General features: G+C 70.9%; 56 protein-coding genes (2 of these 56 cut by a window edge). 27 read left to right on the forward strand and 29 right to left on the reverse strand.

Features of this window, described 5'->3' with window-relative positions; genetic code table 11:
• Window positions 1-1,573, reverse strand: the 5' portion of a protein-coding gene (gene folC / locus ACFPLC_RS01170) for a bifunctional tetrahydrofolate synthase/dihydrofolate synthase (RefSeq protein WP_378196909.1). It extends 83 nt beyond the left edge of the window; only the first 1,573 of its 1,656 coding nucleotides appear in the window; it begins with the start codon at window positions 1,571-1,573; its stop codon lies off the left edge, out of view.
• A gap of 73 nt (window positions 1,574-1,646) precedes the next feature.
• On the opposite strand from folC, the gene ACFPLC_RS01175 reads away from it, so the two are divergent.
• Complete coding sequence (locus ACFPLC_RS01175; RefSeq protein ID WP_378196911.1) at window positions 1,647-2,282, forward strand: class I SAM-dependent methyltransferase; 636 nt, start codon at window positions 1,647-1,649, stop codon at window positions 2,280-2,282.
• A gap of 72 nt (window positions 2,283-2,354) precedes the next feature.
• Window positions 2,355-3,224, forward strand: a complete 870-nt coding sequence (locus tag ACFPLC_RS01180) for an SGNH/GDSL hydrolase family protein (protein ID WP_378196914.1) — start codon at window positions 2,355-2,357, stop codon at window positions 3,222-3,224.
• On the opposite strand, the gene ACFPLC_RS01185 is transcribed toward ACFPLC_RS01180, so the two are convergent.
• Entirely contained in the window at window positions 3,208-3,984 is a 777-nt protein-coding gene (locus tag ACFPLC_RS01185; RefSeq protein ID WP_378196917.1) for an alpha/beta fold hydrolase, read from the reverse strand. The two genes, ACFPLC_RS01180 and ACFPLC_RS01185, sit on opposite strands and share 17 nt — an antisense overlap.
• A 10-nt stretch (window positions 3,985-3,994) precedes the next feature.
• Window positions 3,995-4,756, reverse strand: coding sequence for an alpha/beta fold hydrolase (locus ACFPLC_RS01190; protein WP_378196920.1), 762 nt, complete (start codon window positions 4,754-4,756; stop codon window positions 3,995-3,997).
• 87 nt (window positions 4,757-4,843) lie between these two features.
• On the opposite strand from ACFPLC_RS01190, the gene ACFPLC_RS01195 reads away from it, so the two are divergent.
• Window positions 4,844-5,758, forward strand: coding sequence for a LysR family transcriptional regulator (locus ACFPLC_RS01195; RefSeq protein ID WP_378235653.1), 915 nt, complete (start codon window positions 4,844-4,846; stop codon window positions 5,756-5,758).
• Here the strand turns inward: ACFPLC_RS01195 and ACFPLC_RS01200 are convergent.
• The 3 genes from ACFPLC_RS01200 to ACFPLC_RS01210 form a co-directional block, all read right to left on the reverse strand.
• The gene (locus tag ACFPLC_RS01200; protein ID WP_378196926.1) at window positions 5,727-6,674 is read right to left on the reverse strand and encodes a helix-turn-helix domain-containing protein; all 948 of its coding nucleotides are present in this window, start codon (window positions 6,672-6,674) and stop codon (window positions 5,727-5,729) included. The two genes, ACFPLC_RS01195 and ACFPLC_RS01200, sit on opposite strands and share 32 nt — an antisense overlap.
• A gap of 10 nt (window positions 6,675-6,684) precedes the next feature.
• On the reverse strand, window positions 6,685-6,966 hold the full coding sequence (locus ACFPLC_RS01205) for a hypothetical protein (RefSeq protein ID WP_378235654.1): 282 nt from the start codon (window positions 6,964-6,966) through the stop codon (window positions 6,685-6,687).
• Window positions 6,967-7,227: 261 nt separating this feature from the next.
• Window positions 7,228-9,849 carry a valine--tRNA ligase gene (locus tag ACFPLC_RS01210; RefSeq protein WP_378196932.1) on the reverse strand — a complete coding sequence of 874 codons (2,622 nt, stop codon included), beginning with the start codon at window positions 9,847-9,849 and terminating at the stop codon, window positions 7,228-7,230.
• A gap of 56 nt (window positions 9,850-9,905) precedes the next feature.
• On the opposite strand from ACFPLC_RS01210, the gene ACFPLC_RS01215 reads away from it, so the two are divergent.
• The 4 genes from ACFPLC_RS01215 (at window position 9,906) to ACFPLC_RS01230 (ending at window position 14,474) form a co-directional block, all read left to right on the forward strand.
• Window positions 9,906-10,199, forward strand: coding sequence for a hypothetical protein (locus ACFPLC_RS01215; protein WP_378196934.1), 294 nt, complete (start codon window positions 9,906-9,908; stop codon window positions 10,197-10,199).
• A 106-nt stretch (window positions 10,200-10,305) separates the two neighbouring features.
• Window positions 10,306-10,743 (forward strand): MarR family winged helix-turn-helix transcriptional regulator, encoded by a 438-nt coding sequence (locus tag ACFPLC_RS01220; RefSeq protein WP_378196937.1) that lies wholly within the window; start codon window positions 10,306-10,308, stop codon window positions 10,741-10,743.
• A gap of 65 nt (window positions 10,744-10,808) precedes the next feature.
• The gene (locus tag ACFPLC_RS01225) at window positions 10,809-12,110 is read left to right on the forward strand and encodes an MFS transporter (protein WP_378196940.1); all 1,302 of its coding nucleotides are present in this window, start codon (window positions 10,809-10,811) and stop codon (window positions 12,108-12,110) included.
• 42 nt (window positions 12,111-12,152) lie between these two features.
• The gene (locus ACFPLC_RS01230) at window positions 12,153-14,474 is read left to right on the forward strand and encodes an FdhF/YdeP family oxidoreductase (RefSeq protein WP_378196943.1); all 2,322 of its coding nucleotides are present in this window, start codon (window positions 12,153-12,155) and stop codon (window positions 14,472-14,474) included.
• Here the strand turns inward: ACFPLC_RS01230 and ACFPLC_RS01235 are convergent.
• The 5 genes from ACFPLC_RS01235 to ACFPLC_RS01255 all read right to left on the reverse strand — a co-directional run bounded on the left by ACFPLC_RS01235 (window position 14,465) and on the right by ACFPLC_RS01255 (window position 19,049).
• Entirely contained in the window at window positions 14,465-15,046 is a 582-nt protein-coding gene (locus ACFPLC_RS01235) for a hypothetical protein (RefSeq protein WP_378235655.1), read from the reverse strand. The genes ACFPLC_RS01230 and ACFPLC_RS01235 overlap by 10 nt on opposite strands.
• 288 nt (window positions 15,047-15,334) lie before the next feature.
• Window positions 15,335-16,774, reverse strand: a complete 1,440-nt coding sequence (locus ACFPLC_RS01240) for an LCP family protein (protein ID WP_378196949.1) — start codon at window positions 16,772-16,774, stop codon at window positions 15,335-15,337.
• A gap of 51 nt (window positions 16,775-16,825) precedes the next feature.
• Entirely contained in the window at window positions 16,826-17,578 is a 753-nt protein-coding gene (locus tag ACFPLC_RS01245) for an SDR family NAD(P)-dependent oxidoreductase (RefSeq protein WP_378196952.1), read from the reverse strand.
• Complete coding sequence (locus ACFPLC_RS01250) at window positions 17,575-17,700, reverse strand: MFS transporter small subunit (RefSeq protein ID WP_268246858.1); 126 nt, start codon at window positions 17,698-17,700, stop codon at window positions 17,575-17,577. The genes ACFPLC_RS01245 and ACFPLC_RS01250 overlap by 4 nt, the downstream gene beginning before the upstream one ends.
• A complete protein-coding gene (locus ACFPLC_RS01255) occupies window positions 17,700-19,049 on the reverse strand; it encodes an L-lactate MFS transporter (protein ID WP_378196955.1) in 1,350 nt (449 codons plus the stop codon). Before ACFPLC_RS01255 ends, ACFPLC_RS01250 begins: the two co-directional genes overlap by 1 nt.
• 102 nt (window positions 19,050-19,151) lie before the next feature.
• Here ACFPLC_RS01255 and fdhD point away from each other — a divergent pair, with 102 nt between their 5' ends.
• Window positions 19,152-19,976 (forward strand): formate dehydrogenase accessory sulfurtransferase FdhD, encoded by an 825-nt coding sequence (gene fdhD / locus ACFPLC_RS01260; RefSeq protein ID WP_378196958.1) that lies wholly within the window; start codon window positions 19,152-19,154, stop codon window positions 19,974-19,976.
• Window positions 19,977-20,028: 52 nt separating this feature from the next.
• Here the strand turns inward: fdhD and ACFPLC_RS01265 are convergent, their stop codons facing one another.
• Window positions 20,029-21,471: a carotenoid oxygenase family protein gene (locus ACFPLC_RS01265; protein ID WP_378196961.1), complete on the reverse strand. Its 1,443-nt coding sequence runs from the start codon at window positions 21,469-21,471 to the stop codon at window positions 20,029-20,031.
• A 62-nt stretch (window positions 21,472-21,533) separates the two neighbouring features.
• Between ACFPLC_RS01265 and ACFPLC_RS01270 the strand changes: the two genes are divergently transcribed.
• Window positions 21,534-22,241, forward strand: a complete 708-nt coding sequence (locus tag ACFPLC_RS01270) for a TetR/AcrR family transcriptional regulator (RefSeq protein WP_378196964.1) — start codon at window positions 21,534-21,536, stop codon at window positions 22,239-22,241.
• A 78-nt stretch (window positions 22,242-22,319) separates the two neighbouring features.
• On the forward strand, window positions 22,320-23,273 hold the full coding sequence (locus tag ACFPLC_RS01275; RefSeq protein ID WP_378196967.1) for an alpha/beta hydrolase: 954 nt from the start codon (window positions 22,320-22,322) through the stop codon (window positions 23,271-23,273).
• 92 nt (window positions 23,274-23,365) lie between these two features.
• Here the strand turns inward: ACFPLC_RS01275 and ACFPLC_RS01280 are convergent, their stop codons facing one another.
• From ACFPLC_RS01280 to ACFPLC_RS01310, 7 genes are all read right to left on the reverse strand, one after another.
• A complete protein-coding gene (locus ACFPLC_RS01280) occupies window positions 23,366-24,286 on the reverse strand; it encodes an anti-sigma factor RsbA family regulatory protein (protein WP_378196970.1) in 921 nt (306 codons plus the stop codon).
• 53 nt (window positions 24,287-24,339) lie between these two features.
• Window positions 24,340-24,765 carry a hypothetical protein gene (locus tag ACFPLC_RS01285; protein WP_378235656.1) on the reverse strand — a complete coding sequence of 142 codons (426 nt, stop codon included), beginning with the start codon at window positions 24,763-24,765 and terminating at the stop codon, window positions 24,340-24,342.
• 50 nt (window positions 24,766-24,815) lie between these two features.
• The gene (gene clpX, locus ACFPLC_RS01290; RefSeq protein ID WP_004562779.1) at window positions 24,816-26,111 is read right to left on the reverse strand and encodes an ATP-dependent Clp protease ATP-binding subunit ClpX; all 1,296 of its coding nucleotides are present in this window, start codon (window positions 26,109-26,111) and stop codon (window positions 24,816-24,818) included.
• A 230-nt stretch (window positions 26,112-26,341) separates the two neighbouring features.
• The gene (locus tag ACFPLC_RS01295; protein WP_091316263.1) at window positions 26,342-26,995 is read right to left on the reverse strand and encodes an ATP-dependent Clp protease proteolytic subunit; all 654 of its coding nucleotides are present in this window, start codon (window positions 26,993-26,995) and stop codon (window positions 26,342-26,344) included.
• A 25-nt stretch (window positions 26,996-27,020) separates the two neighbouring features.
• Entirely contained in the window at window positions 27,021-27,626 is a 606-nt protein-coding gene (locus tag ACFPLC_RS01300; RefSeq protein ID WP_091320319.1) for a ClpP family protease, read from the reverse strand.
• A 140-nt stretch (window positions 27,627-27,766) separates the two neighbouring features.
• Window positions 27,767-29,146, reverse strand: coding sequence for a trigger factor (gene tig / locus ACFPLC_RS01305; RefSeq protein ID WP_378198330.1), 1,380 nt, complete (start codon window positions 29,144-29,146; stop codon window positions 27,767-27,769).
• Between the two features lie 128 nt (window positions 29,147-29,274).
• Window positions 29,275-29,865, reverse strand: coding sequence for a TetR/AcrR family transcriptional regulator (locus ACFPLC_RS01310; protein WP_378198328.1), 591 nt, complete (start codon window positions 29,863-29,865; stop codon window positions 29,275-29,277).
• A gap of 138 nt (window positions 29,866-30,003) precedes the next feature.
• Here ACFPLC_RS01310 and ACFPLC_RS01315 point away from each other — a divergent pair, with 138 nt between their 5' ends.
• Window positions 30,004-32,103 carry a fatty acid desaturase gene (locus tag ACFPLC_RS01315; protein WP_378198326.1) on the forward strand — a complete coding sequence of 700 codons (2,100 nt, stop codon included), beginning with the start codon at window positions 30,004-30,006 and terminating at the stop codon, window positions 32,101-32,103.
• Window positions 32,104-32,176: 73 nt separating this feature from the next.
• On the opposite strand, the gene ACFPLC_RS01320 is transcribed toward ACFPLC_RS01315, so the two are convergent.
• Window positions 32,177-32,701 (reverse strand): hypothetical protein, encoded by a 525-nt coding sequence (locus tag ACFPLC_RS01320; protein ID WP_378198324.1) that lies wholly within the window; start codon window positions 32,699-32,701, stop codon window positions 32,177-32,179.
• A 181-nt stretch (window positions 32,702-32,882) separates the two neighbouring features.
• Between ACFPLC_RS01320 and ACFPLC_RS01325 the strand changes: the two genes are divergently transcribed.
• The 3 genes from ACFPLC_RS01325 to ACFPLC_RS01335 all read left to right on the forward strand — a co-directional run bounded on the left by ACFPLC_RS01325 (window position 32,883) and on the right by ACFPLC_RS01335 (window position 36,965).
• Window positions 32,883-34,418, forward strand: a complete 1,536-nt coding sequence (locus tag ACFPLC_RS01325; RefSeq protein WP_378198323.1) for a sensor histidine kinase — start codon at window positions 32,883-32,885, stop codon at window positions 34,416-34,418.
• A gap of 4 nt (window positions 34,419-34,422) precedes the next feature.
• On the forward strand, window positions 34,423-36,303 hold the full coding sequence (locus ACFPLC_RS01330) for an ArnT family glycosyltransferase (protein WP_378235657.1): 1,881 nt from the start codon (window positions 34,423-34,425) through the stop codon (window positions 36,301-36,303).
• 104 nt (window positions 36,304-36,407) lie between these two features.
• Window positions 36,408-36,965 carry a GNAT family N-acetyltransferase gene (locus ACFPLC_RS01335; protein ID WP_378198319.1) on the forward strand — a complete coding sequence of 186 codons (558 nt, stop codon included), beginning with the start codon at window positions 36,408-36,410 and terminating at the stop codon, window positions 36,963-36,965.
• Here ACFPLC_RS01335 and ACFPLC_RS01340 read toward each other — a convergent pair.
• Together ACFPLC_RS01340 and ACFPLC_RS01345 are read right to left on the reverse strand one after the other, a co-directional pair.
• Entirely contained in the window at window positions 36,910-38,073 is a 1,164-nt protein-coding gene (locus ACFPLC_RS01340) for a hypothetical protein (protein WP_378198317.1), read from the reverse strand. The two genes, ACFPLC_RS01335 and ACFPLC_RS01340, sit on opposite strands and share 56 nt — an antisense overlap.
• Complete coding sequence (locus tag ACFPLC_RS01345) at window positions 38,070-39,122, reverse strand: helix-turn-helix domain-containing protein (protein ID WP_378198315.1); 1,053 nt, start codon at window positions 39,120-39,122, stop codon at window positions 38,070-38,072. The genes ACFPLC_RS01340 and ACFPLC_RS01345 overlap by 4 nt, the downstream gene beginning before the upstream one ends.
• Before the next feature lie 236 nt (window positions 39,123-39,358).
• Here ACFPLC_RS01345 and ACFPLC_RS01350 point away from each other — a divergent pair, with 236 nt between their 5' ends.
• The 6 genes from ACFPLC_RS01350 to ACFPLC_RS01375 all read left to right on the forward strand — a co-directional run bounded on the left by ACFPLC_RS01350 (window position 39,359) and on the right by ACFPLC_RS01375 (window position 44,793).
• Complete coding sequence (locus tag ACFPLC_RS01350; protein ID WP_378198313.1) at window positions 39,359-39,979, forward strand: hypothetical protein; 621 nt, start codon at window positions 39,359-39,361, stop codon at window positions 39,977-39,979.
• A 21-nt stretch (window positions 39,980-40,000) separates the two neighbouring features.
• Window positions 40,001-40,663, forward strand: coding sequence for a Crp/Fnr family transcriptional regulator (locus ACFPLC_RS01355; protein WP_378198311.1), 663 nt, complete (start codon window positions 40,001-40,003; stop codon window positions 40,661-40,663).
• Between the two features lie 79 nt (window positions 40,664-40,742).
• Window positions 40,743-41,009: a hypothetical protein gene (locus ACFPLC_RS01360; protein WP_378198309.1), complete on the forward strand. Its 267-nt coding sequence runs from the start codon at window positions 40,743-40,745 to the stop codon at window positions 41,007-41,009.
• Window positions 41,006-41,629 (forward strand): hypothetical protein, encoded by a 624-nt coding sequence (locus tag ACFPLC_RS01365; protein ID WP_378235658.1) that lies wholly within the window; start codon window positions 41,006-41,008, stop codon window positions 41,627-41,629. Before ACFPLC_RS01360 ends, ACFPLC_RS01365 begins: the two co-directional genes overlap by 4 nt.
• Window positions 41,630-41,698: 69 nt before the next feature.
• The gene (locus ACFPLC_RS01370) at window positions 41,699-42,955 is read left to right on the forward strand and encodes a bifunctional glycosyltransferase family 2/GtrA family protein (RefSeq protein WP_378198306.1); all 1,257 of its coding nucleotides are present in this window, start codon (window positions 41,699-41,701) and stop codon (window positions 42,953-42,955) included.
• Entirely contained in the window at window positions 42,955-44,793 is a 1,839-nt protein-coding gene (locus tag ACFPLC_RS01375; protein WP_378198304.1) for an ArnT family glycosyltransferase, read from the forward strand. Before ACFPLC_RS01370 ends, ACFPLC_RS01375 begins: the two co-directional genes overlap by 1 nt.
• Window positions 44,794-44,819: 26 nt before the next feature.
• Here the strand turns inward: ACFPLC_RS01375 and ACFPLC_RS01380 are convergent, their stop codons facing one another.
• Window positions 44,820-45,248, reverse strand: coding sequence for a nuclear transport factor 2 family protein (locus tag ACFPLC_RS01380; protein ID WP_378198302.1), 429 nt, complete (start codon window positions 45,246-45,248; stop codon window positions 44,820-44,822).
• An 89-nt stretch (window positions 45,249-45,337) separates the two neighbouring features.
• On the opposite strand from ACFPLC_RS01380, the gene ACFPLC_RS01385 reads away from it, so the two are divergent.
• Window positions 45,338-46,081 (forward strand): hypothetical protein, encoded by a 744-nt coding sequence (locus ACFPLC_RS01385; protein ID WP_378198300.1) that lies wholly within the window; start codon window positions 45,338-45,340, stop codon window positions 46,079-46,081.
• On the opposite strand, the gene ACFPLC_RS01390 is transcribed toward ACFPLC_RS01385, so the two are convergent.
• The gene (locus ACFPLC_RS01390) at window positions 46,069-46,803 is read right to left on the reverse strand and encodes an AfsR/SARP family transcriptional regulator (protein ID WP_378198298.1); all 735 of its coding nucleotides are present in this window, start codon (window positions 46,801-46,803) and stop codon (window positions 46,069-46,071) included. The genes ACFPLC_RS01385 and ACFPLC_RS01390 overlap by 13 nt on opposite strands.
• A gap of 90 nt (window positions 46,804-46,893) precedes the next feature.
• On the opposite strand from ACFPLC_RS01390, the gene ACFPLC_RS01395 reads away from it, so the two are divergent.
• Genes ACFPLC_RS01395 through ACFPLC_RS01405 form a run of 3 tightly spaced genes read left to right on the forward strand, consistent with a single transcriptional unit; the run spans window position 46,894 to window position 49,092 of the window.
• A complete protein-coding gene (locus ACFPLC_RS01395) occupies window positions 46,894-47,604 on the forward strand; it encodes a PP2C family protein-serine/threonine phosphatase (RefSeq protein ID WP_378198296.1) in 711 nt (236 codons plus the stop codon).
• A gap of 58 nt (window positions 47,605-47,662) precedes the next feature.
• Entirely contained in the window at window positions 47,663-48,619 is a 957-nt protein-coding gene (locus ACFPLC_RS01400; RefSeq protein ID WP_378198294.1) for a helix-turn-helix domain-containing protein, read from the forward strand.
• An 11-nt stretch (window positions 48,620-48,630) separates the two neighbouring features.
• Complete coding sequence (locus ACFPLC_RS01405; RefSeq protein WP_378198293.1) at window positions 48,631-49,092, forward strand: cupin domain-containing protein; 462 nt, start codon at window positions 48,631-48,633, stop codon at window positions 49,090-49,092.
• A gap of 9 nt (window positions 49,093-49,101) precedes the next feature.
• Here the strand turns inward: ACFPLC_RS01405 and ACFPLC_RS01410 are convergent, their stop codons facing one another.
• From ACFPLC_RS01410 to ACFPLC_RS01420, 3 genes are read right to left on the reverse strand one after another with little or no spacing between them, the layout of a single operon-like run.
• The gene (locus ACFPLC_RS01410; protein WP_378198291.1) at window positions 49,102-49,581 is read right to left on the reverse strand and encodes a DUF2127 domain-containing protein; all 480 of its coding nucleotides are present in this window, start codon (window positions 49,579-49,581) and stop codon (window positions 49,102-49,104) included.
• Window positions 49,582-49,607: 26 nt separating this feature from the next.
• Window positions 49,608-50,036, reverse strand: a complete 429-nt coding sequence (locus ACFPLC_RS01415; RefSeq protein WP_378198289.1) for a hypothetical protein — start codon at window positions 50,034-50,036, stop codon at window positions 49,608-49,610.
• Window positions 50,018-50,212 (reverse strand): HC3 family zinc finger protein, encoded by a 195-nt coding sequence (locus tag ACFPLC_RS01420; RefSeq protein ID WP_191307665.1) that lies wholly within the window; start codon window positions 50,210-50,212, stop codon window positions 50,018-50,020. Before ACFPLC_RS01420 ends, ACFPLC_RS01415 begins: the two co-directional genes overlap by 19 nt.
• A 78-nt stretch (window positions 50,213-50,290) precedes the next feature.
• On the opposite strand from ACFPLC_RS01420, the gene ACFPLC_RS01425 reads away from it, so the two are divergent.
• Window positions 50,291-51,124: a helix-turn-helix domain-containing protein gene (locus ACFPLC_RS01425; RefSeq protein WP_378198287.1), complete on the forward strand. Its 834-nt coding sequence runs from the start codon at window positions 50,291-50,293 to the stop codon at window positions 51,122-51,124.
• Between the two features lie 12 nt (window positions 51,125-51,136).
• Window positions 51,137-51,301, forward strand: coding sequence for a DUF397 domain-containing protein (locus ACFPLC_RS01430; RefSeq protein WP_378198285.1), 165 nt, complete (start codon window positions 51,137-51,139; stop codon window positions 51,299-51,301).
• Here the strand turns inward: ACFPLC_RS01430 and ACFPLC_RS01435 are convergent.
• Complete coding sequence (locus ACFPLC_RS01435; protein WP_378198283.1) at window positions 51,275-51,865, reverse strand: TetR/AcrR family transcriptional regulator; 591 nt, start codon at window positions 51,863-51,865, stop codon at window positions 51,275-51,277. The two genes, ACFPLC_RS01430 and ACFPLC_RS01435, sit on opposite strands and share 27 nt — an antisense overlap.
• Window positions 51,866-51,991: 126 nt before the next feature.
• Here ACFPLC_RS01435 and ACFPLC_RS01440 point away from each other — a divergent pair, with 126 nt between their 5' ends.
• Window positions 51,992-53,359: an MFS transporter gene (locus ACFPLC_RS01440; RefSeq protein ID WP_378198281.1), complete on the forward strand. Its 1,368-nt coding sequence runs from the start codon at window positions 51,992-51,994 to the stop codon at window positions 53,357-53,359.
• A 42-nt stretch (window positions 53,360-53,401) separates the two neighbouring features.
• On the opposite strand, the gene ACFPLC_RS01445 is transcribed toward ACFPLC_RS01440, so the two are convergent.
• On the reverse strand, window positions 53,402-54,989 hold the 3' portion of the coding sequence (locus ACFPLC_RS01445; RefSeq protein WP_378198279.1) for a GH92 family glycosyl hydrolase. 743 nt of this gene lie beyond the right edge of the window; only the last 1,588 of its 2,331 coding nucleotides appear in the window; its start codon lies beyond the right edge, outside the window — the gene reads right to left on this strand; it ends in the stop codon at window positions 53,402-53,404.

Consider the following 54,989-nt stretch of genomic DNA (forward strand, 5'->3'; position numbering starts at 1 on the left):
GCGGCTCCTCGGGGTCGTCGTTGGTCTCCACCAGCGCGATCGCCGTCTCGATCGCCGTCTCCAGGTCCGTCTCGGCGACGACGCGGTCTTCGCCGAACACCGAGATCGCCAGCTCGTTCAGCTCTTCCAGCGGCATCGAGCGCGGCGAGGAGTTGCGCGTCACGACGATGTCGGACACCACCGGCTCGAGGGCGTCGAGGATGCCGTGGGCGTCCTTCTCGGCCATCACGCCGACCACCGCGACCAGGCGGCGGAAGGCGAACTCCTCCGACACCGTCTTCGCGAGCGCGCGGGCGCCGTGCGGGTTGTGCGCCGCGTCGAGCAGGACCGTCGGGGCCGACCGGACGCGCTCGAGCCGTCCCGGGGTCTCGACCTCGGCGAACGCCTCGCGCACCGCCTCCACGACCAGCTGCTTGTCCTTGCCCGCGCCGAAGAACGCCTCGACCGCGGCCAGCGCCAATGCGGCGTTCGCGGCCTGGTGGGCGCCGTGCAGCGGGAGGAAGATCTCGTCGTACACGCCGCCGAGGCCCTGCAGCTTCAGCAGCTGCCCGCCGACGGCGACCTCCTTCTCGAGCACGCCGAACTCGCTGCCCGCGCGGGCCACCGCGGCGTCGACCTCGACCGCGCGCTCCAGTAGCACCTTCAGCACTTCGGGGTCCTGCTCGGCGATGATCGCGACCGAGCCGGGCTTGATGATGCCCGCCTTCTCGCGTGCCGCGCTCACCGCGTCGGGCCCCAGATACTCGACGTGGTCCAGGCCGATCGGCGTGATGACGGCGACGTCGGCGTCGGCGACGTTCGTGGCGTCCCAGGCACCGCCCAGCCCCGCTTCGAGCACCGCGGCCTCCACCGGGGCGTCGGCGAACGCGGCGAACGCCATCCCGGTCAGGATCTCGAACTTGCTCATCTCGACGCCGTCCGCGGACGCACCGTCCACCATGGACACATACGGCGCGATGTCGTTCCACAGCTCCGCGTAGCGCGCGGCGGAGATCGGCCGTCCGTCGAGGGCGATCCGCTCGGTGACCAGCTGCAGGTGCGGGCTCGTGTAGCGGCCGACGCGCAGGCCCATCCGGGTCAGCAGCGCGTCGATCATCCGGGCCGTGGAGCCCTTGCCGTTCGTGCCGGCCACGTGCAGCACCGGGTAGCCGCGGTTCGGCTCGCCCAGCAGCTGCGTCAGCGCCGAGATCCGGGTCAGCGACGGCTCGATCTTCGTCTCCGGCCAGCGCTGGTTCAGCTCGGCCTCGACGACCATCAGCTCGCGCCGCGCCTCGGGCCCGTTCGGGTCGCCGTACTCGACTTGCTCGCCCTGGTCGTCGAGCTCGTGCAGCTCGGTGTCCTCGGGCACGGTCAGATCGGGCACCGGGCCGGTGGCGAGGTTGTCCCCGAGCTGGCCGACCCCGCCGATCCCGCCGCGCGAGCCGCCGCCGGCTTCGAACGCGGTGTCGCGGACGTCCAGTTCCGGGTCGTGGTCGTCGGACGCCTCGTAGCCCGACGTCCCCAGTTCGTCGACGCCCGCGAAGCTGTCCAGATCCGACAGGTCCGGCCTGCGACCTGTCTCATCCTGCGGCACTGAATCTCCTCCGGCCTGGGGTTTCGCACTTGCCTTCCGAGTCTACGTGCGTGACGAGTGGCACTCTCGACGCATGCCGTTCAACCACAACGACCACTACCACCCGCTGCTGCTGGACCTGCTGCCGCCGGGGCCGGGCATCGCGCTGGACGTCGGGTGCGGCACCGGCCGGTTCGCCCGGCGGCTCGCCGCGACGGGCATGGCGGTGGAGGCGGTCGACCTCTCGGCGGCGATGGTCGAGGCGGCGTCCGGGCTGGGTTCGCCGGGGCCCGGCGAGATCGTCTACCGGCAGGCCGACGTCACCACCGACCCCCTGCCCGAAGCGCACTACGACTTCATCTCGTGCCTGGCGTCACTGCACCACATGCCGTTCGAAACGGTCGCCAAGCTGCGCCGCGCGCTGGTGCCGGGCGGCGTATTGGTGGTGCTGACCCCGGCGCGGCCGAGCAGCCCGAAGGACTGGGCGCGCGAGGCGGCCGCCGTGCCGCTGAACGCGCTGGCGCGGCTCGTCGTGCACGTCGCGGAACGGCTCAACGGCGGCAGCGACGGCGGCCCGCCGGTGCCGACGCTGTTCCGGTTCCCGACGATCGCCGAACTGCGCCGCGAGTCGGCCCGGCTGTTGCCCGGCAGCACGGTCCGGCCGTTGCTCTTCTGGCGCACTTTGATCACTTACCGTGAGCACGGTGACGGTGACCCGACTGACGGGTGAAGTCCGCCCCTTCGGCGGCTCCGGCTCGCTAGATCTGGTGTCGGCACTTCCACCAGCGAGAACGGGGCCCTCATGCGCACCACCCGGCTGCTCGTCGCCGTCTCCTCGGCAGCCATCCTGCTCGCGGCCACCGCGGCCGCCGCGTCGGCCGCGGGGATCCACCACTACGTCGCCCTCGGCGACTCCTACACCTCGGGGCCGTTCATCCCGACCCAGCGGTACGACCCGCTGGGCTGCGGGCGGTCGACGGCGAACTACCCGTCGGTCGTGGCGGCCGCGCTCAAGCCCGGCACGTTCACCGACGTCAGCTGCGGCGGCGCCGACACGGGGTCGATGACCCGGGCGCAGCAGGTCCCGTTCAACGGCACCAACCCCCCGCAGTTGGACGCCCTCCGGATCGACACCGACCTCGTCACCCTCGGCCTCGGCGCCAACGACTACGGCCTGTTCGGCAGCGTGACCAAGATGTGCCCCGGGCTGCGGGCCGCCGACCCGACGGGCAACCCGTGCGAGCAGCACTTCACCACCAACGGCGTCGACACGGTGTCGACGGCGATCACCGCGATCCAGCCGCGGATCGGCGCCGTGCTGGCCGCGATCCGCCAGCGTTCGCCCGGTGCCCGGGTGCTGGTCGTCGGCTACCCGCGGATCGCCCCGGAGAGCGGGTACTGCCCGGACGTCCTGCCGTTCGCCGACGGCGACTACGCCTGGCTGAACCGCGTCGAGAGTGACCTCAACGCAGCCCTCGAAGACGCCGCGGCGAGCGGGGACGCGCAGTACGTCGACACGTTCGGCCCGTCGCGCGGCCACGACGCCTGCGCGCGCGGCGGGGCGGCGTGGATCAACGGCAAGGACCAGAACATCTTCGCCGCGGCCGCCTACCACCCGCTGCGGGCGGGGATGGCCGGCGTGGCGGCCGTGGTGCTCAAGGCGTTGCGCTGAGGAAGTCCAGCACGAGCCGGGCGAACTCGTCCGGCAGCTCGGCCGGAGCGCCGTGTCCCGCGTCGATTTCGGCGGCGCGGGCGTCCGGGATCGCGGCGGCCAGCTCGCGCTGCTGGGCCGGCGTCACGATCCGGTCGTGCGCGCTGCCGAGCACCAGCACCGGTGCGGTGATCCGGCCGAGCACGGGCCGCAGGTCGACGGCGCGGTCGGCCCCGATCTGGCGGTCCGCGCCCGGCTGGATCATCGTTTCCAGGGTCTTGACCAGCTGTTCGTTGCTCTCGGTCGTCGCCTGCTCCCAGTAGCGCGGGCCGAAGGCCATCAGCGGGAGCATCCGGGCGAAGGTCCCGGTTTCGAGCAGGTCCAGCCAGTACCGGAACTCGGCGTCCTGCCGCACGTCGGTGGCCGGCCAGGCGGCGTGCAGGACCGCTCTCCGGACGCGGTCCGGGCGGGTGCCGGCCAAGTGGGCCGCCACGACCCCGCCGAGCGAATGCCCGACGACGTGGGCCTTCTCCGCTCCCGCGTGGTCCAGGACGGCTTCGGCCTGGGCGGCGAGGGCTTCGACGGTGAGCGGGCCGCCGCCGTCACGGGTCAGGCCGGAGCCGGGGAAGTCGGGGGCGAGGACGGTGAACCCGCCGGCTTGCGCGGTCAGCGGGCCCCACTGTTCGCGGGACGCGGCCGTGCCGTGCAGCAGGAGCAGCGCGGGGCCGTCGCCGGTGCGGTCGTAGTGGACGACGGTGTCGCCGAGGGTCACTTCGGGCATTTTTGCTCCTTCAGGCGATTTCGCGGAGGGCGGCGGTGAACGCGCGCGGGTTTTCCTGGTGCGGGAGGTGCCCGCACCCGGCGAACACGTGCACCCGGGCACCGGGCGTTTCCGCGGCGCAGCTGCGCGGTACTTCGAGCGGGATTTCGGCGTCGAGCTCGCCGTGCAGGTAGGTGATCGGGGTCTGGAGATCCTTCAGGCGCGGCCGCGGATCGTAGGTGGTGCACTCGGTGAACAGCTCGTCGATGTACGGGCCGGAGTCGAGCAGCTGCCGGATCGTCCAGTCGACGAGCCCGCGCGGGACGCCGGGGGCGAACCAGTTCGGCACCCAGCCCTCGAGGGTGCCGACCCGGTCGTCGACGAGCCGTTTCCGCAGGTCCTGGACCTTGTCGAGCATGCCGGTGGCGGGCCAGTACCCGGGGCTGCCGACGGCGACGACGCGTTCGACGAGGTCGGGCCGGGCCAGCGCCAGTTCGGTGGCGAAGACGCCGCCGATGCTCGACCCGACCACGGTGGGCTTGATCCCCAGCGTTTCGATCACCGTCACGAGGTCGGCCGTGACGCCGTCGATGGTGTTCCCCTCGGCGGGGTGGTCCGAGCGGCCGCACCCCCGCCAGTCGAGGGTGACGACGCGGTGGTCGCGCACGAGATCGGGCAGGCACGACGTCCAGACGCGGCCGCTGGTCCCCCAGCCGTGCAGGAGCAGCAGGACCGGGCCGGCGCCCGCGTCTTCGTAGTGGAGGCGGATTCCGTTGACGTCCAAGGAGGGCATGAACCCGAGCTTGGTGTCCGGGGGCCCGCTTTTCGATGGGCAGCGCGTTCGTACACTGATCACGAATCCTGATGAATGGGGGCGGTCGTGGAGCTGCGCCAGCTGAGGTACTTCGTGACGGTCGCCGAAGAGCTCCACTTCGGACGCGCGGCCGAGCGCCTGCACATCGTCCAGCCCGCGGTGAGCCAGCAGATCCGGCGGCTGGAGCGGGCACTGGGCGTGTCGCTGTTCGAGCGGACGACGCGTTCGGTGGTGTTGACGGAGGCGGGGCAGCGGTTCCTGCCCGCGGCTCGCGCGGTCCTGGCGGCGGCCGAGCGGGCGGTGGACTCGGTGGCGGACTTCCGTGACGTCCGGCTGCTGCGGCTCGGCACGAGCGAAGGCCTGGGCGACCGGCTGGACGTGCTGCTGGCCGAGTTCACCCGGCGGGCGCCGGAGACGCAGCTGGAGCTGGTGCACGCGCCGACGGCCCAGCGCCTGCACCGCGTCCGCGACGGTTCCCTGGACGCGACCATCGTCCGCGGCGACCGGCCCGCGCCGGGGCTCGACTTCAGTCTGTTGTGGACGGACGAGGTGGTGGTGGCCCTGCCGGCCTCGCACCCCCTGGCCGAGTCGGAGGTGGTCCCGTTCGCGGCACTGGCTGCCCTGCCGGCGCGGTTGAGCCCGCCTTCGCGGAACCAGCCGTTGTACGACCTGATCGTTTCGTGTTGCCGGGAGGCGGGCTTCGAGCCGCTGCTCGGCAAGGAGTTCACGACGGCGCAGGACACGTTGGGAACACTGGGTTTCGGGCGTCCGCACTGGACGGTGTTCTACCGGGCGCACGCGAACCTGCTGCCCGTGCCGGGCGTGGTGTTCCGGCCGCTGACCGGGCCGGCGCCCCGGATGCCGACGTACCTGGCCACCCCGGCCGACCGGCGGGTGACACCGGAGGTGGTGGCCTTGATCGAGGCGGCGAGGACGACCGAGGCGCCAGCTACCAGCCACCCACTGCCCAGAGAAGCTTGAAGTCGGGATCGGCGATCACGACGGCGATCTCCCCCGCACCAGGAGGAGTCTCGAACTCGACGACAACCCTCTCCGCGGACGAGCCCGGTGGAACCGAGAACACCTGAACGACTTCCGTGGGGTGCCCGCTTCCGCGGCCGCCGAACGATTCGATGTCGTCCATTGTTCCGGGGCCGCCCGGGATCCGGACGGTGATGGCCGGCGCGCTCACCGACCCGTCGGGCAAGCCGACCCTCACCTTGACTATCCCCAAGACGGGGTGGAGAGACTCGGAGTCCATCGGGTGGTCGACAACACAAGCCACTTTTTGAACGCCCCCGCCGCTTCGCAAGGTGAAGCGATACCCGGTCTCGTAGTGCAGACCGTCCAGGTAACCGGGCGGGACCCGGACCGGCGTGGCGGTGTTCCCCACGCCGACGGACTCGCACGGAACACCGAGCTTCAATTGCGTGGCCGGGGGTGGCGAGGCTTCCCCCGCTGCCAAGACAACGGCGGCGGTGACGGCGGCGCTCACCGTTCCGGCGGTCGCGAGCAGCCGACGACGGCAGCCCTTCTCCTGGTTCACCGCCACCGGAGCTTCGCCACATGACCGCGCGCCGGATTCTCCGCAATCGGCATTCAGTTCAACGAAGTATCGCCGCCACTGGCGTTTCCAATATTTGATCGCGCCCGCGCAGTCCTCGCCTTCGCAGGCGATGACATACGCGCGCACGTGGTCCCACCGAGGAAGCTTCTTGCCGTTTGCCGCCGTGGACAGGACGGATGCCGAGAAGTGCACCCCGGGACGCGCCGCCATTTCTCGATAAGTCGGACTGCCCGCGTTTTCCCGAAGCTGGCGCAGGGCAGCGCCGAACCGGGCCTCGGGGCCGGACCCGGCATCCAGGCTCAACTCCGGACGCCCCGGCTTCGCCATCATCCGGTGCTCCTCAGGCCGGCGGCGGCCGGAGACGACCGAGCTGCTTCGAACACGGGCCGACCGGATTGCCACACCACCGTTGCCCCAGCAGGCTGTTCACGAGTGCCACGGCGACAACGGCTTCACCGTTCGCCACCGGCAACGCCGCCAGGAACGCGACACCCTCGTGCTGGATGATCCAGGTGAACACGACAATACTGGTGAACACGGTCAAGTACAGCCACCGCACGGCTCGTGCGGTGGCCATGTGCGGACGCGATGCCGCGGCCGACACCGCGGAATTGCTATACATCCTCGGCTCTCCTGCTCGGTGCAACTGACAGTTCAGGGCGACCGGCAACCGGTATTCGTCTCGCCCGCGGCAAGTATGTCCGACTGGAAAGACCGGCTTCCACCTATCGCGGCAGTCTCAAATCAATTACGCGGCCGTGAAGCGGACTGAGCAGCCCCCGTTTTCCACGCTACCTGAGGGGTACGACAAAGCCCGGCGCTCCGCAACCGGAGCACCGGGCTTCGTCCACAACTTCAGGAAGCACCGGGCTTCCTCCACACATCAGGAAGCCGGCAGCGCCGCCAAGCGAGCCGTGATGCGGTCGATGTCCGCCGCCGCCGTCTCCTTGCGGGTCTTGATCTTCGCCACGACCTGCTCCGGGGCCTTCGCGATGAAAGCCTCGTTGCCGAGCTTCGCCTCCGTCTGCGACAGCTCCTTCTCCGCCGCCGCGAGGTCCTTCTGGAGGCGCTTGCGCTCGGCCGCCACGTCGACCGTGCCCGACAGGTCCAGCTCCACCGTCACCACGCCGTCCGCCAGGGCCACCTCCAGCGAGGCGCTCGCCGCGAAGCCGTCCGACGCCGGGGTCAGGCGCACCAGGGAGCGGACCGCCTCTTCGTGGCCGCCCGCGTAGCCCGCCAGCCGGGCCGCCACCTTCTGGCCCGGCTTCAGGCCCTGGTCCGCGCGGAACCGGCGGATCTCCGTCACCAGCTTCTGGACGTCCGCGATCCGGGCGTCGGCCGAAGCGTCCGCGTAACCCTCGAACGGCACCGGCCAGGACGCCACCACCAGCGACTCGCCGCCGGTCAGCGCCGTCCAGAGCTTCTCGGTGATGAACGGGATGAACGGGTGCAGCAGCCGCAGCACCGTGTCCAGCACGTGTCCGAGCACGGCACGGGTGGCCGAGACGCGCGCGGAATCCCCTTGGTACAGCTGGACCTTCGCCAGCTCCAGGTACCAGTCGCACAGCTCGTTCCAGGTGAACTGGTAGAGCGCGCCCGCCACCTTCGCGAACTGGAAGTCCTCGAACAGGCCGTCCACTTCGGACACCAGCGCGGCGAGACGCCCCAGGATCCAGCGGTCCGACTCGGTCAGTTCCGCAGACGCAGGCAGCGGAGCGGCGACCGAAGCGCCGTTCATCATCGCGAACTTCGTCGCGTTCCACAGCTTCGTGCAGAAGTTGCGGGAACCCGCCGCCCACTCGTCGGCCAGTGCCATGTCCGCGCCCGGGTTGGCGCCACGGGCCAGCGTGAACCGGGTCGCGTCCGCGCCGTAGGCGTCCATCCACTCCAGCGGGTCGATCACGTTGCCGCGCGACTTCGACATCTTCTTGCCCTGGGCGTCGCGGATGAGCCCGTGCAGGTAGACGTGGTCGAACGGCTGCTTGCCGTCCATCTGGTGCACGCCGAACATCATCATCCGGACGACCCAGAAGAAGAGGATGTCGTAGCCGGTCGAGAGCACGCTCGTCGGGTAGAACTTCGCCAAGTCCTCCGAAGAGGAGGGCCAGCCGAGCGTGGACATCGGCCACAGGCCGGAGGAGAACCACGTGTCCAGCACGTCCGGGTCCTGCGTCCAGCCCTCGCCCGACGGCGGCTGCTCGTCCGGGCCGACGCACACGACTTCGCCGTCCGGGCCGTAGTACACCGGGATGCGGTGGCCCCACCACAGCTGGCGCGAGATCGTCCAGTCGTGCATGTTGTCGACCCAGTCGAAGTAGCGCTTGCCCAGCTCCGGCGGGTGGATCTTGGTGCGGCCGTCGCGGACCGCGTCGCCGGCCAGCTTGGCCAGCTGCTCGACCTTGACCCACCACTGCAGCGACAGCCGCGGCTCGACCACCGTGTCGCAGCGCGAGCAGTGCCCGACCGCGTGCACGTACGGCCGCTTCTCGGCGACGATCCGGCCGAGCTCCCGCAGCGCCGCGACGATCGCCGGGCGCGCCTCGAACCGGTCGAGGCCCTCGAACGGCCCCGGCGCGGTGATCTCCGCGCGCTCGTTCATGATCGTCAGCATCGGCAGGTCGTGGCGGCGGCCGATCTCGAAGTCGTTCGGGTCGTGCGCCGGGGTGACCTTCACCGCACCCGTGCCGAACTCCGGGTCGACGTGCTTGTCGGCCACGATCGGGATGCGGCGGCCGGTCAGCGGCAGCTCGACCTCGGTGCCGACCAGGTGCGCATACCGCTCGTCGTCCGGGTGGACGGCGACCGCGGTGTCGCCCAGCATCGTCTCGGCGCGGGTGGTGGCCACGACGATCGCGTTGTCGCCGTCGCCGTAGCGGATCGAGACGAGTTCGCCGTCGTCGTCGTTGTGGTCGACCTCGATGTCCGACAGCGCCGTCTGGCAGCGCGGGCACCAGTTGATGATCCGCTCGGCGCGGTAGATCAGGCCCTCGTCGTAGAAGTTCTTGAACACCGTCTGGACGGCCTTGGAGAGGTTCTCGTCCATGGTGAAGCGCTCACGCGACCAGTCGACGCCGTCGCCAAGGCGCTTCATCTGGCCGAGGATCTTGCCGCCGTACTCGGCCTTCCACTCCCAGACGCGCTCGACGAACTTCTCGCGGCCCAGGTCGTGGCGCGAAAGCCCCTCGCCGGCCAGCTGGCGCTCGACGACGTTCTGCGTCGCGATGCCCGCGTGGTCCATGCCCGGCAACCACAGCACCTCGTAGCCCTGCATGCGACGGCGGCGGCTCATCGCGTCCATCAGGGTGTGGTTGAGGGCGTGCCCCATGTGCAGCGAACCGGTGACGTTCGGCGGCGGCAGTACGATCGAGAACGGCGGCTTCCCCGACGAGGCGTCGGCCGTGAAGTACCCCGCCGCTACCCAGCGGTCGTACATCGGTGCTTCCTCGGCGGCCGGGTCCCAGGCACCCGGAAGGTCGGTGGTCTGCTGCGGAGCGTTCTCGGTCACAATGGACAAGTCTACGAACCCGTCACGGCGGGTCACCCAGGGGGAAGGCACTCGGGATGACACAGCCTCAGCAGCCGCAGGATCCGGACGACCGGCGCCTCGAGACGCACCCGGACCTGATGAACCCGGATTGGCAGAAGTACGCCGCCCGGGACGCCTGGCTGGGCGCGAAGAAGGACCTCAAGAAGCGCCGCAAGCAGGAACGCCGCACGGGGGGTTACCGGCAGCCGGGGGCGAGCCGCTGGCCGGGCGTGCTCGCCCTGCTCCTCGTGGTCGTGCTGGTCGCCGCGGCGGTCGTCGTGCACCAGCTCCAAGGCGTCGGCGTCAACGAATTCGTGTACTTCGGGTAACGCCGGCCGACCTGAGGCAGGCCCGCGAGCAGCCCTCCCCCGCCGCCCGGCCGGATCTTCGTCACAACCAGATACACAGTTCGAACTGCACAGTTAAACTGTGTACATGGGCGAAATACCTCCGCACGTCGCCGAGAGCGCGGGCTGGATCCGCGGGGTCGTCGCGCAGCTGCACCGGCGGCTGCGTCACGTCGACAACGCCGGGATCCTGACGCCCTCGCAGTCCGCCGTGCTCCACCGGCTCCACCGCGAAGGCCCCGCCACGCAGGGTGAGCTCGCCGCCGCCGAGCACGTGCGGCAGCAGTCGATGGCCGCCACCCTCGGCGTCCTCGACGAGCTCGGCTACCTCGACCGCACGCCCGATCCGGCCGACCGGCGGCGGGTGGTGATCAGCCTGTCCGGCGCCGGGCGCGACACCGTGCGCGGGATCCAGCAGCACCGGGACGAGTGGCTGGCCCAGGCGCTGCTGGACGAGCTGTCCCCCGCCGAACTCGACGCCGTCACGCGCGCGCTGCCGCTGCTGCAGCGCGTCGCCGAACGCTGAAGGAGCTCCTCACGGCCACCGTCACCGCACCCGCGAAATTCGGCGCCCGCCTGGTCACCCCGCTGGTGGCCAGCGCGGTGCTCAACCCGATCAACTCCACGCTCATCGCCGTCGCGCTCGTGCCGATCGGGCAGAGCTTCGGAGCCGGTCCCGGCCAGACCGCCTGGCTGATCTCCGCCCTCTACCTGGCCACCGCCGTCGGGCAGCCGGTGGTCGGCCTGCTGGTCGACCGCCACGGCGCCCGCCGCGTCCTGCTCGGCGGGGCGAGCCTGGTCATCGTCGCCGGGGTCGCGGGCATGATCCCGATCTCCGTCGGGTGGCTGACCGGCGTGCGCGTCGTCCTGGGCCTGGGCACGTGCGCCGGGTTCCCGGCCGCGATGGCCGTGCTGCGCCACCACGCCGAAGCGCACGGCCAGGGCGTGCCCGCCCGGGTGCTGTCGGTGCTGTCGATGTCCGCCCAGACGGTGATGGTGATCGGCCCGACGCTGGGCGGGCTGCTGATCGGGCTCTTCGGCTGGCCGGCGATCTTCGCGGTGAACATCCCGCTCGCCGGGCTCTCGCTGGTCCTGGCCCTGCTGTGGGTACCGAAGGACGACCGCGGCGAGCGCACCGCCACCCGGATCGACGTGCTCGGCATCGCGCTGTTCTCCGCGACGCTGCTCGCGCTGCTGTTCTTCCTGATGGACCCCGGCGCCGAGGTCTGGCTGCTCGCCGTGGTCGCCGCCTTCGGGACCGCCTTCGCCCTCGTCGAACTGCGGCGCGACGCGCCCTTCCTCGACTTGCGGATGCTCGCCGCCAACGGCGCAATCCTGCGGACCTACCTGCGGCAGGCGCTGAGCTTCATGGCCATCTACGCGATCATGTTCGGGTACGTCCAGTGGCTGGAGACCGCGCGGCAGCTGTCCGAGGAGGCCGCCGGGCTGATGCTGCTGCCGATGTCGGGCACCGCCGTCTGCGCCGCGGCGTTCTCCGGGCGGGCGTCCGGCATCAAGGCGCGGCTGGTCACCGTCGCGGTGGCCCTCGCGGGCGGCTCGGCACTGCTGCTGCTCGTCCACGACGGCACCTGGACCGGCGCCCTGCTCGCCCTGGCCGCGCTGTTCGGCCTCGCGCAGGGGCTGACCAGCGTCGCGAACCAGACGACGCTGTACCGCGAAGCCCCGGCCGAGCAGATGGGCACCGCGAGCGGCCTGTTCCGCACCGCCCAGTACCTCGGGGCGATCGTGGCCTCGACGCTCATCGCGCTCTGCTACGGCCCGCACGCGGACTCGGCCGGCCTGCACCGGCTGGCCCTCGCGCTGGTCGTCATCAGCGGGCTGCTGCTGGTGGTCACCGTCGCCGACCGGGGCCTGCGCGCCGCCCGCGCGTGACCCCGGTGGCCGTCGGCGATCATCGAGGCGCACGATGGGCGCATGACCCGTGAAGCGCCGGCGCAGGACGTGGACGAAACCCGCCTCGAGGTGGGCAAGCCGAAGGGCTGGGCGGCCGGGATCCCCGGGGTCGCCGTGTCGCTCGCCCGGAGCGTCGAGCAGATGGGCACCGGCCGGACCGTCAAGGCGCTGCGGCTGCTGAACCAGCGCGAAGGCTTCGACTGCCCGGGCTGCGCGTGGCCGGAACCCCGCGAGGTCGACGGCGAGAAGCGCAAGCTGGCCGAGTTCTGCGAGAACGGCGCCAAGGCCGTCGCCGAGGAAGCCACGAAACGGCGGGTGGACCGCGCCTTCTTCGCGAAGCACCCGATCACCGACCTCGAAACCAAGACCGACTACTGGCTGGGCCAGCAGGGCCGGATCACCGAGCCGTTCGTGCTGCGCGAAGGCGCGACGCACTACGAGCCGATCTCCTGGGACGCCGCGTTCGAGCTGGTCGCGGGTGAGCTCAAGGCGCTGACCGACCCCAACGAGGCGATCTTCTACACCTCCGGCCGCACCAGCAACGAGGCCGCGTTCCTCTACCAGCTGCTGGTGCGCTCCTTCGGCACGAACAACCTGCCCGACTGCTCCAACATGTGCCACGAGTCCTCGGGCGCGGCGCTGTCGGCCACCACCGGCGTCGGCAAGGGCTCGGTGAGCCTGGCCGACATCCACCAGGCCGACCTGATCGTCGTCGTGGGGCAGAACCCGGGCACCAACCACCCGCGGATGCTCTCGGCGCTGGAAGAAGCCAAGGGGAACGGCGCGAAGATCGTCGCCGTCAACCCGCTGCCCGAAGCGGGGCTGATGCGGTTCAAGAACCCGCAGAACGTCCGCGGCGTCGTCGGCAAGGGCACGCCGCTGGCCGACGAGTTCGCCCAGGTCCGCCTCGGCGGCGACCTCGCGCTCTTCCAGGCCGTCGGGCACCTGCTGCTGGCCTGGGACGCCGAAGCGCCCGGCGCGATCGTCGACCGCGAGTTCGTCGACCGGGTCACCGAGGGCTTCGCCGACTACGCCAAGCACCTCCGGGAGATCGACTGGCCGGAGATCGAACGCGCCACCGGACTCCCCCGAGCGCAGATCGAACGCGTCGCGCGGATGATCGCCTCCTCCGAGCGCACCATCTACTGCTGGGCGATGGGCCTCACCCAGCACAAGCACGCGGTGCCGACGATCTCCGAGATCGCGAACCTCGCGCTGATGCGCGGCATGATCGGCAAGCCCGGCGCGGGCCTGTGCCCGGTGCGCGGGCACTCGAACGTCCAGGGCGACCGGACCATGGGCATCTGGGAGAAGATGCCGCAGTCCTTCATGGACGCACTCGCGGCCGAATTCGGCATCGAGGTCCCGCGCGAGCACGGCTTCGACACCGTCGACGCGATCCGGGCCATGCGCGACGGCCGCGGCAAGGTGTTCTTCGCCGTCGGCGGCAACTTCGCCTCGGCGACGCCGGACTCCGAGCTGACCGAGAAGGCGCTGCGCTCCTGCTCGCTGACCGTGCACGTGTCCACCAAGCTGAACCGGTCGCACGTCGTGCACGGCCGCACCGCGCTGGTCCTGCCGACGCTCGGCCGCACCGAACGCGACGTCCAGGCGAGCGGTGAGCAGTTCGTCACGGTCGAGGACTCGATGTCGCAGGTCCACGCCTCGCGCGGGCGCCTGAAGCCGGCGAGCGAGCACCTGCTCTCCGAGGTCGCCATCGTCTGCCGGCTCGCGGAGAAGCTCTTCGGCCCGGGCCACGCCGTGCCGTGGCGAACGTTCGAGGCCGACTACGACCTGATCCGCGACCGCATTTCCCGGGTCGTGCCGGGCTGCCAGGACTACAACCGCCGGGTCCGCGAGCCGGACGGCTTCGTGCTGCCGCACGCCCCGCGCGATTCCCGCGAGTTCACCGGGACCGCCAACGGCAAGGGCAACTTCACGGTCTCGGAGCTGGAGTACCCGCAGGCGCCCGAAGGCCGGCTGCTGCTGCAGACCATGCGCAGCCACGACCAGTACAACACCACGATCTACGGGCTCTCGGACCGCTACCGCGGGATCGAGAACGCCCGGCGCGTGGTCCTGGTCAACCCGGACGACCTCGCGGCGCTCGGCCTGGCCGACGGTGCCCTGGTCGACCTGGTCTCCGAGTGGCGGGACGGCGATCGCCGGGCGCCGGCGTTCCGGATCGTCGCGTACCCGACCGCGCGCGGCTGCGCGGCGACCTACTTCCCGGAGGCGAACGCGCTGGTGCCGCTGGACTCGGTGGCGGACAAGTCGAACACGCCGGTGTCGAAGGCGATCGTCGTGCGGCTCGAACCGGTCGTGGCGGACCCTCAGCCCTGATAGTCCTTCTGCAGGGTGCCGGTCATGTCCGTGACCACCGCCTGCACGTTGTCCAGCGTCGCGGGCTGGATCAGCGCGGCCTCGGTGCCGCCGTCGGTGATGGCCACGCCCAGCACGACGTTCCCGGTCCGCACCGCGGCCCACTGCTCGGAGAAGCCGGCCTCGTCACCGACCCCGGTGGCGAGCCGGACCCCGGAGTGGTCGCCGAGCGCGTCGGTCATCAGCTGGCTGGCCTTGGCGGCGGCCTCGTCCGCGTCGGACTGCGTGAACCGCACGACGGCGATCGTGACGAGCCGGTAGTCCTGCAGGTTCGGCTTGCCGCCGCCGAGGTCGCGCGCGTACAGCTTGCGGCACGTGGTGACCTCGTTGCCCTCGCTGGCGTGGTCTTCCGGGATGACCTTGGCTTCGGCGGCCTTCACCGAGTCAACCGGGATCTCGACGGTTCCCGGCGCGAGCTGCGCCTGCGCGTTCGGCCCGGGCAGCCGGCAGGCGTCGATCGCGCCCGGATAGTGCACCGAAGCGGACGCCGACTGGCACCCGGCACAAAGAACGGCTGAAGCGAGGACGGGCAAGATCCACCCACCCCGGGCGACGCTGCTGCGCATAAATTCCGGACTTCCCGTATTCCCTGAAATCGATTTTCCAAGATCGCCCACCCGATAGGGTGAACTTTCTCCCGCAGCGCGGTCCTGTCCGCGCCGACGGTCATCGCACCCTGCCTCACCAGCGCGTCAGCGTCAAGACCACTGACTCGGGTGGTCCACTGTGGTCCAGTGGGCGGATGCGTGCGGAAATTCCCGCACATTTCAGGGATTCGACGGAAAATCCGGAACTTCGCCGTCGTTCAATTCGCGGCCGGGTCAGTCCACGCAGACGACGCCGTTCGAAGTGATGGGATCGTCCGAAACGCCCCCGGGACCGGTGCCACCGCCGCCCGCCGCGCCGGGGCCGGCGTACACCGTCCCGAGCACCACCTCGATGTGCCCGGCCGGCACCGACGCGGACTGCTGCGTCGTCAGCCCGCCCAGCAGCTTCGCCACCTCGGCGCCGCGTTCGGCCAGTGCGGGGCCGAAGCGGACGAGCGAGGTCCGCCGGGTGTCGGAGTTGCCGGTCGCGCGCGAGGTGAACCCCTTCTCCCGCAGGACACCCGCCACGCGGCCGGCGAGCCCTTCCTTCGGGCCCGCGTTGGAGACGTCGACGGTGACCGCCGCGGCGGGCGCCGAGGCCGGCGGCGCGGTGGGCGCGGCAGGCGGCGCGCCGCCGATCAGGCTCGCCGCGAAGGCCTTCACCGCGGCCGGGTCGACCTGCACCGCCGTCGCGCGGGGGTTGTTCGCCGGGTCGTACCGGTAGTCGATGTTGACGACCGGGATCGTCGCGAACTGGATCCCGCCGCCGCTGACCCCGCGCATCTGCCCGACGAAGTCGAGCAGGTTCCACGAGCCGTCCAGCACCACCGAGCGCTTCACCGCGTCGATCAGGTCCGACAGCTTCCCCGGATCGGCCAGCGTGCCCGCCGAGAGCACCTGCCGGGCCAGTCCGGCGAGGAACACCTGCTGGCGCCGGACGCGGGCGAAGTCGGTGCCCGGGAGCCCGTCGCGCTGCCGGACGAAGGCGAGGGCGTCCGCGCCCGAGACGCGCTGGGGGCCGGCCTGGAAGTTCGCGCCCGAGTTCTCGTCCTTGGTGGCCTTCTTGAGGCAGACGTCGACGCCGCCGACGGCCTTGCTGATCTCGTAGAAGCTGAGCAGGTTGACCTCGGCGAAGTGGTCGATCTTCACCCCGGTGAGGTCCTCGACCGCCTGCCGCGTCGCCCGGCGGCCCGCGGTGAGCGCACCCTGGTTGATCTTCGCCTTGTCGGTCTCGCCCGCGGTGCGCAGCCGCCGCGCTTCCGCCGCCTTCGCGCGCCCGAACGCGCCGTTGATCTTGCCCTTCCCGCCCGCCATCGAGACGTAGCTGTCGCGCGGGATGGAGAACGCTTTCACCTCCTTGGTGCCGTTCGGGATGCGCAGCACGATCAGCGTGTCGGTGAGGTCGTCGCCGTTGGCGCCGGCCCGCAGCTCACGCAGCATCTCCGGCGGGAGCGGGTTGCCCTGGTTGTCGGAACGGGCGTCCCGGCCGACGAGGAGGATGTCGAGCGAGCCGTCGGCAGGCTGCTCCCCCGGCTTCGCCCCGCCGCCCTCCTCGTCGATCACGTTGTCCCGCGTCACGCCGTCGAGGGCGCGAAGGTTGACGTACCCGTACGCCGTGCCGCCGAGCACGACGAGAGCCAGCCCGGCGACGGCGATCTTCCCCAGCACATGCACGCCACCCTGGACGCCCGGGCGCCGGGCACCGCTGCACGAGTGAGAGTTGGGTCACATCCGAAGGTGTGACGCCCCGTTGAGATCGAGGATCGCGCCGGAGGCCCAGGCGGCTTCGGCCGAGGCCAGGTAGACGACGGCCGCGGCGACCTCCTCGGGCGTGCCCACCCGGCCGAACGGGCTCTGCGCGCGCACCGCGTCGTCGATGCGGGCGGCCACGCGCTCGGTGGCGGTGAACCCGGGCGCCACCGACGTCACGGCGATCCCGTGGGGCGCGAGGGAAACGGCCAGCGACTGGCCGAACGCGTGCAGAGCGGCTTTGCTCGCGCCGTATGCGGGGTGGTCCGGCTCGCCCTTGAAGGCACCGCGCGACCCGATGTTGACGATCCGGCCGGGCGCGCCGCGCCCGATGAGGTGCCGGGCGACGCAGTAGCTGAGGTTCGCGGCCGCGACGAGGTTGACGTCGAGGGTGCGCCGCCAGATCCGCTGCCAGTCCGCATAGGACACTTCGGCGATCGCGTGCGCGGTCTCGGCCGACGTCGCGACGGCGGCGTTGTTGACCAGCACGTCGACCCCGCCGAGCCCGGCCTCGGCCGCGTCGGCGATGCGCCGCGCGGCTTCGGGGTCGGCGAGGTCGCCGCCGATCAGCACGTGCCCCTCGCCGGGGAGCGCTTTCAGCGTCTCCTCGGCGTCCGCGGCGCGGTGTCCGTAGTGGACGGCCACCCGGTCACCCCGCGCCGCGAACGCGGTGGCCACCGCGCGCCCGATACCGCGGGACGCGCCGGTGACGAGAACTCCCCTGCTCATCCGAACAGCTGGACCAGCTTCAGGAAGAGCTGGTACACCCCGTACCCGAACGGGAGCACCACCCACGCCCAGGCCAGCACGATCAGCGGTGTCCGGTGGGGTTTCGCCGTCGGTTCGGTCATCACGCCTCACTCCTCGCGGCCGCGGGGACCGGCTCGTGGAACTTCTCCTTGACCGGGCGCACCAGCTCGTTGGCCACGAAGCCGACCACGAGCAGGCCGATCATGATGTAGAACGACGTCGTGTACAGGTCCGGGCCGGACTTGCCCGCCGCCTTTTCGCCGTCGGCGATGCGGTTGACGATCAGCGGGCCGAGCACGCCGGCCACCGACCACGCGGTGAGCAGCCGGCCGTGGATCGCGCCCACCTGGTAGGTGCCGAACAGGTCCTTCAGGTACGCCGGGACCGTCGCGAACCCGCCGCCGTAGAAGGAAAGGATCACCATCGCGCACAGGATGAACACGAGCTTCGACGAGTTCTGCGTCAGCGCGATCACCAGGTACAGCAGCGCGCCGACGCCGAGGTAGGTGCGGTAGATGTTCTTGCGCCCGACCAGGTCCGAAGTGGACGACCAGACGAACCGGCCGAGCATGTTGCACAGCGACAGCAGCGCGACGAACCCGGCCGCCGCGGCCGTGCCGACCGGGGTGGACGTGTTCTTGAAGAAGTCGACGATCATCGGGGACGCCTTCTCCAGGATCCCGATGCCCGCGGTCACGTTGAAGCACAGCACCACCCACAGGCACCAGAACTGCGGCGTCTTGATCGCGTTGGCGGCCGAGACGTTCGCCGTGCTGATCATCGCCTTGCCGTGGTCGGTCTTCGGCTCCCAGCCCGCCGGCTTCCAGTCGTCGGCCGGCACCCGCACGAGCAGCCAGCCCATCGACATGAACACCGCGTAGACGACGCCGTGGATCAGGAACGCCGTCGCGATGGTGCTCGCCGTGGGCGCGGTGCCCAGCATCGACGACGACCACGGCGAGGCGATCAGCGCGCCACCGCCGAAGCCCATGATCGCGATGCCGGTGGCCATGCCCGGGCGGTCCGGGAACCACTTGATCAGCGTCGACACCGGCGAGATGTAGCCGATGCCGAGCCCAATGCCGCCGATTCCGCCGTACCCGAGGACGACCAGCCAGAACTGCCCGGTCGCCACGCCGAGCGCGGAGACGAGGAACCCGCTGGCGAAGCAGCACATCGACACGAACATCGCCCAGCGCGGGCCGTTCTTTTCGACGAGGGTGCCGCCGAACGCGGCGGACAGCCCCAGCATGACGATGCCGAGCTGGAACGGCAGGGAACTCTGGGTGCCGTTGAGGTGCAGGGTCTTCTCGAGCGGGGTCTTGAAGACGCTCCACGCGTAGGCCTGCCCGATCGACAGGTGTACCGACAGGGCCGCCGGCGGCACCAGCCAGCGCGTCCAGCTCGGCGGTGCCACGATCCGGGATCGGTCCAGGAAGCCGAGAGCCATCGGTTCCCTCCGTATTCTGAGGATGATGAAGGGAATGTATTACTAAATCACCGGTGTTGCACCATACGAGTGTCGAACTTTCGGGCAGCGAAGGATGTGCTGATGGGCAGGGTGACCGTGCGCAGGCCGGTGCGGCGGATCTCCGCGACCGGGGACCGGCGCCGCCCCGACGCGCTGGCGGCCGAAGAGCCCCTGGAGCTGCGGGTCGGCGGCCGGGCGCTGGCGGTGACCATGCGCACGCCCGGGCACGACGTCGAACTCGCGCACGGGTTCCTGCTGTCCGAGGGCGTGATCGGCGGGCGCGCGGACGTGGCGGTGGCCCGCTACTGCGACGGCGTCGACGACCAGGGCCGCAACACCTACAACGTGCTGGACATCGCGCTCGCCGACGGCGTCCCGCCACCGGACACCGGCGTCGAGCGCAACTTCTACACGACGTCGTCGTGCGGGGTCTGCGGCAAGGCCGCGCTCGACGCGGTCAAGCTCCGCACGCGGTTCTCCCCCGCCTCGGCGGCGTTCGCGGTGAAGAGTTCGACCCTGGCGGGCCTGCCCGACGCCCTGCGCGCCCGCCAGAAGGTGTTCGCCAGCACCGGCGGCCTCCACGCGGCGGCGCTGTTCAGCCCGGACGGCTCGCTGGACGTCGTCCGAGAAGACGTCGGCCGGCACAACGCGGTGGACAAGGTGCTGGGCTGGGCGGTCCTCGAAGACCGGATCCCGGCGCCGGGCCACGGCCTCCTGGTGTCCGGGCGAGCGTCGTTCGAGCTGGTGCAGAAGGCGGCGATGGCGGGCATCGGGCTGCTGGCCGCGGTGTCGGCGCCGTCGTCGCTGGCGGTGGAGCTGGCCGAGGAGAACGGCATGACCCTGGTCGGCTTCCTGCGCGGCGACTCGATGAACCTCTACACCGGCGACCACCGCATCCTCACCTAGCCCGGCCCCGGTGGTCGTGAGTGGCAAGGAGGGTTCTAACCCGCCTTACCACTCACGAGGCCGAGGCGACCCAGTTGCCGTGGAAACCGTGGGGCACGCGGTCCGGCAGGTGGATCGCCGCGACCGTCTCCAGCGTTTCCGCGTCCAGGATCGTCAGGTCGCTGCGCTGGGTCGCCGGGTCGAAGACGAAGCCCATGAGGACGCCGTCGTCCTCCGCGGCCTCCTCGTGGCGGGGGACGAACACGAACTCGGCCGGCTGGCGGCCCGCGCCGAACACGCGCTCTTCCCGGGTACCCGTGTGGAAGTCGTGCTTGAACAGCGAGCCGCCGGGCTGCGCGCCGGCGTCGGCCGACATCGTGTAGCCGTAGCGGTGGCGGTGGCCGACCAGGCGCTCGTCGACGCGCGGGAACTCCTGGCCGCGGTCGTCGAGGCGCTCCTCCAGCACCTTGCCCGCGGCCAGGTCGACCGTCCAGCGGTCCAGGGTCGGGCCGCCCTCGTCCGGGCCGTGCAGCTCCGTGTCGAACATCCGGGGGTGGCGGACGACCTCGAGCACGACGCTGTCACCGTCGTCGTAGGCGTTGAGCGGGTGGAAGACGTAGCACGGCTCGACCTCGAACCACCGGACGTCCGCGTTGCCGCCCTCGCGCGGCATCACGCCGATCCGCGCCGGGTACTTCGGGTTCCAGCGGTAGGGCAGGCCGCCGTTCGCGCCGATCGTGCGGGCCATCATCGCGGTCACCGGGTCCGGCACGCGGACCTTGCCCACCATGGCCGACACGACCAGCTTCGCCGGGGTGCGCAGCGCGGTCGGCACCCCGGCGGCGACCGCCATCCCGGCGTTGAACGTCACGGGCAGGTCGTAGAACACGACGTGGTTCTCGGTCAGGGAGAAGTCGTGCATCATCGGCGACCCGGTGACCTCGACGTCGACCGTGCGGCGGGCGCGGCCGGCCGTGTCGATCACCGAGTACTGGACCTTGTTGCCTATGCCGAAGAAGTACGAGACGGCGTGCAGCTCGCCGGTGCGCGGGTCGCGCTTGGGGTGGGCGGTGTAGCCGCCGGGAAGCGTGCCGTCGAAGTCGCAGCGGCCGACGGTGTCGAGCTCGTCGGTCAGCTCGTAGATCGGCGCGCCCGCCTCGACCAGGGCAAGGGTCTTGCCCGCGTGGCCGATGACGTTGGTGTTGGCGCCGAGCGCGTCCAGCCCGCAGAACCGGCTCGCGTCCTCGCCGTCGAGCGCCGCCGCGACGGCGGGGTTGCGGACCCACCGGTTGCGGTACCACTCGGCCTTCCCGTCGCGCAGGCGCACGCCGTGGACCATGCCGTCGCCCATGAACCAGTGGTAGGCCGCCGGGTCCACCTCGGACAGCGGGTTCGGGCCGTTGCGCAGGTACCGGCCGTCGAGGAAGTCCGGGATCCGGCCGGTGACGGCGAGCTCGGTGATCGTGTGCTCCCGGCTGACCGGGGCGAAGTTTCCTTCGAGGAACCTGTTGCCCATGGGACCCCTCCATAACTTGGTTATGGAACTAGATATAACAGGGTTATGGGATACTGGCAAGCATGAGCCCCAAACCGCGCGCGACCGACGTCAAGGCCCGGCTCGTCGAGGCCGCCATCCGGCTGCTCGACGAGAACGGACCCGAAGCCCTGCAGGCCCGCAAGCTGGCGGCGGAGGTCGGCGTCTCGACGATGGCGGTCTACACGCACTTCGGCGGCATGGCCGCGCTGGTCGACGAGGTCGCGCGGGCCGGCTTCCTGCGCCTGTCGGAGTGGCTGGCCGGGGTCCCCCTGACCGACGACCCGGTGGCGGACATCTTCAGCCTGGCCCGCACCTACCGGCAGGCGGTCGCCGAGCAGCCGCAGCTGTTCGCGGTGTCCTTCGGCCAGTCCGCTCCCGGCGGCAAGCGGGCGACGCTGTCCGACCTCACCACCGCGGAAGGCCGCGAAGCCGCCCAGGAGGGGCTGGAGGCGTTCGCCCACATCGTCCGGGCGACCGAGCGGGCCATCGCCGCCAGCCGGTTCCGGCCCTCCGACGAGTACCAGGCCGCCGCCCAGCTCTGGAGCGCGCTGCACGGATTCGTCACACTGGAGGCGTCGGGGCACTTCGGCCCCGGTGAACAGGGCATAGACCACATTTTGATCCCCCTCGGGATCACCATGGCGGTGGGTCTCGGGGACACTGTGGACGAAGCCGGGCGCTCGGCCGAGGCCGCGCGGGCGGCTTGGCGGGCGAGGATCGGAAACGCCGGGCAGGGTGTTGACGAATAACCCGGTGAACGCCGGACGCGAGGGAACGCGGAGCGGGTGCGCGGCGTCCTTATCAGGGGGCAGGGGGATGGAGACAGGGTGAACGAGGAAAACGGGGACGCGGAGCCGGCCGGAGCGGTCGCCGGGGCGGTCCAGGGCGCCCGGCGGTGGATCGGCCGCCGGTCGGTGCTGATCGCGGGCGCGTCCGGGCTGGCCGTGACCGGGCTGGCCGTCGGCACCGCGACCGGCAAGCTGCCGTTCAGCCAGGCCCTGCAGCGCACGCTCGGCGTGACGTCGTCGAACCCGACGACCCAGCTGGGCAGCACGCGCGTCGAGCGCGTCTACTCCGCGGCCCGCGGCCGGATGGTCGACCTGGTGTTCATCCTGCCGTCGAAGACCCCGCCGAAGGGGCTGCCGATGTCGCTGATGCTGCACGGCCTGCACGGCAACGCCCGCAGCGCGGCGCCCACCGGCACGCTCAAGCAGCTCGCCAGCGACGTCGCCCGCAAGGCGGTGCCGGCGTTCGGCTTCGTGGCCGTCGACGGCGGCGACAACTACTGGCACCAGGTCCACCCGGGCGACGACCCGATGGCGATGCTGCTGGAGGAGGTCCCGCAGTGGCTGCGGGCCCGCGGCTTCGCCGGCCCGACCGGGCAGCCGTTCGCCTGCACCGGCGTGTCGATGGGCGGGTTCGGCGCGCTGGTGTACACGCGCCGCCGGGTCGAGCGGCGCCAGCCGCCGTCCGCCGTCGCGACGCTGGCCCCGGCGCTGATCACGTCCTGGCCGGAGATGGCCAAGCGGCACATCTTCACGGGCATCCAGGACTGGACGGCCCTCGACCCGCTGCGGCACGTCGACGAGACCAAGGGCGTGGCCAACGGCATCTGGTGCGGCACGGAGGACTCGTTCATCACCGGCGTCCGCCGCTACATCGAGGCGGCGCACCCGGCGGTCGCGCACACCGCCCACGGCAAGCACGGCGACTCGTTCAACCGCACGGTGGTGCCCAGCCTGGTCAGCTTCCTCGGCAAGCACGTCCCCCGCGCCGACTGACCCAGCCCGGTCCCCATGCAGTGAATGACTCATTCCTGGCGTCGGATGCCAGGAATGAGTCATTCACTGCGTTCGGGCGGCGGGGCGGCGGGTCAGCGGGTGAAGTGGATGCGGGTGATGGTGCGGCCCGGGACCCAGTACGTGCGGACCAGGTCGGCCACGCGGTTGACCAGCAGCAGGCCGCGGCCGCCCAGGGTGGTCGCCGACGGCGGGATGCGGCCGGCCAGCGGCTCGGCGATCGTGCCCTCGTCGCTCACCTCGCAGACCACCTGCGAGGCCTCCGCCCACAGCCGCAGGACGCCGGTGCCGCCGCCGTAGAGGACGCTGTTCGTCGTCAGCTCGGCGATCGCCAGCGCGAAGTCGTCGCGGCGGGGCCGGCGCAGGCCGTGCCGGGCGGCCCAGATCTCCGCGAAGCCGCGCAACGACGCCAGTTGCGCCAGGTCGAATTCGCGCTCGACCGCGCCCGGCGGCGGCTCGAGCGGCCGGGTGAAGTCCGCGCGGACGCCGTCCGGGTCGAACCGCTGGCTGGTGAACGGCCCGGCCAGCCCCCACAGCTCGGGGTGGGTGCGCTCGGCGTCGGCCAGCACCGGCGGCGGCAGGGCCCCGACGTCGTACGGGCAGAGCACCGCCAGGTCACGCCCGGCGAAGGCGTTGTTGATGAGGGCTTCGTGCACCACGCACGCCGGGTACTCCGCGTCCGAGCGGCCGGCCCAGATCGGCTCGCCCACGATGCGCACCGGGCCGGCGTGCTCGGCGGAGAAGGCGTGCAGCACCGACGGCAGGATGGCGCCGGGGTTGCGGCCCGCCCGCTGCATGTCGATCAGCCGGACTTCGCCCGCCCGGTCTTCCAGCGCCTTCTCGATCAGCAGGAGGTTGGGGCCGGGGACGGCGACCGCCGCCGGTTCGCCCCGGTCGAGTCCCTCGAGCAGGAACGGGATGACACCGTCCAGGTACTCGGTGTCGCCGCGATAGAAGAGTGCCGGATGCCGGAACGGTCTGAGGGCATCAACCACGAACGTGGCTTACCCCCGCTGGAACGAACCCAAACCCGCCGGATGACGGAATGTCACTCCACCCAACGGCCGACCACCGCGATCAGCCAGAAGCCGACGATGGTCGCCAGCGCGAACAGGAGCACCCAGTTGAACAGCTGACGCCGCTCGGTCGCGCCGCGGGCCTGCCGCAGCCCGTAGGCCGCGACGACGAACAGCGGCACGGGGATCAGCGGCAACGGGGACAGCCGCGAGACGACGGCGACGACACAGGTGCCGGTGAACACGGCCAGCATGCCCATCAGCACCCGGTTCAGCCACGGGTACCGGTCGGCGACGGACGCGATCACGCGCTCGCTCAGCTCGCGGAACCCCAGGACCGGTCCGGCCGGGGTCGTCCCGGCCGGGGTGGTCCCGGCGGGTTCCGGGGCCGGCGGCGCCGGCGCTTGCACGCCGCCGCCCGGAGCAGCCCCGGAACCCGGGAAAGAGTCAGCAGTCATTCAGCTTTCCTGTCGGGTCTCCGGGCCGGGCGGCCCGGAGACGCCCGGCGTCAGGCCGACTTCTCGCCGCGCTCGCTGCGCGCGCGCCGCGTCGGCTGCCGGGCGACGATCGTCGGGTTCACGTTCTCCCGGACGGTCTGCTCGGTGATGACGACCTTCGCCACGTCGTCGCGGCTCGGGATGTCGTACATCACCGGCTGGAGCACTTCTTCCATGATCGCACGCAGCCCGCGGGCACCGGTCCCGCGCAGGACCGCCTGGTCGGCGATGGCCTCGAGCGCGGTCTTGGTGAACTCGAGCTCGACGTTGTCCATCTCGAAGAGCTTCTTGTACTGCTTCACCAGGGCGTTGCGCGGCTGGGTGAGGATGTTGACCAGCGAGTCCTTGTCCAGGTGGTTCACCGTCGCCACGACCGGGAGGCGGCCGATGAACTCCGGGATCAGCCCGAACTTGATCAGGTCCTCCGGCATGGTGTCGGAGAAGACGTCGCTCTCCTCGATCTCGGACTTGGTGCGGATCTCCGCGCCGAAGCCGAGGCCGCGCTTGCCGACCCGCTCGTTGATGATCTTCTCCAGCCCGGCGAACGCGCCGGCCACGATGAACAGCACGTTCGTCGTGTCGATCTGGATGAACTCCTGGTGCGGGTGCTTGCGGCCGCCCTGCGGCGGCACCGAGGCGGTGGTGCCCTCGAGGATCTTCAGCAGCGCCTGCTGGACGCCCTCGCCGGAGACGTCCCGGGTGATCGACGGGTTCTCGCTCTTGCGGGCGATCTTGTCGACCTCGTCGATGTAGATGATCCCGGTCTCGGCCCGCTTGACGTCGTAGTCCGCCGCCTGGATGAGCTTGAGGAGGATGTTCTCGACGTCCTCACCGACGTAGCCAGCCTCGGTCAGCGCCGTGGCGTCCGCGATGGCGAACGGCACGTTCAGCAGCTTCGCGAGCGTCTGCGCCAGGTAGGTCTTGCCGCACCCGGTGGGGCCGAGCATCAGGATGTTCGACTTGGCGAGCTCGACCGACTCCTCCTTGGAGTCCTTCGGCCCGGCCTTGTCGTCCGCCTGGATCCGCTTGTAGTGGTTGTAGACCGCCACTGCCAGCGTCCGCTTGGCGTCTTCCTGGCCGATGATGTACTGCTCGAGGAATTCGTGGATGTCGGCGGGCTTGGGCAGCTCGTCGAGCTTGACGTCGCCGGCTTCGGCCAGCTCCTCCTCGATGATCTCATTGCAGAGGTCGATGCACTCATCGCAGATATAGACCCCGGGGCCGGCAATGAGCTTCTTCACCTGCTTCTGGCTCTTCCCGCAGAAAGAACACTTCAGCAGGTCTCCGCCGTCACCGATCCGTGCCATGGCCGTTGACCTCGTCCCCTCCGGCGCGGGTTCGGCGCGCCTGACGTGTGTTGCGACGGTGCGACCCCCCGGTGCGGTGACCGGGTGCGAGCCTCACACATTGCCACTGACGGTACCCGTCCGATGCCGCGGGCGGGAACACCCACGAGCTCCGGGAGCACGTCAGAGGACGACCCTAAACCAGGATGCCGGTGTGTGTCGTCTTCTCGACACACACCGGCCTGGCGGATCTAAAGAGCCGACGCCTTACGGTACGGCAGCACCTCGTCGATGATGCCGTACGCCTTGGCCTCTTCGGCCGTGAGGATCTTGTCGCGCTCGATGTCGGTCCGGATCTGGTCCGGGTCCTTGTTCGTGTGCTTGGCCAGGATGACCTCCATCTGGCGCCGCACCCGCTGGATCTCGTTGGCCTGGATCTCCAGGTCGGAGACCTGGCCGTAGGTGCCCTCGGTGGCCGGCTGGTGGATCAGCACGCGGGAGTTCGGGAGCGCGTAGCGCTTGCCCGGCGTGCCGGCCGACAGCAGCACCGCGGCGGCCGAGGCGGCCTGGCCGAGGCAGTACGTCTGGATGTCCGGGCGGACGAACTGCATGGTGTCGTAGATCGCCATCAGCGAGGTGAACGAGCCACCCGGCGAGTTGATGTAGACCAGGATGTCGCGGTCCGGGTCCTCGTGCTCGAGGTGCAGCAGCTGGGCCATCACGTCGTTGGCCGACGCGTCGTCCACCTGCACGCCGAGGAAGATGACCCGCTCTTCGTACAGCTTGTTGTACGGGTTCGACTCCTTGACCCCGTAGCTGGTCCGCTCCACGTACGACGGCAGGATGTACCGCGACTGGGGGATGCTCGGGCCCTGGAAGTCACCCGGGAGCCTGAAGTTGCTCATCGAAAGTCTCCTTGGTGCTTCGGGCTCAGCGGGAGCCCGGACGGGCGATGTCGGCGGTGAGGACGTGGTCGACGAACCCGTAGTCCTTCGCCTCCTGCGCGGTGAACCAGCGGTCGCGGTCGCCGTCCTTGATGATCTGCTCGACCGTCTGCCCGGTCTGGTCCGCGGTGATCCGGGCCAGCTCCTGCTTCCACTTGTTGAACAGGTCCGCCTGGATCGCGATGTCCGACGCCGTGCCGCCGACACCGGCCGAGGGCTGGTGCATCAGGATGCGGGCGTGCGGGAGCGCGTAGCGCTTGCCCGGCGTGCCCGAGGAGAGCAGGAACTGCCCCATCGAGGCCGCCATGCCCATCGCGTAGGTCGCGACGTCCGGGCGGATCAGCTGCATGGTGTCGTAGATGGCGAACCCGGCGGTGACCGAGCCACCCGGCGAGTTGATGTAGAAGCGGATGTCGGACTCGGCGTCGTCCGCGTCGAGCAGCAACAGCTGCGCGGTGATCCGGTTGGCGACCTCGTCGTTGACCTCGGAACCGAGGACGACGATGCGCTCCTGGAGCAACCGCTCGAACACCGAGTCGGTGAGGTTGAGCCCTGCGGTGCCGGTCCGCGCCTCGGGCGTGTGCTGCGTCACGTCTGCCTGCCTTTTCGCGCCGGCGGCGGCCCGGTGCTGACGGCCACCGCTGTCGTTTCAGATGCTTGAGATCTTGTATCCGACCCTAACGAACTTGGGCGGTGCAGAATGCCTGACACCGCCCAAGTTCGCTCACAGCTTCACTCCGCCGGAGTCTTCGCCGTTTCGTCGGTGACCTGCGTCTCCTCGGTTGCCGGCTCGTCGCTGCCGAACAGCTCCGAGAGGTCGACCTCGGCGCCGGAACCGTCGGTGACGGTCGTCTTGCGGACCACGGAGGCGAGGGCCTTGCCGCGGCGCACGTCGGCGTAGATCGCGGTCAGCTGGCCCGACTGCTGGGCGCGCTGGACGTACTCGTCCGGGCTGATCCCGAAGCGCTGGGCCTGGTAGATGATCCGCTCGGTGAGCTCGCCGTCGTTGACCGACACCGCTTCCTTGTCGGCGATGGTGTCCAGCAGCAGCTGCGTGCGGACGGCCTTCTCCGACTCGGTGCGGGTCTCCGCGTCGAACTCTTCGAGCGTGCGGCCTTCGGCCTCGAGGGCCTTGGCGAACTGGGCCTCGTCGTGGTCGAACGGGTGGATCGCGTCGTGCTTGCGGTTCTCGATCTCGGCGTCGAGGACCTTCTCCGGGATCGGCACCTCGGTGCGCTCCAGGAGCTCGTCGAGCACCTTGTCGCGGGCCTGGACGCCCTGCTGCATCTTCTTGACGCGGCCGAGCCGCTCGCGCAGGTCGTTCTTGAGCTCGTCGATCGTGTCGAACTCGCTGGCCATCTGGGCGAACTCGTCGTCGGCCTCGGGCAGCTCGCGGGTCTTGACCGACTGGACGGTCACGGTCACCTCGGCGTCCTTGCCGGCGTGCTCACCGGCGACGAGCTGGGTGGTGAACGTCTTGGTCTCGCCGGCGGTCGCGCCGATGATCGCCTCGTCGATGCCGTCGACGAGCTGGCCGGAGCCGATCTCGTAGGACAGCCCGCTGGTGCTCGCCTCCTCGACGGTCTCGCCGTCGACGGTCGCGGACAGGTCGATCGAGACGAAGTCGCCGTTTTCGGCCGGGCGCTCGACGCCGGTCAGCGTGCCGAAGCGGGCGCGCAGCTCGTCGAGCTGCTCGTCGACCTCCGCGTCGGTCAGCTCGACGTCGTCGACGGTGATCGCGAAGCCGTCCAGGTCGGGCAGCTCGATCTCCGGGCGCACGTCGACCTCGGCGGTGAACTCGAGCACGTCGCGGTCCTCGAGCTTGGTCACGTCGAACTCGGGGTTGCCGAGCGTGCGGACCTCGTTGGCGCGGACGGCCTCGATGTACTTGGCCGGGATGGCCTCGTTGACGACCTCGTCGAGCACCGGGCCGCGCCCGATCCGGCTTTCCAGGACGCGAGCGGGCGCCTTGCCGGGCCGGAAGCCCGGGATGCGCACCTGCTGGGCGATCTTGCGGTAGGCGCGGTCGAAGTTCGGCTTGAGCTCGTCGAACGGCACCTCGACATTGATCTTGACTCGCGTCGGGCTGAGCTGCTCGACGGTGCTCTTCAAGGTCTTCTCCTCGAGCGGTAACGATTGTGGTGGACAATCCTGCGGAAATGGCCCCGGCCACGTGCAGGCCGGGACGTCCGAGTCTAGGCCAGTGGCCTCCGCCACCGGGCCGGGGGCCACCTGCGGCGTCAGGCGCCCAGCATCCGGCCGATCACCCAGCGCATCTGACCGGTCGCGTGCGCCACCGACCCGCTGGGCTGGACGAGGTGGGAGAGCAGCAGCCGGACGAACGCCTCGACCGCGACCGTCCACTCCGAGGGGGTCAGCCCGACGTCGGGGTAGCTCCGCGCGAGCAGGGCCGCCACGGAGTCGACCGAGCGCTCGAGCACGCCCTCGGGCCGGGTGGTCAGCAGCGGGAGGAAGTCGTCGCTGCCGCCCTTCGAGCAGCCGAGCGCGATCAGGATCAGCGGGTTGACCCTGGCGGCTTCGAGGGTCTGGCGGAACGCGGCGGTGACGCCGTCGACGGGACGGCCCGGGTGGGCGGCGACGACCTCGGTCACCCGCTCGGCGAAGCGCCCGGTTTCGCGCAGCACCAGCGCTTCGGCCAGCTCGGCCTTGGAGCCGAGTTCGTTGTAGACGGTCTGCCTGCTGACGCCGACGTGCGCGGCCAGCTTGCCCATCGTCACCGCGGCCCAGCCGTCCGCGGCGATGAGGACGGCGGCCGCGTCGAGCAGCCGGTCCCGGGTGCGCACCGGGGCGAGACGGGTGACGGCCTTCACAAGGGCAGCTTACCGACCGCTTGCGTTCGCCAGGCCGGGACCTTTTTTCGAAGCGTGGCGCAACGTTTACAAACCCGAGCGGGTTGTCTACGGTGACTCCCGCCTCGCCAGGAGCTTCTCGACCGAGGAGACCGCTCGATGCCCGTCGTCGATACCCCGTCGCTCGGCTCCCGGACGTCCGGGAGCGGGCCGGCGGCCGGCGTGCCGGTCCCGCGCTCGGTGCCCTCGCCCCGCATCCCGTTGCCCCGCCTGTCCGTGCCGACGCTCCTGCTGTTCGCCGGCGGTGCCGCGCTGTGGGCGACGGCGACCTGGCTGCTGCTGGCCGGGATCGCGCCGCCGGTGTACACCGTGCCGCTGCACGCGATCGTCACCTTCACGATGTTCACCGTGGCGCACGAATCCGTGCACCACGCCGCAGGAAAGCTGACATGGGTCAACGAGGTCCTGGGCCGGCTGGCGATGCCGTTCGTCGCGGCGTACTCGTCGTTCCCGCTGCTCCGGTTCATCCACAGTGAACACCACCGCAACACGAACGCGGACTCCCACACCGATCCCGACGCCTGGACATCGCAGGGAGCCTGGTGGTCGCTCCCGTTCCGCTGGCTCACCATCGACTTCTGGTACGCGCGCTTCTACAGCGCCCGCGTGCGCACCCGCCCGGCGCCGGAGCGGGCCGAGACGATCGTGCTGCTGTCGCTGGCGTTCGTCGCCGCCGCGACGCTGATCGCCTGCGGCCACGGCCGGGAACTGGTGCTGGGGTACCTGCTGCCGCAGCGGATCGGGCTGGCCGTGCTGGCGTGGTGGTTCGACTGGCTGCCGCACCACGGGCTCCCCGCCGCGAAGCCGCGCGACAAGTTCGGCACCACGCGGGTGCGGGTGGGGCTGGAGTGGCTGATGACGCCGATGATGCTGTTCCAGAACTACCACCTGGTGCACCACCTCCACCCCGCCGTGCCGTTCTACCGCTACCTGCGGGCGTGGCGCGACAACCGGGACGCCTATCTCGCCCGCGACGTCCCGATCATCACCGCGTGGGGCCGCGAGCTGACGCCGGCGGAGTACCGCGCCTGGCGGCGGCTGGCCGACGACCTCGGCGACCACGAGCCCGGCCCGGAGCCGCCGCCGGGCCCGAGCCGGTTCCACCGGCTGCGGGTGCGGGAGGTCCGGCCGCTGACCGCGGACGCCGTCGCGATCACCTTCGACGTCCCGCCGCACCTGGCGCCGGAGTTCCGGTTCTCGCCCGGCCAGCACGTGGCCGTCCGCGCGGTGGTCGACGGGCAGCCGGTGCGGCGGACGTACTCGATCTGCGCGCCGGCGGACTCGGGCGAGCTGCGGATCGCGGTGAAGCGGCGGCCCGGCGGCGCGTTCTCCGGCTTCGCGACCACGACGCTGGCCGCGGGCGACTTCCTGGAGGTCCTGCCGCCCTCCGGTGCGTTCACGCTCACCCCGGACCCGTCCCGGACCGCGCACTACGTGGCGCTGGCCGCGGGCAGCGGCATCACGCCGGTGCTGTCCATCGTGGTCAGCACGCTCACCGCGGAGCCGCACAGCCGGGCGACGCTGCTGTACGTCAACACTTCGGGCACGACGACCTTGTTCGCCGCGGAGTTGAGCGCGCTCGCCGAAGGGTTCGGCGGACGGCTGCACGTCGTCCACTACCGCACCGACGAGCGCGACCCGGACCTGCACGCGCACCGGCCGCGGCACTTCGACACGCTCGGCGAGGCCCTCGCCATTTCGCACGAGCGCTACCAGCGCGGACGGCTCGACGGGACGCGGCTGCGCGCGCTGCTGCAGAACCGGCTGCACCCGGCGAAGGTCGACGAGTGGTTCCTGTGCGGGCCGCGCGGCCTGCTGGAGATGGCCCGCCGCACGCTGGCCGACGCGGACGTCCCGGAGGAGAACGTCCACTTCGAACTCTTCCGCGGCGCGGCGCCCCTGCGCGACCCGGCGGGTACGCCGGCGAAGGTGGCGCTGACGCTGGGCGGCACGACGACGTGCGTCACGGCCGAAGCCGGGGAAACGGTCCTGGACGCGGCGTTGCGGGCCGGATACGAGGTGCCGTACTCGTGCACGGGCGGCGCGTGCGGCACGTGCCGGGCGACGCTGCTGCACGGGCAGGTGGACATGGACGTCCGGTACGCGCTGACCGAGGACGACGTCGCGGCGAACCGGATCCTGACCTGCCGCTCCCGCGCGACGACCCCGGAGGTCGCGGTCGACTACGACCGCCGCTGACCGGACGCAGTGAATGACTCATTCCTGGCGTCGGACGCAAGGAATGAGTCATTCACTGCAGGGGAAGCCCGGGTCAGCCGGTCCGGGTGGGGGCACCCGAGGGCGGGGTTCCCTGGCCGCCGCCCGGGGCTTGCGGCCCCGCTTCGCCGTCGGTGACCGAGGTCGCGGTCGCCGTGCTGCCCGACTCGGTGGCCACCACCGTGACCGTGTCCCCGGCCGCCAGGCCCGTCGCCTGGGCCGACGTGATCGTGTACGTCTTCGAGAAGCCGTCGTCGCTTTTGGCGGTCAGGGACGTCGCGCTCAGCTCCGTGATCTCGCCAGTCTGCATGATCTTCGTGACGTAGCCGCCGTTGCCGTCGGACGCCACGTACTCGCCGTGCAGCGCGCCGCCCAGGCCACCGCCCGGCATGCCGCCCGGGCCGGCCTGGGTGTCGGTGGCCGCGGACGAGGACGCGGCCCAGACCGCCGCTCCCCCGCCGGCCACGATCACCGCCGCGACGGCGCCCGCCGCGATCTTCTTGCCCGGCGACCACGCCTGCTTCGGCGCCGGTGCGGGCGTCGCGCCCCACGTCTGGTCCGGAGTGGACGGTGTGCTCATGAGTCGCTCCTCGCTGTTCGGATGAGTCCACCGTGGAGCCGCCGCCTGTGCACCGACTGTGGCCGCCCTCAGCCGTTCCTGTGAGCAGGGAACCGGACATCGGGCCACGGGCCGGTCACCGCACAGCCGCTTCACAGGCAGCGCACAACCCGCACACACGGCGCGGACGGACGCTGTTCCCATGGCCGCGCGCACCGTCCCGTTCCGTCCCCGCCGGGGACGGCTCTCGCTGCGCGCGAAACTGACCGGTTCGGTGGTCGTGCTGCTCACCGTGGTGTGCCTGATCGTCGGCGTGGTCAGCGAGTTCGCGCTCGACGTGTTCCTCACCCGCCAGATCGACCAGCAGCTCTCGGCCGCGGCGAACCGGTCGCTGGTGTTCGCGAGCAACTTCCGGCCGCCGGACGGCGGTCCGCCACCGCAGAACCAGGGCCAGCACCCGCTCGGGCAGAACGTCGGCACGGTCAGCGCCACCTTTTCGGGCCGGGACCTCGTGCGCGACGACAGCATCTCCGAACACGGCGGACGGCTCGTGCTCACCGCGGACCAGCAGGCGCTCATGCTTTCGGTGCCCACCGACGGCAAGCCGCACACCCTGTCCTTCGACGACCTCGGCGAGTACCGCCTGATGGCGCTGCCGGTCGCGGGGACGTCCGACGTCGTGGTCACCGGCCTGCCGATGAAACCGGTCGACGACACGCTGCTCACCGTCGGGCTGATCCTGTTCGGCGTGGCCGCCGCGGGCGTGCTCGGCGCGGCCTTCCTCGGCGCGTTCGCGGTCCGCCGCACCCTGCGCCCGCTCGACCGCGTCGCCGCCACGGCCGGGCGCGTCACCGAGCTGCCCCTCGACCGCGGCCAGGTGGCGCTGTCCATCCGCGTCCCGGAGGGCGACACGGACCCGCGGACCGAGGTCGGCCAGGTCGGCTCGGCGCTGAACCTGATGCTCGGCCACGTCGCCCAGGCCCTGGAAGCGCGGCACGACAGCGAGATCCGCGTCCGGCAGTTCGTCGCGGACGCCAGCCACGAGCTGCGCACGCCGCTGGCCGCGATCCGCGGGTATGCCGAGCTGGCCGCCCGCGGCAGCGCACTGGTGCCGCCGGACGTCGCCCACTCGATGAACCGGATCCAGTCCGAGGCCGTCCGGATGACGGCGCTGGTCGAGGACCTGCTGCTGCTCGCCCGGCTCGACGCGGGGCGCCCCCTCGACGTGCGCGACGTCGACCTCACGCGGCTGGTCGCCGACGCCGTCGGGGACGCCCGGGTCGCCGGCCGCCGGCACCGGTGGCTGCTCGAACTGCCGCCGGCCCCGGTGCTCGTGTTCGGCGACGTCCAGCGCCTGCACCAGGTGCTGGCCAACCTCCTGGCCAACGCGCGCACGCACACCCCGCCGGGCACCACGGTGGTCACGGCGCTGACGCGCTCGGCTGACGGCAGCGCCGTGCTCACGGTGACCGACGACGGCCCCGGCATCGCGCCGGACCTGCTGCCGGACGTCTTCGAGCGGTTCGCCCGCGGCGACTCGTCCCGCTCCCGCCACGCCGGCAGCACCGGGCTCGGGATGGCGATCGCCTCCGCCGTCGTCGTCGCCCACCACGGCTCGATCGAGGTGCACAGCCGGCCCGGCCGGACGGAGTTCGCGGTGCGCCTGCCCGTGGCCGTGCCCGCACAGCGGGTGCACAGCATCGGCACAACCCGGCCCCAGCTGGAGACCGGAAGCTGAGTCCATGACCGTTCTCGCGTCCCGCGAACCTGCCGTGACCTCTCCCGTTCCTTTCCGCCGTTCGTGGCACCGGCCGCTCCTGGCCGTCCTCCTGCTCGGCACCGCCGTGCTCTACCTGTGGGGCCTCGGGGCTTCCGGCTGGGCCAACGCGTTCTACTCGGCGGCCGCGCAGGCGGGTTCACAGAGCTGGAAGGCGCTGTTCTTCGGTTCCAGCGACGCGGCGAACGCGATCACCGTCGACAAGACCCCGGCCGCGCTGTGGGTGATGGGCCTGTCGGCGCGGCTGTTCGGCGTCAACGCGTGGAGCATCCTGGTGCCGCAGGCGCTGATGGGCGTGGGTTCGGTCTGGCTGCTGCACGCGACGGTCCGCCGCACGTCGGGCCCGGCGGCCGGGCTGGTCGCGGGCCTGGTGCTGGCCCTAATGCCCGCCGCGGCGCTGATGTTCCGCTTCAACAACCCGGACGCGCTGCTCGTGTTGCTGCTGGTCGCGGCGGCGTACTGCGTGGTGCGCGCGTGCGAGAAGGCGAGCCCCCGCTGGCTCGCGCTGGCCGGCGTCGCGGTCGGCTTCGGCTTCCTGGCGAAGATGCTGCAGGCGTTCCTGGTCCTGCCCGCGTTCGCGCTCGCTTACCTGATCGCTGCTCCCGTGTCGCTCGGCAAGCGGCTGCTGCACCTGCTCGGCGCGCTCGTCTCGGTCCTCGTGGCGGCAGGCTGGTACCTGGTGGTGGTCGCGCTGTGGCCGGCGGCTTCCCGGCCGTACATCGGCGGCTCCCAGACGAACTCGCTCTGGGAGCTGGTGTTCGGCTACAACGGCTTCGGCCGCCTCACCGGCGACGAAGTGGGCAGCGTCGGCGGCGGCGCGGGCCGCGGCTGGGGTTCGACGGGCCTGACCCGGCTGTTCGGTAGCGAAATGGCGGGCGGGATCGCCTGGCTGCTGCCGGCGGCGCTGGTGGCGCTGGGAGCGGGTCTGTGGTTCACCCGCCGGGCCCCGCGCACGGACGCCTCCCGCGCGGCCCTGCTGCTGTGGGGCGGGTGGCTGCTGGTGACGGCGCTGGTGTTCAGCTACATGAGCGGGATCATCCACCCGTACTACACAGTGGCCCTGGCCCCGGCGATCGCCGCGCTGACCGGGACGGCGGCGGTCCAGCTGTGGCGCCTGCGCGCCCACCCGGTGGCCTCGGGGCTGCTCAGCGGCGGTGTCGCGGTGACGGCGCTGACGGCGTACCTGCTCCTGGACTCGTCGTGGCAGCCGTGGCTGGCCCCGACGGTCCTGGTGGGCGGCCTCCTGGCGGCGGTGGCGCTGTTCTTCGCCACGCACCTGACCCGCGGGGCAGCGGCGGCCGTGGCCGCCTTTTCGCTGGTCGTGACGCTGCTGGGCACGGGAGCGTACACGGTGGCGACGGCGGCGACACCCCACAGCGGCGCGATCCCCGCGGCCGGGCCGTCGTCCGGCTTCGGCGGCCGGGGCCCCGGCGGCTTCGGCGGCCCGGGCGGCTTCGGCGGCGGTCGCGGCGGCGGCCCGGGAGCACTCCTGACCACGACGACGCCGGGCGCCTCGCTGACCGCGTTGCTCCAGAAGGACTCAGCGAAGTACACCTGGACGGCGGCCACGGTGCTGTCGAACGCGGCGGCGGGCTACCAGCTGGCTTCAGGGGCACCGGTGCTGGCCGTGGGCGGCTTCAACGGGACGGACCCGTACCCGACGCTGGCGCAGTTCCAGCAGTACGTGGCCGAGGGGCGGATCCATTACTTCCTGGGCGAGGGCATGACGATGCAGGGGTCGAGCGGCTCGGACGCGGCCCAGGAAATCGCCGAGTGGGTGGCGACGACCTATCAGTCGTCCACTGTGGACGGTGTAACGGTCGTCGATCTCACGGCGACCCGCTGAGCAGGCCCACCGACTAAAGCAGTATCCGGAGCCGTCGGCCTGGTCAAGGACCAGGCGGCTCCGGCACACTGAGAGGCGCCCCCGCCGGACAGGAGTTCCTGCAGATGACCGAGCCCTATGTACGGCCGGCCCGCTTCGCAGACCTGCTCCCGTTCGCCGCCGCCATCGACGATGGGAACTTCATCGTCGATCGCCTGAGGCGCCAGCACAACGGCCTCGGCGTGCTCTTCTTCGCCTGGCTCGGCACCCGCCCGGCCGGCGACGTCTACCTGTGGCTGGAGCAGGCCGAAGAGCGGCCGATCCGGCGGCACCTGCCGGGTGTCGCCCTGCTTACCCACCTTCAGGTCCACCCCGAACTGCGCAATCTTGGCGTCGGGGCGGCGCTGGTCGAGGCCGTCGAGCAGTACCTCGCCGAACGAGGCCGGGACCGGGTCGCACTCGGTGTGCGCACCGACAACCCAGCCGCGGCCCGCCTCTACACGCGGCTGGGCTATCGGGACTGGGGTCACGGCAAGATCGTCTGCTACGCGCGGGCGACCTTGCCGGACGGCCGGGTCCTGGAAGAGCCCGAGGACTGCTACGTGCTGGTTAAAGACCTCGTGCCGGTCACCCCCGCGCCCCGGACCGAGCCGAGGCCGATCGGCGTTTCGCGCGGGTGTTGAGGCCCGACTCCGCGAGGTGGTTGATCCCCAGGGTGGCGAGGGCTTTTCCGAGGTCTGGCCCGTTCCGGTGCCGGACGTCGAGCTCACGGACGTACTCGCCCCAACTGATCCGGTCCCGCTGCCAGGCGCGGACGTAGCGCACGCAAAGGTCCGCCGTGATCCGGTGACTGCGGCCGATCGCCGCCTTGAGCGCGGCGATGATCCTGGCCTTCTGGGCGGATTCGACGTCGGACTCCTGCACCCGCGCGATGGTGCTGCCGATGAGCTCGCGCCGATCGGGCAGGAACGCGTTCCAGTAGTCCTCGTCCGCCGCGGCGAGCCCGTCACCGCCGTCCAGCAGGCCGAACAGGCCCTCGGCGAGGGTGTCGCCCAGCTCCTCGCCACGTGCGCGCCATGCGTCGCGGAACGGATCGTAGAGATGTTGGACCGCCAGCCCGGTGACCGCCGAAGGCCGCATCTTCTCCCCGTCGAGCAGGAAGAACCAGTCTTCGTTGTAGATGTTCGGGAAGAACGAGTCGAACGCCGCCTTGCCCACCACGAGCGCACCGCCGCCGATGAAGGTGTCCTGCGCGGCCCCGATGTACCGGAGTGCGTGACAGACGACGGAGTTGTCCGGCATCCCGCCGTTGGCGAGCCCCACGACGGCGTAGTCGTCGAGGAGGCCGGCCGCCGTGGTGAGGTCCGCCGGGTCCGGCAGGGCGATGTCGTCGTCCAGGAAGAGGATGCGTTCCCAACCGGCCAGACGTGCGATGAGGAGGCCCAGGTTCCGCTTGAGACTTGTGTCCACCAACCGGTGCAGGTCGTTGCGCAGCAGCAACCTGTCCGTGGCGAACTCCGGCACGACCGAGTGGGGAAGCTGAGTGACGTCGATGGCGGTCACCGCCACCCCGGACTGCCTCGCTCGCGCGGCCGCCGAGACCGCCTCGGCCCGCAAGCTGCACAGAAGCAGCAGGTGGGCATCGAGGCGCCCCGCCGCTTCAATGGCCTGCAGCAGGTAGCCGGGCGGGCGGCCGTTGGGCACGATGATCGCGTCGAGACGCTCGTGCGCGGCACCCGTCGGGAAGGACGTCAGCAGATCCCGGTGCGAAGTGTGCTGCCGCGCGGTCATACGGGCCACTCGTGCAGCCGATTTTCCGGCAGCGTCCAGTCCGGGGTCAGTCCCTTGCCCTTGATCACGGGGACCCGACTGATGATGCTGAACGACTTCATCCCGGCGAACCTCGTCCGCAAGTAGTCGCCGTTGCGATCGCGGAACCTGCGATCGGTCAGCGCGCGGACCACGCCGAGAGTGCCACGACCGTACATACCATTGCACACGGTCACGGAGCGCTTCCGGTTGAACGGACTCACTCCCCGATAGAAATGTGCCACGTCTTCCAACAGGTGACCTTCGCTGTCCAGGAGAGGCGAGAAGAGCACGCTCCCGCCGTCACGCTCCACCCGGAAGCCGCCAGGGTCGCTGGTCGGAGCTTCGTCGGCACGAGCGACCTGTTCCACCGGCAGCTCCACGCGCTCGATCACGTCGCGGGTGACGGTGTTCCAGTCCACACCACCCAGGAGTACGAGGTGCGTGGTGTAGTCGTCGGGCGTCAGCTCCTCGGTCTTGCGGAAGCTGACTTGGTTTTCAGGATTTTTCGCCCGGATGTGCCCGTAGAGTTCGATCAAGGCGTCCGGATCGGCGTAAGTGTAGAGCGTGACGAAATCGGCACTCTCCGGATCCACGTACTCGAGGTGAACCCGCAGCTCACGGGGCAGTTCGGCACAGACGATGGTGACGTCCTCACCGGTGGGGTAGGTCCAGATGTCGGTCACCGAATTCACCGCCGCCTCCCGCCCCTCGCGCAGCCGCAGCAGCTCTTCCAGGAGCTTTTTGCGCTCGAACTGCTCCTCGTCCGTCAGATGATCGAGCGGGAGGATACGAACGCGGCCGCCTTCCAGGGAACGCCGGGTCGCGAACAAGGTCGCGTAGGATTCGAGCCGCTTGACCGGCGGACGGACGGGCTTCTCGACCTTCTCCCACGACGAGATCAGGGAGACGCTGACGTCACCGAGCGCCTTGGCGAGCTGGCTCTGCGTGAGGCCAGCATCCGGCCAGTGCGCCTCCCGGAGCTCCTTGAGACGGCGCGCTAGCGCAGGCCGCGGCGCGGCTGGGGACACGGATCCGCCACCCTTCAGGAAATTTCAGTACCGTGGGCGAGGGCACAGATACTACTCCTTGCGAGTCGAAGACCGATCGGCGGCTCGCTTCAGCTGGGACTGAACCGTTACCTCGCAGGAAATAACCATGCCCCAAACAGATAACACCCGATTCACCTCAGTTGTTCCAGGGCACTCCAGCACCTACAGTCAAGTCGACTGAACTTCAGTTTTCAATCTGAAGGCAGGAGCAGGCCATGAGTACTCCAGCGCACCACGTCCCGCTCCACCGCGTCATGGTGGCGGTCGACATCGCAGGCTCGACGACGCGGACGAATCCGGCCAGGGCCCGGCTCCGCACCGTCCTTTTCGAGCTGCTGGACGAGGCCTTCCTGGCCGGCGGGATCACCAAGAAGTTCCGCGACGGGTTCGTCGACCGGGGCGACGGCGCGCTGTGCCTGGTCCGGCCGGTCGACCAGGCGCCGAAGCCGGTGCTGCTCACCACCGTCGTCCCGACCCTGGCCGAACTGCTGGACAAGCACGCCGAGAGCCATCCCGAGCTCGCCTTCCGGCTCCGGGTCGCCGTGCACGCCGGCGAAGTGCACTACGACAGCCGGGGCCCGTACGGCGAGGACGTCGACATCGTCTGCCGCTTCGTCGACGCGCGGGAACTGCGGCGGCAGCTGAGCGTCACGACCGCCCCGCTCGTGCTCGTCATCTCCCCGGAGATGCACCGCTCGGTCGTCCGGCACGGCTACCCGGGGATCGATCACACCGCGTACTCCCAGGCGGTGCCGATCAAGGTCGGCACCCAGCGGCTCCGCGGATGGCTGCACACCCCCGAAGGCGCCGGGGGCCAGGAGGACATGACCGCGTAGCACGAAAAAGAGGTGGGGATCGTGGAACCGACGGGCTTCTGGGCCGACCTGGCCCCGGCCGATCGCCGCAAGGTGGCGGAATCCGCCACGCGGCGCTCCTACCGGCGCGGGCAGGCCGTGTGCCGGGAAGGCGACCTCTCCCGTGTCGTGCTGGTGCTGCTGTCCGGGCACGTGCGGATCGTCCACGGCACGCCGGACGGACGCGACGTCGTCGTCGGGGTGCGCGGGGCCGGGGACGTCATCGGCGAACTCGCCGCGATCGACGACCTGCCGCGCTCGGCGACCGTCGAGGCGCTGGACGAACTCGACGTGCTCGAGATCCCGGGCGACCGGTTCGCCGCCCTGTGCCGGACGCGGTCGCGGATCTCCTGGGCGCTGCTGCTCGTGCTTTCGGCGCGGCTGCGGTCGGTCGGCAGGCAGTGGTTGGACGTCGGCGGCGGGGCCGCGGCGCGGCGGGTGGCGGCGCAGCTCATGCAGCTGGCCGTCCAGCACGGGGTGCCGCGCGGGGACGACATCCGGATCGCCGTCCCGGCCACCCAGGCCGAACTGGCGATGACCGCGGCGATCTCACGGGAGTCGTGGGCGCGTGCGACGCGCGATCTGCGCCGCCGAGGGGTGATCAGCACCGGCAGAAGACAGGTGACGATCCACCGCATGGCCGAACTCCGACGACTGGCGAGCTGAATCCCGCGCTGTGTGTCAGCTGACACACAGGACTCGGCGAGCCGGAGGTTTCCTGGATCCACGGCAGAGGAGGGCTTTCATGGACCCCTACACCACTGCACCGGGCCGGAGCCGCTGGCGCCGGGGCGTCTACGCGGCCGGTCTCGTCATCCCCTTCACCGCGTCCCAGCTCTGGGCGCTGCTGGTGCTGTTGCGGCTCGCCCCGCTCGACGGGCTGGTGGGGCAGGCCTTCGTGCTCGTCCTGGTGGGCTCCGCCGTCGCGATCTGGGCCGGCTGGCGCTGGACCTGGCAGCTCGGCCGTGACCGCGAACCCGAGCCCGCCCCGAAGACGCGGATCCCGACATGACGTCCGGGCCGGTCATCGTCGCCGCCCTCGTGCTGGCTAGCGGTGCCGGACGTCTCCTGCGCCACCTCGGCGGCCTCTTCCGCCGCCGTCCGACCGAAAGGAGCACGGAAATGACCAGCTCGCCCCCGACCTTCCCATTGCGGATCTACCACTGGCGGTGGGAAATCCTGGCCGTGACGCTGCTCCCCTACGGCCTGGTGACCTTCGCGCTGTGGGCCGGCCCGCTGTGGGCGTCGGCCGTCCTCGCCACCGCGCTCGGGCTGGCGGTGCTGCGGCGCCGCCAGGTGCGCGCCCGGATCCACGCGATCCGCCTGCAGCACCGGCTGCGAGCGGTGTTCCCCCGGCTGCGCCTGCCCGGCGGCCGCCTCCCGGTGATCCTGTGGAGCCGCCCCCGCGGCGGCGACATCGTGGTGTCGCTGTTCGGCCGCGAGGCGTTCGAGCACCTGCACCGCAACCGCACGGTGCTGGCCGCCGCCTGCGGGGTGCCGGAGGTGTACGTCGACCGCCACCCGACGTACGCGAGCCTGGTGACGCTGACGATCAGCCCGACGGCCCCGAAGCGGGAACCGGGTCGTGCTTCTTTGCCGAGCAACGTGGTTCCGCTGCGCGCGCACAGCTGAGCACGCCCGCACAGGAACCGCACAGAGAGAACACACGATCACCAAAGCGGCGGCCGCGATCGTGGGGGCATGACAGCCACCGCCCCCGCATCGCGGCCCGGGACCGGCCCGGTCGACCTGGCCGGCCCGCAGCCCGTTCTCGACGTCGTCATCCCGGTCTACAACGAAGAGGCCGACCTCGAACCGTGCATCCGACGGCTGCACGCGCACCTGGCCGACCACGTCTCCTACCCGTACCGGATCACCGTCGCAGACAACGCCAGCACCGACGCGACGCTGCAGGTGGCCGAAAGACTGGCCCGGGAGTTCCCCGAAGTGGCGGTCTGCCACCTCGCCGAGAAGGGCCGCGGGCGCGCGCTCAACGCGGTGTGGCAGGCCTCCGACGCGGCCGTGCTCGCCTACATGGACGTCGACCTCTCCACCGACCTCGCCGCGCTCGGGCCGCTCATCGCCCCTCTGCTGTCCGGACACTCGGATCTCGCCATCGGCAGCAGGCTCGCCCGGGGGGCGCGAGTGGTGCGCGGGCCGAAGCGCGAGTTCATTTCCCGCTGCTACAACCTGATCCTCCGCTCGACGCTGGCCGCGAAGTTCAGCGACGCGCAGTGCGGCTTCAAGGCCATCCGCGCCGACGTCGCCCGTGAACTGCTGCCGCACGTCGTGGACACCGGGTGGTTCTTCGACACCGAGCTGCTCGTCCTGGCCCAGCGCGCCGGGCTGCGGATCCACGAGGTGCCCGTCGACTGGGTCGACGACCCCGACTCGTCGGTCAACATCGTGAAGACGGCCACCGAGGACCTCAAGGGCATCGCCCGCGTCACCAAGGCCACGTTCACCGGGGAGATCCCGATCAGCCGGCTGCGCGAACAGCTCGGCAGGCAGCCGATCGGCGTCGACGCGCCGGGCGTGCCGCCGCGACTGGTGACGCAGCTGGTGCGGTTCGCCGCGATCGGCGTCAGCAGCACGCTCGCCTACCTCGTGCTCTTCCTGCTGCTGCGCACGGTTGTCGGCGCGCAGCCGGCCAACTTCGCCGCGCTGCTGGTGACGGCGATCGGGAACACCGCGCTGAACCGGCGGCTCACGTTCGGCATCCGCGGCCGCGCCGGCGCCGGGCGGCACCAGTTCGAAGGGCTGCTCGTGTTCGGCCTCGGGCTCGCACTCACCAGCGGCTCGCTGGCCCTGCTCAACGGAACCACCACCCCCGGCCTCGTCCTGGAGCTCACCGTGCTGGTGCTGGCGAACCTCGCCGCCACGGTGCTCCGGTTCCTGCTCCTGCGCGGCTGGGTGTTCCACCCGCGGCGTCAGGCCATCACCCAGAAGGAGTCCTGATGACCACCGTCCTGCCCGCCCCGGTTTCCGAACCCCGGCACCGCAAGGAATCCGCCGCGCACGCGCCGCCGCGCTGGGTCCGCCCGGCCGCGTTCGGGCTGCTGGCCGCGACCGCCGTGCTGTACTTCTGGAACCTCACCGCGTCCGGCTACGGGAACTCCTTCTACGCCGCCGCCGTCCAGTCCGGGACGCAGAGCTGGAAGGCGTGGCTGTTCGGGTCGCTGGACTCGGGGAACGTGCTGACGGTCGACAAGCCGCCCGCGGCCCTGTGGGTCGGCACGGCGTTCGCCCGGATCTTCGGCTTCTCGAGTTTCACGGTGCTGGCCCCGCAGGCGCTGATGGGGGTCGCGTCCGTCGGGATCCTGTACCTGACGGTGAAGCGGGTTTCCGGCCCGGTCGCCGGGCTGCTGGCCGGGGCGGTGCTGGCGGTGACGCCGGTCGCGGCGCTGATGTTCCGCTTCAACAACCCGGACGCGCTGCTGGTGCTGCTGATGGTCGCGGGTGCCTACTTTGTCGTGCGCGCCACGGAAAAGGCGAGCCCGCGGTGGCTGGCGCTGGCCGGCGCCGCGATCGGGTTCGGCTTCCTGACGAAGATGCTGCAGGCGTTCCTGGTGCTGCCCGCGTTCGGCCTGGTGTACCTGATCGCGGCGCCGACGTCGCTGGGCAAGCGGCTGCTGCACCTCGGCGGCGCCGTGGTGGCGCTGGTCGTCTCGGCGGGCTGGTTCATCGCGCTGGTGGACCTGTGGCCTACGTCTTCGCGGCCGTACATCGGCGGGTCCGAAGGGGACAGTCTGCTCGAACTGGCGTTGGGCTACAACGGGTTGGGCCGCATCTTCGGCGGCGAGGGCAACGGCGGCGGCATGGGTGGCGGCGGCATGGGCGGCAACACCGGGTTCGGCGGGTCCACGGGCCTGTTCCGGATGTTCGGCGCCAGTTTCGGCACGGAGATCTCCTGGCTGCTGCCGGCCGCGTTGATCGGGCTGGTCGCCGGGCTGTGGTTCACCCGCCGCGCACCGCGCACGGACAAGACGCGGGCGGCGCTGGTGCTCTGGGGCGGCTGGCTGGTCGTGACGGCGCTGGTGTTCAGCTTCATGAGCGGCACCGTGCACCCGTACTACGCGGTGGCGCTGGTCCCGGCGATCGCCGCGCTGGTCGCGATTTCGGGCCGCGCGCTGTGGCAGGGCCGGGCGCACCTGGCGCCGCGGGCGGTGCTGGCCGGGATGGTCGTGGCCACGGCGGTGTGGTCGTTCATCCTGCTGGACCGGACGCCCGAGTGGTTCCCGGCGCTGCGCTGGATCGTCGCGGTGCTCGGGGTGCTGGTGGGCACGGTGCTGGTGATGGGCGTGCCCGCTTCGCGCCGCGCGGTGGCCGTCGTGGCGACGGCGGTGGTCCTGACGATCGGCGTGTCGTCCGCGGCATACGGCGTCGAGACGGCGTCGGTGGCGCACAGCGGGTCGATTCCGACTTCCGGGCCGACGTCGAGCGCCATGGGCGGCTTCGGCGGCGGCTTCGACGAGTCGTCGAGCGCGATCGGCACCCTGCTGGCCAAGACGACGACGAAGTGGGCGGCGGCGACCACCGGTTCGCAAAGCGCGGCATCGCTGGAATTGGCCAGCGGCAAGGCGGTGATCGGCATCGGCGGCTGGAGCGGATCGGACCCGGCACCGACGTTGGCCGAGTTCAAGGCGTACGTGGCCGCGGGCGAAGTCAAGTACTACATCGAAGGCGGCCGGGGCGGTGGCCCGGGCGGCGGATCGTCGGAGATCACGGAGTGGGTGACGGCGAACTTCACCGCCACCACGGTCGACGGCCAGACGGTGTACGACCTGCAGAGCTGAAGATCGCGAAGGGGCCGTGAACGGACTCACGGCCCTTTCGCGCGCAGGTGGTGGCTGACGTCGCCGACGAGGTCGACGGTGACGCGGCGTTCGGTGAACCGCCATCCGCCCTCGGCGCGGGTGAACCGGTCTTCGTAGCGACCCGCCGCGATCGTCTGCAGCGGGAACCCGGGAACCGCCTGCAGCACCGTGAAGTACGCCCGGCCCGACGCCGTCGCCTCCGACACCTCGAGCGCCACGTTCGTAGTCACGTGCTTCGTGCGCGGGGTCCCGTCCTCGTACACGATCACCGAATCGCGCAGCATCCGCTCGACCTCCGCCGCACCTTGCAGCACACCACCGCTGCCGACGAAGGCGCCCTCCACGAACAACGAGCCCACGCCGGCGAAGTCCCCCGCGTCGACCAGCGACGCGTACGAAAAGACCAAATTCTCCAACGCGCGGTAGTCGTCCACGGAAACGATCTTACAGAGAAAGTATAGAAATCGTCCGTATCTTGGCGGCGACGGCGGCAGGGGGCCGCCGACCCAGGGGGGGGTACACCATGGATCGCCGTAGCCTGCTCAAAGCCGGGGCCGTCGCCGTGGCCGGGGTTGCGCTCACCGGAGCCGCAACGGGCACCGCCGCCGCTGCCGGCGAGTTGCCGCCCGTGCCCGGGATGCTCGGGGACCGCCGGGCCAACGAACTCTGGTACCAGCTCGACGAAATCGCGTTGTACCACCTTTCCCCGGAAGTCAAGGCCGCCTACGACGTGTTCTGGCCCTTCATCCAGCAGAACGCTCCGGAAGGCCTGTACGCGAAGTGGCTGGAGCTGAGCCGGGATCCGGCGTACCCCGGGAACTACGCCGAGTTCGCCAAGCCCGTCGAACAGCCCTTGCGCGTCCTTTCGAAGCTGCAGCTCGACAACTTCGACCACTTCTACCGCGGTGACGAAGCCGGCCTGGTCAAGGCCTTCGCCGCGTTCGGACAGGGCATCCTCTTCGACCCGCGGCGGGAGCCGCAGGAGTCGGAGGTGCACACCATGAACGGGAACCCGCCGAGCGGCTACCACTTCTGGCACTCCGTCCTGCGGGCGCAGATGTTCCTCGGCATCGACCGGCACCGGTGGGCGCGGCTCCACCCGATGATCGGGTTCGCCTGGGCGCTGCAGTCCATCGCGAAACCCGACCACCGCCACGTCAACCCGGGCCTGCCGCGCGAACAGGTGCGCGCGCTGGCCCGGTACTGGCTGCCGCGGTCGCCCGATCAGCTCGACCACGACTTCCGGTCGGCGCCCTACCCGGGCTGAGCGTCCAGCGCCCGCTGGTAGGCCGCCCGCAGCGCCGGCCCGGGCGCGATCCCCAGCCGCTCGTCGAGGAGGCGGCGGCCGCGGTGGTACACCGCCACCGCGTCCGCCGTCCGCCCGCTCGCGCAGAGCGCGGCCATGAGCAGGGCCCGCGCGCGTTCCCGCATCGGGTGCTCGAGGACGAACGCCGTCGCGTCGGGCACCGCGCGCAGGTGTTCGCCCGACGTGATTTCGGCTTCGAGCCGGCCCTCCAGCGCCGTCAGCCGCAGCTCGTCGAACCGCGCCGCCTCGCCCGCGCGGAGCGGTTCGGCGACGCCGGCGAGCACCGGACCGCGCCACAGCTCCAGTGCGGCGCGAAACAGCGCCGCCGCGCGGGCCGGGCGGTCCGCGCGCAGCTCGTCGTGCGCCGAGGCGGTCAACCGCTCGAACTCCTCGGCGTCGACGGTTCCGCCCGGCGCCAGCAGGTAACCGCCGCCGGTGCGGACGAGCCGCGCCGGACACCCGAGGGCCTTGCGCAGACGGGAAACGTACGTGCACACCTGCGCGTCGACCGTCGAGGGGCGTTCGCCGCCCCACAGCAGCGAAATCAGCCGTTCGTCCGGCACCACGCGCCCGCGGGCCAGCAGAAGCGCCGCCAACAGCGTCCGCGGCTTGCACCCGCCGAGCACGGCCGGGCGGCCGTCGGCGCGCGACACGGCCAGCGGACCGAGAATCCGGAACTCCATCCCCACCCCCTTCCCACGGTACGCGGAAAATCTCAGCCGGGCCTCAGATTGGGCGCGGATCATGGAGGCAGAGGGGACGAGGAGGCCGCGATGATCACCACACGTCCGGGTTACCCGCGCTGGCACACCGCGAGCGCGCAGGGGCCGCGCTCACTCAACGCCGACGCCGTCGGGGCGTACGCCGCCGCCGGCGGGCCCGGCATCGCGTTCGCCCTCGCCGACGGCGTCGGGGACGATCCCGCCGCCGCGCGCGCCGCCCGGACCGCCGCCGCGGCCGCCGCCCGCACGCCAGTCCACAAAGGACCCGTCGAGGCGGTGCTGGCCGCGCAGCGCGCGGTGCGCGAGCAGACACTCGGGGACGCCGTGCTCGTCGTCGCCATGCCGGCCGCGCACGGCGGGTACCGCATCGCTTGGGTGGGTGACGCCCGCGCGTACTCCTGGGACGGCACCACGCTCGGCCGCCTGACCACCGACCACACGCTCGCCGAGTTCTTCCGCGCCCGCCACCAGCCGGTGACGCCGCGGATGGAGCACGTCGTCACCACCAGCGTCCGCACCGCGCAGGCGCACGAGATCGGCACGGCGGAGACGACGAGCCCGGGCCTGCTCCTGACCAGCGACGGCGTCCACAAGCCGCTGACGGCCGGCGGCATCCGCGCGGTGCTGGCGCGGCCCGGCACGGGCGCCGCGGAGCTGGTCGAAGCAGCGCTCGCCCGCGGCGGCTCGGACAACGCGACCGCCCTCTACGTCGAACCCCTGGAGGTCGACAGCACCACGGTGCGATTTCCCGTCGCCGCGTGAACCTTGAGGGCTGTCTCGTAACCCGCCTGACCAGAGGTGTCGCCGGTAGAGTTGACCGGTGATCGGCAATCTCGAGACGTTCCAGGACGAGCTGGCCGCCAGCGGCTTTCCGCCGCTGGTCAACAAGCTGGCCGGGCCCGGCTTCCGGGGCCGGGTCGCCACCCGCGACCTCGGGCCGCTGCGGCTGGTCTCCCTCGACACGCCGGAGAGCGCCTGCATCCTTCGGGAGCGCGACGCCTCCGACGGTGAGCACCTCGCGGTCAAGGTGATGACCCGGGGCCGGACGCGGATCGAGCAAGGGCGGGGCGAGGCCGAACTCGGGCCGGCCGACCTGGTGCTGCTCGATCCCACGCGGACGCTCCGGTTCGAGAGCACCGCCGCGGCGCACGTCACCGTCCTGGTGCCGCGCCGGGAGCTCCGGATCCGGAACGCGCAGATCGACCGGCTCATCGGCGTGCGCATCGACGGCAGCCACGGCCCGGGCGCGCTCGTCTCCGTGCTGGCCCGGGAGTCGGCGCGGTCGGCCACCGGGTTCCGCGAGGCGGAGGCGCTGCGGTCGGCGGCGGCCGTCGTCGAGCTGCTCGCCGTCGCGCTGGAAGCCCGGCTCGGCGATGGACAACCGGCCCCGGACGAGCGGCTGCGGGACCGGATCACCGGCTACATCGAGGCCCGGCTGGCCGATCCCGAACTGTCCCCGCCCGGCATCGCCGCCGCCCACCACATCTCGGTGCGCCGGCTGCACAAGCTGTTCGAGGACCAGCCGCTCACCGTCGCGGCCCTGATCCGCCGTCGGCGCCTGGAGCGCTGCCGAGCCGAACTGACCGGAAGCGGACGTACGGTCACCGCCGTCGCCGCCCGGTGGGGCTTCTCCGATCCCACCCATTTCAGCAAGCTGTTCAAGGCGACGTACGGCTACACCGCCCGCGCACTGGTGACCAGCAACCGTGCACCGACGACCAAGACGCGCACCGCCGGCCCGGGAAAGGATGGTGGTGACCAAGGCAGGCAACAGTGACAGGAGCAGTCATGGCGAAGGTGAACATCGTCCGCCCCGGGGAGGGCGAGATCCTCGGCAGCGGGGCGCAGCAGATCCGCATCCTGGAGAACGGCGAGCACACCGACCACCGGCTGGGGTTCGCCGAGGTCACCATTCCGCCGGGCACGCCGAGCCCGCTGCAGCATCGCCACGCCCAGCACGACGAGGGCTTCTACGTGCTGGCGGGCACGTTCCGGTTCACCGTCGGCGAGGACCACTACGACGCCGGGCCGGGCACCTGGGTCATCGTGCCGACCGGGGCGCCGCACACGTTCGCCAACATCGGCGACGAGAACGCGGTCATGCTGAACACCTTCACGCCGGACCTGTACGTGCAGTACTTCCGCGACTTCAAGGCCATGATCGATTCCGGGCAGCCGGTCAACGCCGAGACCATGGGACCGCTGTGGAAGAAGTACGCCACGGAGATCTCGGACGAATACGCCTCGTGAAGCGCCCTCTCAGGCCGCGCGTTTGAGCTGCCGGTACTCCCTCAGCACCAGCACGATGATCACCACGTCGAGCGCGGCGAAGAACGGCAGCGCGATCGAGTGCGTGTGCACCGCGCGGACGATCTCGTAGACGACGAAAGCGGCGAGGATGACCGCCGCCACGGGGTAGGCGCGGACGATCTTGCGGGCCAGCGCCCAGACCAGGCCGAGCTTGATCAGCCCGTGGGCGAGCAGGTACGCGACGGCGAACGTCTTGGTGTCGCCGTGCAGGAAGTTCTCCGTCGCCGATTCGAGGTGGCGCGCCAGCGTGCCCGACGGGTCGCCGAGCAGGTCGCGGGTGATCACGGCGTGGGAGAACCCGCTGACCGTCGAGGCCGGGACGAACGCGAGGATCAGCGCCCCGGCGACCTGAAGCGCGCCGTCGAGGCCCTTGAGCGCGATCGCGATCCGGAAGAACCGCTCGGTCGCCGTCGTTTTCTGCTCGGACATGCCTCCAGCTCAGCAGAAACGGCGGATCAGCGCACGTGGAGGCACTTTTCGCACCGTTCGTGGCGCGCTGTCCGGCCCGTCGGGTCCGTCCCGTAAAAGGGGAAACAGGCCGCGCCGCAGACGGCGAGGAAGATCGGCCCGCACCGGAGGGGGTGCGGGCCGACCTGGTGGGCGACGGCCAGCGCGCGCCGCCGTGCGCCCGCTTCGGGGAGCCAGCCGTGGTCCGGGAGACTCGCCCGGACCTGGGCGTCCAGCTCGTCGGCGCGGGTGATCAGGTCCGCGCCGAGGTCGGCGAGCCGCTCCCCCAGATCCCGCAGGATGTCCGGCCGCGGCGGCTCCTCCCCGACGGTCCTCGCCAGCCACGCCAGATCGGGAACGAGCGAAGCGTGCAGGTCGCGGATGCGCTCCAGCAGCCGCCGGTCCTCCTCGGCATCGATCAGCACCGCGCCAGCCACGCCGACTCGCACCCGGTACACGTCGGGTCGAACCAATTCCCCCCGAGCTGCGGAACGTCCTTCACCGCCACGGTCACTTCTTCCCCGCACAAAGCCACGAACCGTTCCTCCGGACGCGGAGGGAACGGCCCGTCGAGCGCGTGGCGCTTTCCCTCCGCCTGCTGCCACCTCAACATGATGTCCATTGAAACTGTCGCGTTCGGTTGACACCAACACACTGAGGGTGTGACGAACCGCGGCCGTATTATCGAGCCATGAAAGCGACTTCTTCGACGCCCAGAGCGCGCACGTTGGCTGCCGGGTTACGCGAGCTGCGCGAGTCACACGGAATGGGCCTGCGCAAGCTGGCGCGGATTCTCGGCTTTGCGCCACAGCTGCTCTCGTTGTGGGAGAAAGGGTTGCGGGTGCCGCCAGTCGCGGCCGTGGCTCTGATCCTCGGCTTCTTCAAGGTGAGTGGCGAGCAGCAAAAGCATCTGCTTGAATTAGCGGATAGCGCTCGCGAGCCCGATTGGATCACCTCCGGTTCGCCGGAGATTCCCGCGCCACTCAGCGGCCTGCTGGAATGCGAGCGAACCGCGACCACGATCACGAACTGGGCGCTCAACATCATTCCCGGGCTACTGCAAACCGCCGACTACGCCCGAACTTTGCTGAGCAATTCCAACCTCACCATCGAACAGGCCGATGCGCGGATCAAGGTCCGGCTCGGCCGGCAGCAGATTCTCACCCGCCCCGATCCGGCCCGGCTGAAGGCGATGATCTACGAGACCGCTCTCCGTGAACCGGTGGGCGGGGAGGACATCATGTCCGACCAATTCGATCACCTGCTGGAGATGTCGCGGCTGCCGAACGTCTCGCTGCGGATCGTCCGCTCCGGCCAGGGCTACCACCCCGGCCTCCTGGGCAGCTTTCTGCTCTACGAATATCACGACCTGCCGCCGGTCATCTTCCTGGAATACCACGGCGGGAGCGCCTTTCTCTCCGACGAGCATCACGTCGCCACGCATCGACGGCTTGGTAAACTGCTCTCCGGGATCGCTTTGAGCGAGGAAGCCTCCCGCGACCTGATCGCGGAGGTGGCGAGATAGTCGGAGGCCTGGATGCACCGGAATTGGCGCAAGTCGTCCCACAGCGGCGATTCGGGCGACTGCGTCGAGGTGGCGGTCGACGGCACCGTGGGCGTCCGGGACAGCAAAGCGCCCGCCGCCGGCCAGCTCACCGTCTCGCAGCAGGCCTGGTCAGCGGCTCTCGACCGGCTCCGCTGAGGTCTCCGTCCGCACCACGTCTTCGGCGAAAGCCACCGCCACCTTCGCGCCTTCGCCGCCGAAGATCGGGCCGTTCGTGTACAGGCCGTCGATGATGAACATGATCCGGTCCGCCAGGCGCTCCGGGTCCGGGGCCGCCGTCTCCGCCGCCAGCTCGCGCAGCTGTGCCCGGACCCTCATGAAGTGGTCCAGCGACACGCGGTGGGCCGGGTGCTCGCGGTCCGGGAACTCCGCGAACGTCGTGCGCAGCGGGCACCCCCGCGTGCCCGGCTCGTTGACCCGCGTCCCCACCTCGCGCACCAGCTCCACCAGGTGCCGCTCCGGGCTGCCCGCGGCCGCCGCGGCGCCGGCCACGATGTCGTCCCAGTCGCCGCTGCAGCGCCTCAGGTACGCCACGACCAGGTCGTCCTTGCTCGGGAACTGGCTGTAGAGCAGGTTCTTGCCACACCCGCACTCGTCGATGATCTGCTGCATCCCCACCGCGTGCACGCCGTAGGAGTTGAACAGCCGGGTGGCGGTCTCGAGGATGCGCTCACGGGCGTCCGGTGACGGTTTGCGGGGCATGGACGAATCGTACCGGACCGAATGGTCCACATCGCGAAATCGCGGTTGACAAGGCCGGACAAGTCCCAGCATGATTCGGACCGTTCGGTCCGGGACCGATCGGTCCGACTTGTCTGGGGGTTTTGCATGACCGTCTCCACCGCACCAGCGGTCCACGACCGCCTCACGCCGCGGGCGCGCGGCCTGCTGCTCGTGCTCTGCGGAGCGCTGTTCCTCGATGCGCTCGACGTCTCGATGAAGGGTGTCGCGCTGCCCTCCATCGGCGCCGAGCTCGGGATGTCCACCGGCTCGCTGCAGTGGGTGGTCAGCGGCTACGTCCTCGGTTTCGGCGGCTTCCTGCTGCTCGGCGGGCGCGCCGCCGACCTGCTCGGCCGCCGTCGGATGCTGATCGCGGCGCTCGCCGTGTTCGCCGTCGCGACCGCGCTCGGCGGCTTCGCCACCAGTGGCCCGCTGTTGGTCGCCGCGCGGTTCGTCACCGGGATCAGCGCCGCGTTCAGCGCGCCCGCCGGGTTCTCGATCATCACAACCAGCTTCGCCGAGGGCCAGGTGCGCAACAAGGCGCTGTCGATCTACACCGCCACCGGCGCGACCGGCTTCTCGCTCGGGCTCGTCGCCGGCGGCCTGCTCACCGAGGTCAGCTGGCGGTGGGTGTTCCACGCGCCGGTGCTCGTCGCGCTGGCGACGCTGGCCGGCGCGCTCGCCGTCGTCCCGCGCACGGCCGCCGCGCCGGGCCGCGGGTTCGACGTCGCCGGTTCCGCGACCATCACCGCGGCGATGCTCCTGCTCGTGTTCACACTGGTCGAGGCGCCGAACGCGGGCTGGGCGTCGGTGCGGACACTGGGTTCGCTGGTGGCCGTCGCGGTTTTGCTCGCGGTGTTCGCCGTGCTCGAACGCCGGGTGGCGAACCCGCTGCTGCGGCTGGGAATCCTGCGGTCCGGCCCGCTCGTGCGCGCGAACGTCGCGGCGATGTCGCTGCTCGGCGGCTGGGTCGGCGCGCTGTTCATCGTCACGCTGTACCTGCAGGACGGCCGCGGCTGGTCGGCTTTGGAAACCGGCCTGGCAGTGTGCCCGAGCGGCGTCGTCGTGGCCCTTCTCGCGCCGCGGATCGCCGCACCCCTCGTCGGCCGGTACGGCTCGGGCCGGGTCGCGCTGGCGGGTCTCGTGGCATCGGTGGCGGCGTACGCGCTGCTACAGTTCCTGGACGCCTCCAGCGGCTACGCGACCCTGATGCTGCCGGCGTTCCTGCTGGTGGGGGTGGCCTTCACGCTCACCTACGGGCCGCTGACGATGGCCGCGGCGGACAGCGTCCCGGCGGCCGACCAGGGCCTGGCGGGCGGGCTGGTGAACACGGCGTTCCAGGTCGGGCCGGCCCTCACGCTCGGCGTGGTTTCGGCCGTGACCGCGAGCGGCGGCCTCCGGGCGGCCCTGGTGGTCCCGCTCATCGTGGCCGCGCTGGGGGTGGCCGCGATGCTCCCGGCGCTGCGCCGCGCCTGAAAGGGTGACGGCCTCCCCGGTGCCGGGGAGGCCGTCACCGCGTCACAGGGCGGGCGGCGCCGCCTTCGTGCCCCACGCCGTGGGGGTGTCACTCAGCGAGAAGCGGATCTTGCCCGCCCGCAGCAGGTCCGCGTGGGAGATCCAGCTGCGGTCGTAGTCCCGGTGTCCGATTCGGACGTCCTTTGTGTACTGCAGCTGCGCCGCACTCGCGCCCGGCGCCTCGATCTCGATCTTGCGGCCGCCGTCCGGGCGGATCTCCACCTTCTCGAACATCGGCGTGCTGAGCAGGTAGGTCCCCGAGCCCGGCTGGGCCTCGAAGACGCCGGCCATGCCGAAGACGAGCCACGACGAGATGGTGCCGAGGTCGTCGTTGCCGGGCATGCCGTACGGCGTGTCCGTGAACAGCGTCCGCGCCGCGCGCAGCACGGCCGAGGTCTTCCACGGCGCGCCCGTCCAGCTGTACATCCAGGGCGCGTGCAGGTCGGGCTCGTTGTTCGGGTTGAAGGCGAAGTTGTTGTGGTAGTCGTAGGCGCCGTGGACCCAGGAGTCCTTGGCCGCCTTCGCCGGATCGGTGAGCAGCAGCGGCATGTCGAAGAAGGTGTCGAGCCGCTTCTCCGCCTGTGCCGGGCCGCCCATCAGGCCGAACAGCTTCGCGGTGTCCTGCTGGGCGAGCCACTGGTACTGCCACGGCGTGCCCTCGTGGAAGCCGGTCGACTTCGCCGGGTCGGGGTCGCCGACGCCGGTGCCGTCGGCGGCCTTCGTGCGCGGAAACCCGGTGAAGCCGTGGGATTCGACGCTGCCGTCCCACAGTTTCGCGAAGTTGCCGCAGCGCGCTCGCAGGGTCGCGGCCTTGTCCCGGTAGCCCAGCCCGGCCGCCATTGTGGACAGTGCGCAGTCGGCGAGGGCGTACTCGAGGGTCGCCGAGCCGGCCTGGCGGGTGTCGCCGTAGGTGTAGCCCGGCAGGTCCTGGTAGCCGATCCAGCCGTTCTGGACGTAGGTCGGGTTGCCGTCGCGGCCGCGGAAGATCGACTGGTCCTGCGGCACCTCGTTGGCGTTGCGCCACAACGCGTCGAACAGCTGGCGGGCGGTCCGGTCGTCGAGGATCCCGCGGCGGTAGTTGTCGACCACCCAGGGCGTGACGGGGTCGCCGCTCATCACGTTCGTTTCGCCGCCGGCGAGGGCCCAGCGCGGGACCCAGCCGCCGTCCTGGTAGATCTTGAGGACGGACTTGGTCATGTCCGCGACCTTGTCCGGGTGCAGCAGCGCGACCAGCTGGTTCTGCGAGCGGTAGGTGTCCCACAGCGAGAACATCTGGTAGTAGGTGTCGCGGCTGCGGTGGATCCGGTCGTCGAAGCCGCGGTAGGAACCGTCCACATCAGACCCGACGGACGGGTGCAGCAGCGACCGGTACAGCGCGCTGTAGTAGGTGCGCTGGTCGGCGGTCGTCCCGCCGGCGACGCGCATCCGGTTCAGCTCGTCTTCCCAGGTGTCGTGCGCGGCCTTGCGCGCCTTGTCGAACGACTTCGGCTGCTCGGCCGTGCGGTTGAGGCGGGCGCCGTCGATCGAAGTGTAGGACAGCCCGACCGAGGCGCCGACCTGCTTCTTGTCGGCGCCGAAGGTGAGCCAGGCA

Source organism: Amycolatopsis plumensis, from assembly GCF_042652605.1.
Lineage (GTDB): Bacteria > Actinomycetota > Actinomycetes > Mycobacteriales > Pseudonocardiaceae > Amycolatopsis > Amycolatopsis plumensis.

Coding starts and splice junctions, on each gene's coding strand:
- ACFPLC_RS01175 (WP_378196911.1), top strand. CDS start 1,647: ATGCCGTTCAACCACAACGACCACTACCACCCGCTGCTGCTGGACCTG.
- ACFPLC_RS01180 (WP_378196914.1), top strand. CDS start 2,355: ATGCGCACCACCCGGCTGCTCGTCGCCGTCTCCTCGGCAGCCATCCTG.
- ACFPLC_RS01185 (WP_378196917.1), bottom strand. CDS start 3,984: ATGCCCGAAGTGACCCTCGGCGACACCGTCGTCCACTACGACCGCACC.
- ACFPLC_RS01190 (WP_378196920.1), bottom strand. CDS start 4,756: ATGCCCTCCTTGGACGTCAACGGAATCCGCCTCCACTACGAAGACGCG.
- ACFPLC_RS01200 (WP_378196926.1), bottom strand. CDS start 6,674: ATGATGGCGAAGCCGGGGCGTCCGGAGTTGAGCCTGGATGCCGGGTCC.
- ACFPLC_RS01205 (WP_378235654.1), bottom strand. CDS start 6,966: ATGTATAGCAATTCCGCGGTGTCGGCCGCGGCATCGCGTCCGCACATG.
- ACFPLC_RS01215 (WP_378196934.1), top strand. CDS start 9,906: ATGACACAGCCTCAGCAGCCGCAGGATCCGGACGACCGGCGCCTCGAG.
- ACFPLC_RS01220 (WP_378196937.1), top strand. CDS start 10,306: ATGGGCGAAATACCTCCGCACGTCGCCGAGAGCGCGGGCTGGATCCGC.
- ACFPLC_RS01230 (WP_378196943.1), top strand. CDS start 12,153: ATGACCCGTGAAGCGCCGGCGCAGGACGTGGACGAAACCCGCCTCGAG.
- ACFPLC_RS01245 (WP_378196952.1), bottom strand. CDS start 17,578: ATGAGCAGGGGAGTTCTCGTCACCGGCGCGTCCCGCGGTATCGGGCGC.
- ACFPLC_RS01250 (WP_268246858.1), bottom strand. CDS start 17,700: ATGACCGAACCGACGGCGAAACCCCACCGGACACCGCTGATCGTGCTG.
- ACFPLC_RS01255 (WP_378196955.1), bottom strand. CDS start 19,049: ATGGCTCTCGGCTTCCTGGACCGATCCCGGATCGTGGCACCGCCGAGC.
- fdhD (WP_378196958.1), top strand. CDS start 19,152: ATGGGCAGGGTGACCGTGCGCAGGCCGGTGCGGCGGATCTCCGCGACC.
- ACFPLC_RS01265 (WP_378196961.1), bottom strand. CDS start 21,471: ATGGGCAACAGGTTCCTCGAAGGAAACTTCGCCCCGGTCAGCCGGGAG.
- ACFPLC_RS01270 (WP_378196964.1), top strand. CDS start 21,534: ATGAGCCCCAAACCGCGCGCGACCGACGTCAAGGCCCGGCTCGTCGAG.
- ACFPLC_RS01285 (WP_378235656.1), bottom strand. CDS start 24,765: ATGACTGCTGACTCTTTCCCGGGTTCCGGGGCTGCTCCGGGCGGCGGC.
- clpX (WP_004562779.1), bottom strand. CDS start 26,111: ATGGCACGGATCGGTGACGGCGGAGACCTGCTGAAGTGTTCTTTCTGC.
- ACFPLC_RS01295 (WP_091316263.1), bottom strand. CDS start 26,995: ATGAGCAACTTCAGGCTCCCGGGTGACTTCCAGGGCCCGAGCATCCCC.
- ACFPLC_RS01315 (WP_378198326.1), top strand. CDS start 30,004: ATGCCCGTCGTCGATACCCCGTCGCTCGGCTCCCGGACGTCCGGGAGC.
- ACFPLC_RS01320 (WP_378198324.1), bottom strand. CDS start 32,701: ATGAGCACACCGTCCACTCCGGACCAGACGTGGGGCGCGACGCCCGCA.
- ACFPLC_RS01325 (WP_378198323.1), top strand. CDS start 32,883: ATGGCCGCGCGCACCGTCCCGTTCCGTCCCCGCCGGGGACGGCTCTCG.
- ACFPLC_RS01330 (WP_378235657.1), top strand. CDS start 34,423: ATGACCGTTCTCGCGTCCCGCGAACCTGCCGTGACCTCTCCCGTTCCT.
- ACFPLC_RS01335 (WP_378198319.1), top strand. CDS start 36,408: ATGACCGAGCCCTATGTACGGCCGGCCCGCTTCGCAGACCTGCTCCCG.
- ACFPLC_RS01340 (WP_378198317.1), bottom strand. CDS start 38,073: ATGACCGCGCGGCAGCACACTTCGCACCGGGATCTGCTGACGTCCTTC.
- ACFPLC_RS01350 (WP_378198313.1), top strand. CDS start 39,359: ATGAGTACTCCAGCGCACCACGTCCCGCTCCACCGCGTCATGGTGGCG.
- ACFPLC_RS01360 (WP_378198309.1), top strand. CDS start 40,743: ATGGACCCCTACACCACTGCACCGGGCCGGAGCCGCTGGCGCCGGGGC.
- ACFPLC_RS01365 (WP_378235658.1), top strand. CDS start 41,006: ATGACGTCCGGGCCGGTCATCGTCGCCGCCCTCGTGCTGGCTAGCGGT.
- ACFPLC_RS01370 (WP_378198306.1), top strand. CDS start 41,699: ATGACAGCCACCGCCCCCGCATCGCGGCCCGGGACCGGCCCGGTCGAC.
- ACFPLC_RS01375 (WP_378198304.1), top strand. CDS start 42,955: ATGACCACCGTCCTGCCCGCCCCGGTTTCCGAACCCCGGCACCGCAAG.
- ACFPLC_RS01385 (WP_378198300.1), top strand. CDS start 45,338: ATGGATCGCCGTAGCCTGCTCAAAGCCGGGGCCGTCGCCGTGGCCGGG.
- ACFPLC_RS01390 (WP_378198298.1), bottom strand. CDS start 46,803: ATGGAGTTCCGGATTCTCGGTCCGCTGGCCGTGTCGCGCGCCGACGGC.
- ACFPLC_RS01395 (WP_378198296.1), top strand. CDS start 46,894: ATGATCACCACACGTCCGGGTTACCCGCGCTGGCACACCGCGAGCGCG.
- ACFPLC_RS01405 (WP_378198293.1), top strand. CDS start 48,631: ATGGCGAAGGTGAACATCGTCCGCCCCGGGGAGGGCGAGATCCTCGGC.
- ACFPLC_RS01410 (WP_378198291.1), bottom strand. CDS start 49,581: ATGTCCGAGCAGAAAACGACGGCGACCGAGCGGTTCTTCCGGATCGCG.
- ACFPLC_RS01420 (WP_191307665.1), bottom strand. CDS start 50,212: ATGTTGAGGTGGCAGCAGGCGGAGGGAAAGCGCCACGCGCTCGACGGG.
- ACFPLC_RS01425 (WP_378198287.1), top strand. CDS start 50,291: ATGAAAGCGACTTCTTCGACGCCCAGAGCGCGCACGTTGGCTGCCGGG.
- ACFPLC_RS01430 (WP_378198285.1), top strand. CDS start 51,137: ATGCACCGGAATTGGCGCAAGTCGTCCCACAGCGGCGATTCGGGCGAC.
- ACFPLC_RS01435 (WP_378198283.1), bottom strand. CDS start 51,865: ATGCCCCGCAAACCGTCACCGGACGCCCGTGAGCGCATCCTCGAGACC.
- ACFPLC_RS01440 (WP_378198281.1), top strand. CDS start 51,992: ATGACCGTCTCCACCGCACCAGCGGTCCACGACCGCCTCACGCCGCGG.